The organism is Thalassoglobus sp. JC818, assembly GCF_040717535.1.
Classification (GTDB): domain Bacteria; phylum Planctomycetota; class Planctomycetia; order Planctomycetales; family Planctomycetaceae; genus Thalassoglobus.
The window spans coordinates 865,071-922,741 of the sequence record NZ_JBFEFI010000001.1 but is presented as its reverse complement, the minus strand read 5'-3'; the positions used below and the strand labels follow the sequence as shown (position 1 = coordinate 922,741).

The 57,671-nt window shown below is 52.1% G+C and carries 52 protein-coding genes (1 of these 52 only partly in view); 25 read left to right on the top strand and 27 right to left on the bottom strand.

The window, feature by feature from the left end; genetic code table 11:
* Positions 1 to 148 precede the first annotated feature (148 nt).
* The 3 genes from AB1L42_RS03320 to AB1L42_RS03310 are packed head-to-tail and all read right to left on the bottom strand — an operon-like array spanning position 149 to position 3,262.
* Positions 149 to 796, bottom strand: coding sequence for a cyclase family protein (locus AB1L42_RS03320; protein WP_367051164.1), 648 nt, complete (start codon positions 794 to 796; stop codon positions 149 to 151).
* Positions 783 to 1,847: a Gfo/Idh/MocA family oxidoreductase gene (locus tag AB1L42_RS03315; protein ID WP_367051162.1), complete on the bottom strand. Its 1,065-nt coding sequence runs from the start codon at positions 1,845 to 1,847 to the stop codon at positions 783 to 785. The genes AB1L42_RS03320 and AB1L42_RS03315 overlap by 14 nt, the downstream gene beginning before the upstream one ends.
* Positions 1,848 to 1,852: 5 nt before the next feature.
* Positions 1,853 to 3,262 (bottom strand): MFS transporter, encoded by a 1,410-nt coding sequence (locus AB1L42_RS03310; protein WP_367051160.1) that lies wholly within the window; start codon positions 3,260 to 3,262, stop codon positions 1,853 to 1,855.
* An 81-nt stretch (positions 3,263 to 3,343) separates the two neighbouring features.
* On the opposite strand from AB1L42_RS03310, the gene AB1L42_RS03305 reads away from it, so the two are divergent.
* From AB1L42_RS03305 to AB1L42_RS03295, 3 genes are all read left to right on the top strand, one after another.
* Positions 3,344 to 4,273, top strand: a complete 930-nt coding sequence (locus AB1L42_RS03305; RefSeq protein ID WP_367051158.1) for a LysR family transcriptional regulator — start codon at positions 3,344 to 3,346, stop codon at positions 4,271 to 4,273.
* 69 nt (positions 4,274 to 4,342) lie between these two features.
* Complete coding sequence (locus tag AB1L42_RS03300) at positions 4,343 to 4,759, top strand: GNAT family N-acetyltransferase (protein WP_367051156.1); 417 nt, start codon at positions 4,343 to 4,345, stop codon at positions 4,757 to 4,759.
* Positions 4,760 to 5,055: 296 nt separating this feature from the next.
* Complete coding sequence (locus tag AB1L42_RS03295; RefSeq protein ID WP_367051154.1) at positions 5,056 to 5,784, top strand: hypothetical protein; 729 nt, start codon at positions 5,056 to 5,058, stop codon at positions 5,782 to 5,784.
* Between the two features lie 100 nt (positions 5,785 to 5,884).
* Here AB1L42_RS03295 and uvrB read toward each other — a convergent pair whose 3' ends face one another.
* Positions 5,885 to 7,987 carry an excinuclease ABC subunit UvrB gene (gene uvrB, locus AB1L42_RS03290; RefSeq protein WP_367051152.1) on the bottom strand — a complete coding sequence of 701 codons (2,103 nt, stop codon included), beginning with the start codon at positions 7,985 to 7,987 and terminating at the stop codon, positions 5,885 to 5,887.
* Between the two features lie 76 nt (positions 7,988 to 8,063).
* Between uvrB and AB1L42_RS03285 the strand changes: the two genes are divergently transcribed.
* Both AB1L42_RS03285 and AB1L42_RS03280 read left to right on the top strand, forming a co-directional pair.
* Positions 8,064 to 9,458 (top strand): hypothetical protein, encoded by a 1,395-nt coding sequence (locus tag AB1L42_RS03285; protein ID WP_367051150.1) that lies wholly within the window; start codon positions 8,064 to 8,066, stop codon positions 9,456 to 9,458.
* Positions 9,459 to 9,509: 51 nt separating this feature from the next.
* Positions 9,510 to 10,100: a TIGR00730 family Rossman fold protein gene (locus tag AB1L42_RS03280; protein WP_367051148.1), complete on the top strand. Its 591-nt coding sequence runs from the start codon at positions 9,510 to 9,512 to the stop codon at positions 10,098 to 10,100.
* 29 nt (positions 10,101 to 10,129) lie between these two features.
* Here the strand turns inward: AB1L42_RS03280 and AB1L42_RS03275 are convergent, their stop codons facing one another.
* From AB1L42_RS03275 to deoC, 5 genes are all read right to left on the bottom strand, one after another.
* A complete protein-coding gene (locus AB1L42_RS03275; protein ID WP_367051146.1) occupies positions 10,130 to 10,600 on the bottom strand; it encodes a VOC family protein in 471 nt (156 codons plus the stop codon).
* A gap of 217 nt (positions 10,601 to 10,817) precedes the next feature.
* The gene (locus tag AB1L42_RS03270; RefSeq protein ID WP_367051698.1) at positions 10,818 to 12,452 is read right to left on the bottom strand and encodes an ammonia-forming cytochrome c nitrite reductase subunit c552; all 1,635 of its coding nucleotides are present in this window, start codon (positions 12,450 to 12,452) and stop codon (positions 10,818 to 10,820) included.
* Between the two features lie 201 nt (positions 12,453 to 12,653).
* Positions 12,654 to 13,196 (bottom strand): cytochrome c nitrite reductase small subunit, encoded by a 543-nt coding sequence (gene nrfH / locus AB1L42_RS03265; protein ID WP_367051144.1) that lies wholly within the window; start codon positions 13,194 to 13,196, stop codon positions 12,654 to 12,656.
* Between the two features lie 248 nt (positions 13,197 to 13,444).
* Complete coding sequence (locus AB1L42_RS03260; protein ID WP_367051141.1) at positions 13,445 to 14,929, bottom strand: radical SAM protein; 1,485 nt, start codon at positions 14,927 to 14,929, stop codon at positions 13,445 to 13,447.
* A gap of 352 nt (positions 14,930 to 15,281) precedes the next feature.
* Positions 15,282 to 16,016: a deoxyribose-phosphate aldolase gene (deoC, locus tag AB1L42_RS03255; protein WP_367051139.1), complete on the bottom strand. Its 735-nt coding sequence runs from the start codon at positions 16,014 to 16,016 to the stop codon at positions 15,282 to 15,284.
* A 475-nt stretch (positions 16,017 to 16,491) separates the two neighbouring features.
* Here deoC and AB1L42_RS03250 point away from each other — a divergent pair, with 475 nt between their 5' ends.
* On the top strand, positions 16,492 to 17,130 hold the full coding sequence (locus AB1L42_RS03250) for a hypothetical protein (protein WP_367051137.1): 639 nt from the start codon (positions 16,492 to 16,494) through the stop codon (positions 17,128 to 17,130).
* A 67-nt stretch (positions 17,131 to 17,197) separates the two neighbouring features.
* On the opposite strand, the gene AB1L42_RS03245 is transcribed toward AB1L42_RS03250, so the two are convergent.
* Entirely contained in the window at positions 17,198 to 17,572 is a 375-nt protein-coding gene (locus tag AB1L42_RS03245) for a hypothetical protein (RefSeq protein ID WP_367051135.1), read from the bottom strand.
* Positions 17,573 to 17,676: 104 nt separating this feature from the next.
* Between AB1L42_RS03245 and gmd the strand changes: the two genes are divergently transcribed.
* The gene (gene gmd / locus AB1L42_RS03240; protein ID WP_367051133.1) at positions 17,677 to 18,720 is read left to right on the top strand and encodes a GDP-mannose 4,6-dehydratase; all 1,044 of its coding nucleotides are present in this window, start codon (positions 17,677 to 17,679) and stop codon (positions 18,718 to 18,720) included.
* 59 nt (positions 18,721 to 18,779) lie between these two features.
* Here the strand turns inward: gmd and AB1L42_RS03235 are convergent, their stop codons facing one another.
* From AB1L42_RS03235 to trmB, 3 genes are all read right to left on the bottom strand, one after another.
* Positions 18,780 to 19,637 carry a GIY-YIG nuclease family protein gene (locus tag AB1L42_RS03235; protein ID WP_367051131.1) on the bottom strand — a complete coding sequence of 286 codons (858 nt, stop codon included), beginning with the start codon at positions 19,635 to 19,637 and terminating at the stop codon, positions 18,780 to 18,782.
* 43 nt (positions 19,638 to 19,680) lie between these two features.
* Entirely contained in the window at positions 19,681 to 20,982 is a 1,302-nt protein-coding gene (locus AB1L42_RS03230) for a nucleotide pyrophosphatase/phosphodiesterase family protein (protein WP_367051129.1), read from the bottom strand.
* 196 nt (positions 20,983 to 21,178) lie between these two features.
* The gene (gene trmB, locus AB1L42_RS03225) at positions 21,179 to 21,835 is read right to left on the bottom strand and encodes a tRNA (guanosine(46)-N7)-methyltransferase TrmB (RefSeq protein ID WP_367051128.1); all 657 of its coding nucleotides are present in this window, start codon (positions 21,833 to 21,835) and stop codon (positions 21,179 to 21,181) included.
* A 50-nt stretch (positions 21,836 to 21,885) separates the two neighbouring features.
* Between trmB and AB1L42_RS03220 the strand changes: the two genes are divergently transcribed.
* Complete coding sequence (locus AB1L42_RS03220; RefSeq protein WP_367051127.1) at positions 21,886 to 22,035, top strand: hypothetical protein; 150 nt, start codon at positions 21,886 to 21,888, stop codon at positions 22,033 to 22,035.
* A 48-nt stretch (positions 22,036 to 22,083) separates the two neighbouring features.
* Here the strand turns inward: AB1L42_RS03220 and AB1L42_RS03215 are convergent, their stop codons facing one another.
* Positions 22,084 to 23,604 (bottom strand): SGNH/GDSL hydrolase family protein, encoded by a 1,521-nt coding sequence (locus AB1L42_RS03215; protein ID WP_367051126.1) that lies wholly within the window; start codon positions 23,602 to 23,604, stop codon positions 22,084 to 22,086.
* 111 nt (positions 23,605 to 23,715) lie between these two features.
* Here AB1L42_RS03215 and AB1L42_RS03210 point away from each other — a divergent pair, with 111 nt between their 5' ends.
* Entirely contained in the window at positions 23,716 to 25,002 is a 1,287-nt protein-coding gene (locus tag AB1L42_RS03210; protein ID WP_367051124.1) for a Gfo/Idh/MocA family oxidoreductase, read from the top strand.
* A gap of 144 nt (positions 25,003 to 25,146) precedes the next feature.
* On the opposite strand, the gene AB1L42_RS03205 is transcribed toward AB1L42_RS03210, so the two are convergent.
* Complete coding sequence (locus tag AB1L42_RS03205; protein ID WP_367051122.1) at positions 25,147 to 25,485, bottom strand: hypothetical protein; 339 nt, start codon at positions 25,483 to 25,485, stop codon at positions 25,147 to 25,149.
* 337 nt (positions 25,486 to 25,822) lie between these two features.
* On the opposite strand from AB1L42_RS03205, the gene AB1L42_RS03200 reads away from it, so the two are divergent.
* On the top strand, positions 25,823 to 26,149 hold the full coding sequence (locus tag AB1L42_RS03200) for a hypothetical protein (RefSeq protein WP_367051120.1): 327 nt from the start codon (positions 25,823 to 25,825) through the stop codon (positions 26,147 to 26,149).
* A gap of 84 nt (positions 26,150 to 26,233) precedes the next feature.
* Here the strand turns inward: AB1L42_RS03200 and AB1L42_RS03195 are convergent, their stop codons facing one another.
* The 3 genes from AB1L42_RS03195 to AB1L42_RS03185 all read right to left on the bottom strand — a co-directional run bounded on the left by AB1L42_RS03195 (position 26,234) and on the right by AB1L42_RS03185 (position 28,794).
* Positions 26,234 to 27,283, bottom strand: a complete 1,050-nt coding sequence (locus tag AB1L42_RS03195) for a prenyltransferase/squalene oxidase repeat-containing protein (protein WP_367051118.1) — start codon at positions 27,281 to 27,283, stop codon at positions 26,234 to 26,236.
* 80 nt (positions 27,284 to 27,363) lie between these two features.
* The gene (locus AB1L42_RS03190; RefSeq protein WP_367051116.1) at positions 27,364 to 28,140 is read right to left on the bottom strand and encodes a DUF1028 domain-containing protein; all 777 of its coding nucleotides are present in this window, start codon (positions 28,138 to 28,140) and stop codon (positions 27,364 to 27,366) included.
* Positions 28,141 to 28,353: 213 nt separating this feature from the next.
* Positions 28,354 to 28,794, bottom strand: a complete 441-nt coding sequence (locus AB1L42_RS03185; protein WP_367051114.1) for a hypothetical protein — start codon at positions 28,792 to 28,794, stop codon at positions 28,354 to 28,356.
* Positions 28,795 to 29,041: 247 nt separating this feature from the next.
* Between AB1L42_RS03185 and AB1L42_RS03180 the strand changes: the two genes are divergently transcribed.
* Positions 29,042 to 29,470 (top strand): SRPBCC family protein, encoded by a 429-nt coding sequence (locus AB1L42_RS03180; protein WP_367051696.1) that lies wholly within the window; start codon positions 29,042 to 29,044, stop codon positions 29,468 to 29,470.
* Positions 29,471 to 29,956: 486 nt separating this feature from the next.
* Here the strand turns inward: AB1L42_RS03180 and AB1L42_RS03175 are convergent, their stop codons facing one another.
* Both AB1L42_RS03175 and AB1L42_RS03170 read right to left on the bottom strand, forming a co-directional pair.
* On the bottom strand, positions 29,957 to 30,499 hold the full coding sequence (locus AB1L42_RS03175) for a hypothetical protein (RefSeq protein WP_367051112.1): 543 nt from the start codon (positions 30,497 to 30,499) through the stop codon (positions 29,957 to 29,959).
* Positions 30,499 to 30,969, bottom strand: coding sequence for a hypothetical protein (locus AB1L42_RS03170; RefSeq protein ID WP_367051110.1), 471 nt, complete (start codon positions 30,967 to 30,969; stop codon positions 30,499 to 30,501). Before AB1L42_RS03170 ends, AB1L42_RS03175 begins: the two co-directional genes overlap by 1 nt.
* A gap of 287 nt (positions 30,970 to 31,256) precedes the next feature.
* Between AB1L42_RS03170 and AB1L42_RS03165 the strand changes: the two genes are divergently transcribed.
* The 3 genes from AB1L42_RS03165 to AB1L42_RS03155 all read left to right on the top strand — a co-directional run bounded on the left by AB1L42_RS03165 (position 31,257) and on the right by AB1L42_RS03155 (position 36,255).
* Entirely contained in the window at positions 31,257 to 31,802 is a 546-nt protein-coding gene (locus AB1L42_RS03165; protein WP_367051108.1) for a MerC domain-containing protein, read from the top strand.
* Between the two features lie 464 nt (positions 31,803 to 32,266).
* On the top strand, positions 32,267 to 34,858 hold the full coding sequence (locus tag AB1L42_RS03160) for a serine/threonine-protein kinase (RefSeq protein ID WP_367051105.1): 2,592 nt from the start codon (positions 32,267 to 32,269) through the stop codon (positions 34,856 to 34,858).
* A gap of 818 nt (positions 34,859 to 35,676) precedes the next feature.
* The gene (locus tag AB1L42_RS03155; protein WP_367051103.1) at positions 35,677 to 36,255 is read left to right on the top strand and encodes a peroxiredoxin family protein; all 579 of its coding nucleotides are present in this window, start codon (positions 35,677 to 35,679) and stop codon (positions 36,253 to 36,255) included.
* Positions 36,256 to 36,329: 74 nt separating this feature from the next.
* On the opposite strand, the gene AB1L42_RS03150 is transcribed toward AB1L42_RS03155, so the two are convergent.
* From AB1L42_RS03150 to recO, 3 genes are all read right to left on the bottom strand, one after another.
* On the bottom strand, positions 36,330 to 36,869 hold the full coding sequence (locus AB1L42_RS03150) for an LptE family protein (protein WP_367051101.1): 540 nt from the start codon (positions 36,867 to 36,869) through the stop codon (positions 36,330 to 36,332).
* 16 nt (positions 36,870 to 36,885) lie between these two features.
* Entirely contained in the window at positions 36,886 to 38,391 is a 1,506-nt protein-coding gene (locus tag AB1L42_RS03145; RefSeq protein ID WP_367051099.1) for a tetratricopeptide repeat protein, read from the bottom strand.
* 115 nt (positions 38,392 to 38,506) lie between these two features.
* Positions 38,507 to 39,253 (bottom strand): DNA repair protein RecO, encoded by a 747-nt coding sequence (gene recO / locus AB1L42_RS03140; RefSeq protein ID WP_367051097.1) that lies wholly within the window; start codon positions 39,251 to 39,253, stop codon positions 38,507 to 38,509.
* Positions 39,254 to 39,465: 212 nt separating this feature from the next.
* Here recO and AB1L42_RS03135 point away from each other — a divergent pair, with 212 nt between their 5' ends.
* The 5 genes from AB1L42_RS03135 (at position 39,466) to AB1L42_RS03115 (ending at position 43,555) form a co-directional block, all read left to right on the top strand.
* Positions 39,466 to 40,062 (top strand): type IV toxin-antitoxin system AbiEi family antitoxin domain-containing protein, encoded by a 597-nt coding sequence (locus AB1L42_RS03135; RefSeq protein ID WP_367051095.1) that lies wholly within the window; start codon positions 39,466 to 39,468, stop codon positions 40,060 to 40,062.
* Positions 40,059 to 40,988, top strand: coding sequence for a nucleotidyl transferase AbiEii/AbiGii toxin family protein (locus AB1L42_RS03130; RefSeq protein WP_367051093.1), 930 nt, complete (start codon positions 40,059 to 40,061; stop codon positions 40,986 to 40,988). The genes AB1L42_RS03135 and AB1L42_RS03130 overlap by 4 nt, the downstream gene beginning before the upstream one ends.
* A 381-nt stretch (positions 40,989 to 41,369) precedes the next feature.
* Positions 41,370 to 42,020 (top strand): NF038120 family PEP-CTERM protein, encoded by a 651-nt coding sequence (locus AB1L42_RS03125; RefSeq protein WP_367051091.1) that lies wholly within the window; start codon positions 41,370 to 41,372, stop codon positions 42,018 to 42,020.
* A 486-nt stretch (positions 42,021 to 42,506) separates the two neighbouring features.
* Positions 42,507 to 42,749: a GlsB/YeaQ/YmgE family stress response membrane protein gene (locus AB1L42_RS03120; RefSeq protein WP_367051088.1), complete on the top strand. Its 243-nt coding sequence runs from the start codon at positions 42,507 to 42,509 to the stop codon at positions 42,747 to 42,749.
* Positions 42,750 to 42,931: 182 nt separating this feature from the next.
* Positions 42,932 to 43,555 carry a PIN domain-containing protein gene (locus tag AB1L42_RS03115; protein WP_367051086.1) on the top strand — a complete coding sequence of 208 codons (624 nt, stop codon included), beginning with the start codon at positions 42,932 to 42,934 and terminating at the stop codon, positions 43,553 to 43,555.
* 102 nt (positions 43,556 to 43,657) lie between these two features.
* On the opposite strand, the gene AB1L42_RS03110 is transcribed toward AB1L42_RS03115, so the two are convergent.
* Positions 43,658 to 44,371, bottom strand: a complete 714-nt coding sequence (locus AB1L42_RS03110) for a hypothetical protein (protein ID WP_367051084.1) — start codon at positions 44,369 to 44,371, stop codon at positions 43,658 to 43,660.
* 112 nt (positions 44,372 to 44,483) lie between these two features.
* Between AB1L42_RS03110 and AB1L42_RS03105 the strand changes: the two genes are divergently transcribed.
* Entirely contained in the window at positions 44,484 to 45,317 is an 834-nt protein-coding gene (locus AB1L42_RS03105; protein WP_367051081.1) for an ion transporter, read from the top strand.
* Between the two features lie 66 nt (positions 45,318 to 45,383).
* On the opposite strand, the gene AB1L42_RS03100 is transcribed toward AB1L42_RS03105, so the two are convergent.
* A complete protein-coding gene (locus AB1L42_RS03100; RefSeq protein WP_367051079.1) occupies positions 45,384 to 47,480 on the bottom strand; it encodes a prolyl oligopeptidase family serine peptidase in 2,097 nt (698 codons plus the stop codon).
* A 295-nt stretch (positions 47,481 to 47,775) separates the two neighbouring features.
* Between AB1L42_RS03100 and AB1L42_RS03095 the strand changes: the two genes are divergently transcribed.
* Together AB1L42_RS03095 and AB1L42_RS03090 are read left to right on the top strand one after the other, a co-directional pair.
* Positions 47,776 to 49,014, top strand: a complete 1,239-nt coding sequence (locus AB1L42_RS03095) for a methyltransferase domain-containing protein (RefSeq protein ID WP_367051077.1) — start codon at positions 47,776 to 47,778, stop codon at positions 49,012 to 49,014.
* A gap of 338 nt (positions 49,015 to 49,352) precedes the next feature.
* Positions 49,353 to 49,859, top strand: a complete 507-nt coding sequence (locus tag AB1L42_RS03090; protein ID WP_367051075.1) for a hypothetical protein — start codon at positions 49,353 to 49,355, stop codon at positions 49,857 to 49,859.
* Positions 49,860 to 49,981: 122 nt separating this feature from the next.
* On the opposite strand, the gene AB1L42_RS03085 is transcribed toward AB1L42_RS03090, so the two are convergent.
* Positions 49,982 to 53,731 carry a S8 family serine peptidase gene (locus tag AB1L42_RS03085; protein ID WP_367051073.1) on the bottom strand — a complete coding sequence of 1,250 codons (3,750 nt, stop codon included), beginning with the start codon at positions 53,729 to 53,731 and terminating at the stop codon, positions 49,982 to 49,984.
* Between the two features lie 355 nt (positions 53,732 to 54,086).
* On the opposite strand from AB1L42_RS03085, the gene AB1L42_RS03080 reads away from it, so the two are divergent.
* From AB1L42_RS03080 to AB1L42_RS03070, 3 genes are all read left to right on the top strand, one after another.
* Positions 54,087 to 55,445 (top strand): phospholipase D-like domain-containing protein, encoded by a 1,359-nt coding sequence (locus AB1L42_RS03080; protein WP_367051071.1) that lies wholly within the window; start codon positions 54,087 to 54,089, stop codon positions 55,443 to 55,445.
* Positions 55,446 to 55,706: 261 nt separating this feature from the next.
* Positions 55,707 to 57,011 carry a Gfo/Idh/MocA family oxidoreductase gene (locus AB1L42_RS03075; RefSeq protein WP_367051069.1) on the top strand — a complete coding sequence of 435 codons (1,305 nt, stop codon included), beginning with the start codon at positions 55,707 to 55,709 and terminating at the stop codon, positions 57,009 to 57,011.
* A 60-nt stretch (positions 57,012 to 57,071) separates the two neighbouring features.
* A complete protein-coding gene (locus AB1L42_RS03070; protein ID WP_367051067.1) occupies positions 57,072 to 57,446 on the top strand; it encodes a calmodulin-binding protein in 375 nt (124 codons plus the stop codon).
* Positions 57,447 to 57,616: 170 nt separating this feature from the next.
* Here the strand turns inward: AB1L42_RS03070 and AB1L42_RS03065 are convergent, their stop codons facing one another.
* Positions 57,617 to 57,671, bottom strand: the final stretch of a protein-coding gene (locus AB1L42_RS03065; RefSeq protein WP_367051065.1) for a hypothetical protein. 407 nt of this gene lie beyond the right edge of the window; the window shows 55 of its 462 coding nt (coding positions 408–462); its start codon lies off the right edge, out of view; it ends in the stop codon at positions 57,617 to 57,619.

Below are 57,671 nucleotides of genomic sequence, written 5' to 3'. Positions count from 1 at the left end.
GGATCATATTCATTGCTGGACACTCTCGTCATGGAATTCTTCGCTGGATTGATCAGTTCTCAAAGGTCGTGACTGAGTGGAGGGAGCTTCTCTTGATGGCAGGACTTTCAGTGTTTTCGGGGGCTTACGTACTCAGGTTTCTGTACTTCTAAACTGGTTGAAACGACTCTCTTTCAATGGCAATCGCTCGGACCGGGCATCCGTCGCCGTGTTCGATCTTCAGTGGAAGTGCAATGAACTCCACGGTCTGCTGTGTCAATTGATCTAAGTTGGTTAGCCCTTCGACGATCACAACGTTTCCACGAAACAAAGTCTGGTGGACTTTGGTGAGTTCTTCGATGTTGTTGACGTCTGCAACGGACGGCGGTTCGACCCCGATGAGGCCGACTTTCTGTTTGACAAGCCATTCGGCCAACTCGAGGGAAATTCTCGGGAGCTCGTTGCGGTACTCAGCAGTTCCGTAGCGGCGAGACCAGTCGGTGCGAAAGAGAATTCGGCAGCCGGGGCGAATGTGATCTTTGATCTGTTGCACATCTTCGACTGTCGCCAGCTGTCGAGGGTTGGCAGGTGACAGATCGAGAACAATAGCTGGGCCAACGAGCACTTCAAGCCGATGTTGATCGATCGTCGATCCGCCATCGAGGAAGTGGCACGGCGCATCCATATGCGTGCCAGAGTGCGAGTACAGGGATAGCGTGGTGGCATTCCACCCGTCCGACGCAATCGTCTTCGCAGTTGTAATCGAGACTCCCGGCATCTCGGAATTAACAGTCAGGCTTAAATCAACAACTCGCATTGTGCCCTCCTGATGACAATTGACGGACTGGTTGACCGGTACGTGCGGATTCGTAAATCGCTTCCTGCACGCGCAGTGTCTTCAAATACTCTCGGCCGTCCGTTTCGAAGGGGCGCTGTTCAAGTAGCCCGTGAATGAAGTGCTGTTGAGTGTAGAAGACGCAATCTCCAGCGAAATTGCGATCGGAGTGCTGATAGTTGTGAACGAATTCCGGCTCCCCATGTGGTTGAATTCGAATGGTGCCGTCCCCGCTGAGTCGGATTGAACCGGCACTTCCATCGAACAGAAAGTCCCCAAAGGTATAGCGAGGATTTGAACAATTCGATTCGTGGAATCGGCTCGCGTCCCAGATGCCTTCCGCCTGGTTGGCGAACTCGAACAAAACGACTCCAGCATCTTCTCCCCGAATGTTCTGATTCAACTTGCGAAGAGAAGCGAACACTCCTTCAATTTCACCAGCGTGATATCGAAACGTATCGACAAAATGGACGCCGGTTTCGTAGATCAGGAATCGCGGCATCTCAACGAAATACGGCTGTCGTGCCAGGTAAGCGTCGCTCTGCCATCCATCTCCGGTTCGAGTTCGGCACGACAACGTGAGGAGTTGATCTCCAATCGTCCCTTCGTTGATTAGTCGATGAATCTCTCGATGCCAAGGTTGGAACCGGAAGTTTTCGTGCACCATCAGTCGAATGCCTGACGCATCCGCGCTCTCAACAAGCTGAACCGCTTCTTCGATCGTCGGGGCCAGTGGTTTCTGACAGATGACATCGATTCCGCGACTCGCTGCCAACTCGACAATCGCTGCATGCGAGTCGGGCCGAGTAATCACATCGATGAAGTCGGGTTCTGTTTCGTCGAGCAACTTTTCCAGATTTGAACTGGTGTTTTGTACTCCATATTGATTCGCGAGCGTTTCCGCCTTCGTGAGCTCTTGATCACAGATCCCAACGATCTCGACTTGAGGAATTCGTGACCAGGCTTCGTAATGGAACTGGCTGAAATACCCTGCCCCAACTCCGACGCCACGCAACTGTTTGTCTGTGTTCATGCTCATCACCCCATAATCAACTTGGTGTAAACGAGCGAAAACACCACCATGAGAATGAGAGCTAGAAAACCGATCATGCGGAACTGCATTTCGCGATCAGTCAGTCTGCGAAGAATCCGTTGCGGATTCATCATCGTCCATGCGATCACTGCAAGCACGTTCATCAACGCAGCGAACACAAAGAATGAGTTTGCAGTTCCCGTTTCCGTTGCGAAGTAGGGAAGCGTGACGTGATTGACGAAGTAGGGAAACACCACCGCGCTCAGCGCAGCTCCCAGATTGCCGACCATGTTCATCGCTCCGGAAACTGCCCCGGAACGGTCTCCGCCAATGTCCATGCAGAACGCCCAGCTGGGGCTTAACGTCATTTCAACACCAAACATGGCGATCGAAAAGCAGAGAATCAGTGGCCAGACGCTTTCGAATGATGTGGTTTGAGTGCAAAGAATCAAGCCAATCGCGCCCAACGCATAGCCCAGCATCGCTGGAATTCTGCGAGACATGACCGGCATGCCCATTTGATAAAGCTTCGTCACCAGAAACCCGGAAAACCACAGCGCGACTGCTCCGACGAGAAGCGGAAGTGCGGACAAGTTCGCGGCATCTGTTCCCCATCGCTCTTCGATGTAGGGTCTCAACCAGGTGATGCTGATAAAGAATGTTATATTGCTTGCGGCATATTGGAACATGGCCAGCAAGACATTGGCTGACGTGACGATTTGGATGTAAGGAAGTTCGACATTGGGGACTTCCTGTTCATGGATTCCGCGAGCGATCAGATCGGCTTCCTGATCATTGGTCCACGGGTGCTCTTCGGGTTTATCTCGATACCAGAACCACCAGATCGCTCCCCAGACGATGCCGACCAGGCCATTCGCGACGAATGTCCATCTCCAGCCAATCATCGAGATCACCGCTGGCATCACCACTAGTGACAGAGCCGCACCGATTCGGGCTCCGGAATGGAAAATCCCCTGCCCGATGCCTCGTTCTCTGGCTGGAAGCCAACGATAGAGCGCTCGAGTTGCCCCCGGATACGCTCCTGCCTCACCGACTCCGAACAGAAATCGGACAATCAACAAGCTGATGGCTGTGTAAACGGCTCCAGTCAGAGCTGTGAAGATGCTCCAGATGATGACAACGATCGTCAATGCCATGCGTGGACCTGCTCGGTCGCTGTACCAACCAGCAGGAATTTGGAACAATGCGTACCCAACTGCAAAAATTCCAAACACATATCCCATCATCTGGTCTGTCAGTCCGGCGATGTCATTCTGCATCGACGATTTCGCAGCAGAGATACACACACGATCCATGTACGTGTTCACCGTGTGAAAGAACAACAGCAGCACTAACAGGTATCTCTGTCGAGTCGCTACTGAAACAGTCGGAGAAATTGCGTGCGATGGGTTCATATCACCGAGACTTTATCTAATATTGTCGTTCGTTGAAATGAAACACAGTCGGAAATTCGTTTAGAATAGAGAAATAGTCAAATGGGCGTTCCACCGAGTTCTTCAAACGTTCAGCCTCGCGCCAGCGAGCTGAGCGTGCAGCAGATGCAAACATTCCAATGTGTCTTTGAGGAAAACGGTTACGCGCCGGCTGCCCGACGCCTCCAGTTGTCAGTACCAACCGTGTGGCAGCAGATTCAAGCCGTCGAGCGACTCTACGAAGCCACATTCTTCGAGAAAGAAGGCCGTCGAATTGTTTCGACGCTGAAAGCTCAACAGCTGTACGATCAGTTCTCTGAGATACTCGCGGGGATCGATTCCACCTTCGAAACCGTCAGCGACGAACGATCCGAATACGAATCGATCACACTCGTGACCGGCGTTCGAATGTTGATGGAAGATCTCGTCGTCCCTCTCAAAGACTTTCGAGATGAGTTCGAAAACACGCTCGTCATTCGACACGGAAACAATCGACTCGCTGAAGAGATGGTCCTGAGCGGCGAAGCGGATCTCGCGCTGACTCTTGAAGCGGAGTCTCCACGCTCCTCTGCCCGAGTCCATTTTGAGCCAGCCTATTTCATTGACTTTCTGGCCATCGCGGAGAAGAGTCATCCGTACTGTCAGGCGAAGCAGAACAGCCTCCGCGAACTTGTGAAGCATGATCTCGTGGTGACTGTTCCCGGAACTCACGGACGAGATGCATTCGAGCATGCGATTCATCGCGAGCACCTGAATGCACGAGTAACCGTCGAAACAGACAACAGTGGTTTCACGATCGCCTGTGTTCGAGCCGGTCTAGGTGTGGGAGTTGTCGCGGGCCGTCTGGACGGGCATCTCTGTGACGGGCTGTTCGTTCGATCGCTGCGAAAACAACTTGGCCGACGGCAAATTGTGTTTTTGTGGAAACGAGGACGAAAGCTGACCGGGCCGATGAAGAGGCTCGTTGAGATCGTTCAGAAGTCTCACGAGTAACACATCACGGATATCTCTGTCGTCGGTTCGGGCACAGAATGAAAGTTTCAACGATTGCGGAGAGGTCGTGTGTCAGAATTGATTTCATTTCAGCGGGAAGGACAACTCGGCTTCGACGAGTTCAGAGATCTCCTCGTGCGGTCGACCCTCGGAGCCCGGCGACCGCTTTCCGAGCGAGACCGATTACAAGGCATGCTCGACAATGCGGACATCATCATCTCCGCCCGAACTGAAGATGGGAAACTCGTCGGCATCGCCCGGTCGATCACAGACTTTTCGTATTGCACGTACCTGTCAGACCTCGCGGTCGATGCTGCGTACCAGAAGCAAGGCATCGGCAAGGAGCTGATTCGGCAAACGCGAATTGCCAGTGGTCTTGATGTGCGACTGATTCTCCTGTCCGCTCCTCAAGCAGTGGACTATTACCCGCACATTGGTTTCGAAAAGCACGACTCGTGCTGGACGATCAGTCCGGAAGCGAAGTAAACCGCTTCGCCGAGCAATCAGGCCCGTCGATCTCTCTTCGCGGCAGTTCTGCGAATGTTTCTTTTGGTTGACTGCTCGACCAAGGTCCCGGGAAAGCTTCACAAGGAAGTTTCCAGCTGCAGAGTTTCGATGAGGATTCGGATCGGGTACAACGAATCATTACAAGTTTTTTGCTAGAGCAAGTTGCTCTTTCCTGTGCACTCGCTTGTTCTGTTTCATAAGATAAAAAGCTGTGTTTGCTCGTGCGAGATCGTGCACACCAAATCAAAAAATGCTCGAATAGAAACAGGTGCCGTATGAAGACTCTCGCCTCAGTGATTTTACTAGTGAGTCTGGCTTCCAGCACAGCTTTGGGCCAGGTGACGACTTACTCCACATACACGTTGTACCCCGTGCAGGGAACGGTCAAGAGCGTGTCCCGAAATGGGATCGTCATGGAGAAGGATGGCAAAACGGGGCCAGTTCCAATGACGCCTAAGACCACCGTCCGTGTTGAAGGAGTCGGTGATCCCGGATTTGTCCGTCCCGGCGCAGTTATCACAGTCAACGGCGTCATCGCAGGCAAAGGGGCTCTTCGCAATGCGAGTGTGACGGTCCATCTCAGCCCTCAACAAACCGCTCGGCAGCAAACTCGCACGCTCCAGCAGGATGCGTCTGAGATGACGATCACGGGAGTCGTCGTAAGTATGAATCCGTTGACGATCAATGCGACGGACTTAGTGCGAATGTCAGTCGGAGGCGGAAACGTCGGCGTTTCGGTGCCCCCTGTTTCGCCGGGGAAGATTCTTGTGGATCCGAATCAAGCCACAAAACAGCGAGTGTCCGTCGTGCTCGGAAGTGCCGGCACCTTCATTCAGCCCGGCGATACCGTCACGTATTACTACACCGACAAGAATCCCAAGCTGGCGCATTCAGTTGTCGTTCGAAAAGCAGAACCCCTTGAGTCCGCAAAGATCTACAACACCGGCGGGCAAGCGAGCGACAAAGACAAAAAGAAACCGGACGACAGCGAGAAATCTGAATAGTCACTTTCGATAACTTCATTCATTGTCCGCAATGGCGCGCGTTCTTCGATCACCGAAAATCGCGCCGGGAACACTCGAAGAAGATTTCATTGAAGGTGGTCTAATCACCACGACGTGGGCGAGGGACGCGTTTTCTTGAGCCTCTCTTTTTGCCGCGTTTGCCCTGTGACTTGCTTTGTCGTTTCTCCTTCGGTCCGCTGTCTTTCGGAACAGCGATGGCTCCATCCGCTTTGTCGAGTTGCTTCTGGAGATCAGAGATTCGATCGCGGAGATGGGCTGCACGCTCGAACTCGAGATTCTCGGCAGCCTGAAGCATCTCTGCTTCGAGTTCCTTCAGGTATTCCTGATTGATGTATTCCACTTCGCTGGCTCGACCGCTCGCACTTTGTTCAATCTTGCGTGCGGAGATTTCTTCTTCGATTCCGCGTTTGATCGCTTTGCGAATGGTTTCTGGAGTGATTCCATGGTCAGCGTTGTACTTGAGTTGAATCTCTCGGCGGCGGGTTGTCTCATCCATTGCTCGCTGCATGCTTTGCGTGACTGAGTCTGCATAAAGAAAGACTTCCGCATTCACGTTTCGGGCAGCCCGGCCGATTGTCTGAATCAAACTCGTTTCGCTGCGCAGGAAACCTTCCTTGTCCGCATCGAGGATGCAAACGAGAGACACTTCCGGAAGATCGAGTCCTTCTCTCAAGAGGTTGACGCCGACGACAGCGTCGAATTTGCCTTCTCGCAATTCGCGGAGAACTTCGACTCTCTCAATTGCGTCGAGTTCGCTGTGCAGCCATTCACAACGAATGCCCTCCTCTTGCAAGTAGTTGACAAGATCTTCAGACAGTCGTTTCGTGAGTGTGGTGACGAGAGTTCGCTCACCGCGTTCGGCCCGAATGCGGATCTGCTCCATCAGGTGAGGAACTTGACCGCGTGCTGACTGAACTCGCACTACTGGATCGACAAGCCCCGTCGGACGAATGATCTGCTGGACAATTTCTCCTTTCGTCTGATCGAGTTCCCACTCAGCGGGGGTCGCGGAGACGAAGATCGTCTGGTTGCGCCGCTGGTCCCATTCCTCGAATTTGAGGGGGCGATTGTCGAGTGCCATTGGCAGGCGGAAACCGTGATTGACGAGCGTTTCCTTTCGAGAGCGGTCCCCATGATACATCGCACGGACTTGTGGAATGGTCTGGTGCGACTCATCAACCACAAAGAGGAAATCCTTCGGGAAGAAGTCGTACAGCGTCGCTGGCGGATCACCCGGCTTACGCTTGGTTAACGCTCGGGAGTAGTTCTCGATGCCCGGACAGAACCCCATTTCTTTGAGGAGTTCCATGTCGTGACGCGTGCGCGCAGAGAGTCGCTGCGCTTCGAGGAGTTTGCCCTCTTTCTGAAACTTCGCCAGCTGCTGATTGAGCTCTTCGTTGATCTCTTCCATGGCATCATCGATGCGGTTTTGAGGCATGACGAAGTGCTTGGCGGGATAAATGTAGATGTCCTTCAGGGACTTGCTGCCGACCCCACTGATGGGATCGATAATCGAAAGCTTGTCGACTTCGTCGCCCCAGAGTTCAATTCGATAAGCAAATTCTTCGTATGCGGGCCAGACTTCGATGACGTCGCCCCGGACGCGGAATTTTCCTCGCTGGAAGTCGATGTCATTTCGATCGTATTGGATGTCGACAAGCTTCAGAAGGAAGCTGTCTCGGTCAATGGTGTCCCCAACATTTAGCGGCACCATCATGTCGAGGTAATCCTGTGGCGAACCGAGACCGTAGATGCAGGAGACACTGGCGACGACAATCACATCCCGTCGCGATACGAGCGCGCTCGTGGCCAAAAGACGGAGTCGGTCAATTTCGTCGTTGATGCTAGCGTCTTTTTCGATGTAGATATCCCGCTGCGGGATGTACGCCTCTGGCTGGTAGTAGTCGTAGTAACTGACGAAGTAGGTCACCGCGTTGTTCGGAAAGAACTCGCGGAACTCTCCGTAGAGCTGGGCAGCCAGCGTTTTGTTGTGAGCAAGGACCAGAGTTGGGCGTTGAACCTGCTGGATGACGTTCGCGACTGTGAACGTCTTTCCTGTTCCGGTGGCTCCCAGCAGCACCTGAGACTTCTTTCCCTCTTCAATCCCTGCAACCAGCGAAGCGATCGCTGCAGGTTGATCTCCGGCGGGCTGAAATTCAGAAGCGAGTTCAAAACGTGGCATGGCAGCCGATTGCCTTCATTCAGAGCATTGACGATGATGTGCAAATTCTAGCAGCTACGAAACAAATGAACAGGTTTTGAATGACGTGACCGGAATTGGAAACGCGATCATCGTGATGTGCGGTCTCTATCTCGTGGGAGGGGGATTTGGCTGTCTCGTCGCAATGAGTGGCAGGCAGAGACGAATTCTGAATGGTTCGGTACTGCTCGTAGCGGTGACAGCATCTATCGCAAGTCTGTTTGCCGCTGCCGCTAAGGACGTGCCTTTCACTTTGCCGGTAGATCGTCCGCTGATCGTGCTTTTGTCGTTGTTGCTGTCGCTGACTGGGACAGCACTCTGGGCAGCTCCGATTTTCAAGTTGGTTGATGGAATTAACGATTCATCCGTCGGACTTTCTCGATACCTGTTCTTGTGCGGATCGCTGTTGACGCTTTGTGTTGTCTCTCTTCCCATCCTCTTGATGGCTGCCCTCACCTGCTGTCTATTTGCGGGGACCTTCTGTGAATTTGCCTCGGGGCGGTTGCAGCGGTCGGTCGACAAGCGGCAGGCCATCATCGTGCTGAGCGGATTGTGGGGAGGTTATCTGCTCGGCGAGTTGAGTTCGTACGAGCCGATTCGCAAGACTTCCGTGCTGCTGATTGTCGTGGGCCTGTTCGCGTCGCTTGAATGGATGTCAATCAAACGTGATGCCGCGAGCAATGAAGATTCCTCGATCGCTAATCTCCTCAGTCGCACGATCTTGCCGGTTCTGGCTGCTTCTGTGTTTCTGTTTCGATTCAGCTTGCTGAGTCAGTGGACGACTTCAGAAGCGTCTCTCCTCGCGGCAATCTCCATCTGTTGTCTTGGCCTGTGGGGATTGCGACTTCAATCGCAAATCGACTCGACTTCAAGAGGAAGAATTCTGACGAATGTGATTTTCGGCCAGGCAAATCTTGCAACCGTTCTGTCCGTCTGGTCGGCTCGAAATCCTCGCTTGTCTTGGGAGGAATCATCGAATCTGACTTCGCCCGACAGCTTGTTTTGTTTGATTCTCGTCATCGAATCGCTCGCTGCATTCGTCTACGTCTGGTCTTCGTTTGATCGATCGCATTGCGAGGAGGATGAAAACGAAAGGCCATCGCAATCGAAAATCTGGGAGATGGCCGCGACTCTCAGTCTCTGCGGTGTTCCTCCGCTTCCGGGAGCCTGGTGGCGACTGATGTTGTTCAATGCCCTGCTCTTGCCGCATCAACGTTCGGTTTTGACGCATCTCACCGAACCTCATCGAGGTTTCATCGCTCTGGCGATCGTCACCCTTCTCGTCAATCTGCTCCTTGCAACAGGTGGAATTCGACAGGCTCAGTTAATGAGCGCAGAATCACACGAGTCTGCTCGATCGATGCTCGGGAAATACTTGTGGTTGGCGGTAGGATGTGGCTTGGGATTGTATGTCACGCTGGCGATCGGTCAGTTTGCGTTGATGCCAGCCTGACGCAACCCATTGAAAGTCTTCACGAAAGAAGAAACGACGGAAAGAGATTTGATGGCAGAAATTAAAAGCGTGTGCGTCTTCTGTGGCTCTAGAACCGGACGCAATCCGCTGTACTCATCGACAGCTGCTGAGTTGGGGAAACGGTTGGCAAAGTCCGGGCGAACGCTCGTCTTCGGCGGTGGACACATCGGGCTGATGGGAGTCGTCGCGAATGCTACCTTGGAGCACGGAGGATCGGTCATCGGAGTCATCCCGGAATCGCTGCAGCAGAAAGAATTAGCGCATCCGGGAGTCCAAGACATGAGAATTGTCGACTCAATGCACACACGAAAAGCCATGATGGCTGAGGAAGCGGATGCCTTTATCGCATTGCCCGGCGGTCTGGGAACCTTCGAAGAACTCTGCGAAATCCTGACGTGGGCGCAGCTTGGATTTCATCGAAAGCCTGTCGCGCTGCTCAACGTGAACGGCTACTATGATCACCTGATTCAAATGATCGATCACGGAATCAGTGAAGGATTTATGTCCGACAACCATCGCAAGTTGGTGGCCGTCGTGGAATCGATCGATGAGTTCTTCACGCTGCTCGAGAATGCGACCAGTGTTCCCAGCGATGATGAATCGCTTTGGGAGAAAACGTGATCGTCTCCCTGAACTATCAGTGACTGCGATTAGCCGTTTCCGCCACTCATCATTTGATCAAATCGTTTTTGGACTTCCTCGGGAGTCACATCTTCAATGTGAGTGGCCAGCGACCAACTGTGTCCAAACGGATCGACAATCATTCCGCTGCGATCACCATAGAATTGGTCCTGAACTGGTCGCTTCGCAGTCGCTCCGGCGTCGACTGCACGTTGATAGACGGTGTCCACGTCCTCGAAGTAAATTGCCATGCTGATTGGGGACCCGTTGAAGTGCTCCGGACCATACACATCCATATCCGGGAATTCACTCGCCAACATTATGATCGAGTCACCGATTTCAAGTTCGGCATGTCCAACTGATCCTCCAGGGCCGGTGAGACGCATCCGCTCCACAGCTCCGAACACCTTTTTGTACCACTCGATTGCTTCATCAGCATTTTGAACAATGAGATATGCCTGAACTGCGTGGTAACCGTCGGGAACGTGATTGACGCTCATAGCATTGCCTGTTTGTGAACGGGAGTTTGACGGACCAGTGAATTGCGAGAAATGAGTCTTGAAGGTTAATGCGTCTCAAGTGAGATATCTACGTCGAACATGGTACTCGCTCGACTGCCTGCAGCGTTCCACGACTTCATAAAGTGAACAACGGCGCGAAGGCTGATCCTCAATCGTTATTGTGGTCTGAAGGTATCACGAGACACTCGAGAAGATCTTACTCTGCCCCGACTGGTGCCTCTTTGGCTGGTGTTACTCCTTCGATGGGTGTCACTTCTCTGGTTGATTCGGGAGCTTCTGAGGCACGCAGTTTCAGAGCCATCACTTCAGCCTGACGGCAGTAATCGATTGACTCACCGAGCAGTCTTGCTGCTTCCTGATCGGCGTGAAATCCTTTGGAGTTCTCACTGCTGATGAAATCCAGACGCCACATTCCCTTTCTCTGCAGATCAAGAATTGGTTTAAGCTGCTCCTCAGTCGCGCCAGCTGCCTCGGCATCGCGAATCGCGTCGAGCATGGCTGTCATTGCATCCGCTGCGCGAAGCATCAACGATTTGGTTCGGTCCTGAATGGTTTCGACACGTGCTTTCAGTTCTTCTTCAGGAACATTGTGGCAGACCTGACAGGAGTTGTTGATGTTGAGCATCGGGCTCTGCACCAAGTGGCTGCTGACTTTCATGGCCCCTTTTCGCTCGTAAGGCATGTGGCAGTCTGAGCAGCTGACACCGCTTCGAGCATGAATTCCCTGACTCCAGAGTTCGAATTCTGGATGCTGGGCTTTGTAGATCTTCGCTCCAGTTTCTCCATGCTTGTAATCGAAAAACTCGGTTCCGTCCGGGAAGAGATGTTCGTCGAAAGTTTGTTCGATCTGCTCTGCTTTGAGTCCATTTTCCCAAGGGAAGAACAGAGTTTCTTTTGTGGCACAGTAATATTCGACATGACACTGCCCACAAACGAATGATCGCATTTCCTGCCGGCTTGCGAGTTCGTTCGGATCGTATTTCTCCGCTCGCGATCCTTCTCGCCAGCGAGTGATGCTGGGGAGATGATGAACAGGCTCGTCGCTCTCAGCCAAAGCTTGAATTCCCATCACAAATCCAGGACGTGTGACGCGAATTTGCATTGACTGTGGATCGTGGCAGTCGATGCAACTCACAGGATGGGCTTGCCCGAGATGAGGATCTTCTGCCTCTTCTGAATCCGTTGACGGTTGATCATTGCTCGTTTTGACTTCAGATGTTCCTCCCGGGAATGGAGATTTCTGCTCACCGGTTGAACCATCGGGAGTCATAAGGACTTCTTTGTGAGCGGAGGGATAATCCATTTTACTGACAAGAACGAAGCCTTCGACGACAGCATCCCAGTTGAAGTCCTCAGCCAGCGTCTCTTCGTTTACTTCTTCCCCGAGAGCTTCCATTCCGAGACGGCGGTATGTGGGAATAATCGAAGCATGACAGTGCAAACACGCCCCACCCTGCGGCCGTTCAGTCACTCGCTTGGTGACTTCCTGATCATACAGCATGTAAGCGTGCCCACGGGCTTCTCTGTAATCGAGGCTGAATGCGTATCCAGCGTATAGCCGTTTCAACCAGGGGTAGGTTTCCAGCTTGCTGGTCGTCATCGCACTCGAGCCGCCGTATTCGGACTCTTCGGTATCAACCGATTGCAGATAGGTGTCGTATTGATTCGGCCAGTTGACTCCCCATGGCGCGGGATCAGTTGTGAGTTCGTCAACTTCGACAAGACGAACAAACGGCGTGCGCGCTTCCTGCTGGCGTTCGAAGATTGTCACCAGCACACCGGTCACAGCGAAGGTCGTCAAAGCCACTAAAAGAATGAGACCGACAAGCATGCCGACTTTGCTGAGTCCTGCTCGTGGGTGCATGGTGGAACTCCAAGTGACGCGTGCATTGACCGATTCGCGAGTTGGATGAATGACCATGTGGATCTCAGCTTTGGAGTGTCGAAAGGAATTACGTTGATAAAAATCTAGAATCGCGAAGTGTTAAAGTGTGTAAACCGAAATGTGTTCTATTGAGATTGAGTCTTAATACTACTTGTGTGCATGTCCCACATCGCTATGGCAATGAACACAGGAAAGTCCCTCCCGCTGAGCGTCATTGACCAGGAATTGATGCACGAAATCCTGATGGCAGTGCATACACGCATGCTGTGTAACGCGTCGATTTCGCGGCTTGATCTGAATTGGCTCGTGAAAGTTGTCCAACGTGAAAGCGATCGAGTGGAAGAAACCGTTGTCAGCTTTGGTCACATACTTTCCCACAAAATTGTGCGGGAGATGGCAGTCATTGCAGACAGCGAGATGGCGATGACTCGACTTTTGCCAGCTGTCGAAATGTGACTGCATAATGTGGCAGTTGGCACATGAAGCTGGGTCGTTGCTCAGGTAGCTGGCACCTTTTCCGTATCCGAAGGTGAATGTTCCCAGCCCGAAGAGAAGTCCGATCATTGCGGCGAGAATGACGGAGAAGACCCGGCCCCATTGTGATCGAGATGATTCCGAAGGCTTGGTTTTATTCTCACTCGACAAACTGCTTTGATCGACGATCGGACCAGTGTTGCCTTCGGAGTCCATTTTCTAGGCCTTCTTTTGAGCAGCGTGCCGAATACAAAGAATGAAACGAAATTGTCGCTGCAGAAGAGAAGTTTATATCTCTGAGGCAACATTGCAAGGATTGCGAACGACAATCCTGCGATCAGCAATGATGCGATTTTCGAAATGGTGTCTGGAGCTTCAGAGACTTCGTTGGATCATCGCGTCGTGGCTCTCTTGTGACGAGAGCAAGAAGAGAAGTCGGGATGCCAACTGCACACTTTGATCGACTACATCACTCCGTTGAAGATCTCTGCTTCTGTCGGAAGCGGTCGAGAGTTGACTTCATGAACCGCCTTCAACAATTGTGATTTTGCCTTGCGGTATTCGCGAGTCATCGAAGGTTCATAGCGATAGCGAACTTGAGCGTTTCGATGATCCCATGTGAGTAAAGTGAGACCGGTATGCATCTCCGGCTTGCGTTCGAGCTGCTGTGCCAGTTCCGTGCCCGGGAAAAGCGCAAAACGGCTGAGATTGATTCGATCGACGTCTGATCCATATGTGTCGAGAAAATCCAACGTTGAGTGAATATCCTCAGCCTGCTCTCCAGGAAATCCAAGCATCATCGTTGCTCGCGTCGATATCCCAGCTTTGCGAGCATCTTGAAAGAACTCGCCCAGGTGTTGAACTGTTGTCCCTTTCGCCATTCGGTCGTTCAGGCGTTGACTTCCAGACTCTAGGCCACAACTGATACGGACCATGCCGGCTTCTCGCGCTGCGCTCAAGTCTGATAGCGAAAGTCCATTGTCAGTGCGTCGATCGACGTGCACGACTCCGACCCACTCCCCTCCTGGTAAGCAGTTTTGGTACTCATTAATCAGCCCTCTCCACATGTCGAGGTCTGAGTTGAGTTTAATGTCGACAAAGAATGTTGAGTTTGCTTCATGCCGTTCACCGAGCGTTCGTAGTTCGTGGAGAACGCCTTCCAAACCACGAGAGCGAAACCGACCGATTCCGTTGACCGATTTTACATCCGAACAGAAGACGCACTTCCCCCATTGGCAACCTCTTCCGGTCATGACTGGAAGAATTCGATGTTCATATTTTTCCCATGGGAAGTCCTGATAGTCTGGGACAGGCAACTTCGAAAGGTCGGGAATGGGAAAAGCGGGCGGTCCAGAAGTTCCATTCGGCGAATGAACACCGGGATGTTGATCAAGCCCTGTTCCCTCGATTGCACTTCGAGCGATGTCAGCAATCGAGAACTCAATTTCCTGTCCAACGATTGCTGTCAGTCCGGGCAGGTCGCGCCAAGCTTTGATCGTCTCGAGAGAGTTGAAAGCCGGTCCACCGAGAAGCAGTGGAACATTGGCAGCCCGAGTTTCTTCGGCCATGAGTCGAACCGTCGGATAGTGATCCAGATACGCTGAGATCATGACCAAATCAGGCGATTGGTCACGAAGTGTCTCACGAAAACTTTGAAGCACTTGAGGCAGCGGTCGGCCTCGATTGTAGTACTTCCACATCGAATGCAGCGTGTCATGAACGCGCAACATGGCCGGGTGCGAAGAGAAATGAATCCGGCGTTTGAGGTGACTGAGTGGCGTATCGATTGTTTCTCGTGAGAATCCGCGTGCTCCGACGGAAAGTGGCGAGAAGACGGAGACATCAAATCCATTTTCTCGAAGGCCAGCCACGAGATAGCCGACAGCAATGTTTGGAATGCGAGAGGACTGGCAAAGGTCCACAACCAGTATTCGCTGCGGAGTATGCATGAGGCTGTTCACCGACCCTGAGTGTGACAGTTGCGAGGAGGGATCCGAGTTCTCTTCAAGCTGATCGCCCTCGGTCTGTGGAATGCTTGACTACAAAGTCATTCCGCCAGTCCGGCCGCTCTTCAATTGTTGACTACACTTACTCAGAATCCGACGCGTTTAATGTATAAGTGGACCCGTATGGACTGTCAAACAGTATCTTCGTTCGGTAGTGCTATTGGCAGGGAATTCTGTTGCACCTGAAAGCAAATCGGAAAAACCGCGGTAATTGTGTCGTGGACAAACTTCGAATGGAAATTCCATAAGCGATGAGAATTCATCGCTGGACGCACCTGATTCAATTCAGAGAGGTTTAGTAGCCGGTCGAACTATTGAGTTTTTCGAAGTCGATGTTTGGAAGATTGAGTTGGCGGCGGCATTCGTCGAGGATTTGCTGAGTCGCGCTGGCTCCACATCTTGTGACGCCGATTGTCCGCATTTCCAGGAGTGACTCGTATGTTCGAATCCCTCCCGCGGCTTTGATCTGCACATGCCGAGCACAGTGCGTTCGCATTAGTTTGAGATCTTCAACGGTCGCTCCTCTCGTTCCGAACCCGGTGGAAGTTTTGGCCCAGTCGGCGTTGAGGTCACTGCAGATTTCACACAGCCTGATTTTTTGTTCATCGTTGAGATAGCAGTTCTCAAAGATGACCTTCACCTGACGATCAGCTTTGTGCGCAACGTCGATGACCGCACGAATGTCCTCGCGAACTTCATCCCACTGCCCGCTTCGGACGCGACTGATGTTGACGACCATGTCGAGTTCCTGGCAACCATCTGCGATGGCTCGTTCTGCTTCGAAACGTTTTGCGTCGGTCGATTGTGCTCCGTGAGGAAAACCGATCGTGGTCGATGTCCGGACTGTGCTTCCTTTCAGCATCTTCGTGCACAGGGGCATCGCGTAGGGAAGAATGCAGACGCTGGCAACGTCGTAAGCGAGGGCGAGCCGAATTCCGTTGACGATATCTGTTTCGGTCAGGGTTGGGGTGAGGATGGCGTGATCAATCATCTTGGAAAGATCGGAGTAGCTTAATTCTGTGGTCGACATGTTTTCTTTCAGTTGTTCCGCCCGTCTCAGACAGTGAGGTGATTCACTATTGAATTGGTGTTGCTGGCTGCGAACGCATCTTGTCTCCCAAGAGGTGTGATCGCAAGTTGCTCGACGCTGTGAGGCATTGGGCGGCTCAAAACTCCGAACTCACATTGGTGACGATGGCAGAAAATACAATTCGAGATTTTGCGTACACGCGGACACTTTTGCTTCAGATTTTGAGTGTTTGAGACGGAGACTGCGTTTTTGTCATCAGACATGCGCAATCAGAAGCTTGGATTGAGATCAGCTGGAATACGCCTGTCTTCAGAATGATTTATTCCGATGTCCGGTTGGGAAGTTTAGGGGAAGCCGGAGGGCGTTTTCGAGGCGAAATTCATCTCCCGAAAGTTGGCACGGCGAATGCGATTAATCCTCAAGTGAAGCGAGTGAATTCTTCCTCGCACTGTCCTTCAAAACTCAGGAGTGATCCATGAAATTTTTTCTCCCAGCAATGTTGTTCTCTTCAGCGTGCCTTTTCTCTGCAGCTGCGCAAGCGGTCGATACTCACGTCCAGACGTCCGATAACGGAAGCGTCCTCCCCTTCTACGGCAACTCAGGCACCCAACAAACAATCTCCGGATATCCCAATTACTCTTCACCCAACTACTCAACACAGCAGTACGTTCAACCGACGCAATACGTCGTGCCTTCGAATATGAGTCCGACTTCGCCTCAGTATTTCGATCAGCGACCTAAGCAATACCAGACTCAGTATCAGCCACCGCGACAGCACGTTGCTCCGGCTCCGTACTCGCAACCCAACCAGTATTCGCCTCCGCCGAGATTCAGACAGGATGGAGTCTCTCCTGTTTACACAACTCCGACGAATTCCGGATACCCAACATCGACGTACCCAACCTCACCTTGTCAGTCCGGCCAGTGTGCTCCATGCCAGAATATGCCCAACCCGGCGATTCAACCTGGATACACGCAGCAGCGTCCGTCGCTGTTCCAATCGTTGATGATGCCGTTTCAGTACATGGGATCAGCTCTGACCGGCTATACGCCAACCAATCAGGCGTATCCCAGCTACTACAACGGAAACTACTCCGGATACCGACAGTACTAGAGCATTTTCTGATTTTGTGTGCACGATCTCGCACGAGCAAGCACAGCCATTTAACTTATGAAACAGTTCAAGCGAGTGCACAGGAAAGAGCAACTTGCTCTAAGCGATCGAACTGGTTAATCGAAATCGAAACCGCTGACTGATGCGGAATCAGCAATACGCTGTTCCGGTACAAATTGAGGAGCCGTTTGACAGGCACCTCGCTGACACGAGAAAACTGGCCATGACAGCCCTTTCTCGTTTTTCTTCGGGCTTGCTCATCAGGATTCCCGCTTTGGAATTCCATCTGTTCGGCCTTGCGAACGGCCCACGCAGCATTCTTCGCCATCAGTTGGTTGAGTGACTGGTCTTGAGTCAAGTCGCAGCGACAAGCACAAATCAGTGCATTTCTTCTTCCGGCGACTGCAAACCGTTCTTGTGGTGAACTAGACTTGGCTTTCATCCTCGACGTGCGACAGAACTGTCGTAAGCGAATTTCGCTTTCTTCGCTTGGACGAGGTTGTGAACACCACATTGTGACTTGCTCAAGAACGACCTGAAACGACGATGACCGACCTTCCAGAATTGACCGGCCAAAGAGCTCTGATCACTGGCATTACAGGACAAGATGGCTCCTACCTTGCCGAACATCTCATCGGTCGCGGATACGAAGTCTGGGGGATCGTTCGTCGATGTTCGACAGACAACAAATCTCGCTTGAGTGAAGTCCTCGGAAACCCAGCCAAAGCAAGTCGCCTGCATCTCGTGGATGGTGACATGTGCGATTCCTCATCGTTGAGGAATGCCGTCGCTGCGTCTCGGCCAAGTGAAGTCTACAATCTGGCTGCGCAATCGCATGTGAAGGTTTCGTTTGAAGTCCCAGAGTACACCGCCGACGTGTGTGGTCTTGGGGTCGTCCGATTGCTCGAAGCGATCCGAGAGTGCCAACCGGATGCTCGGTTCTATCAGGCATCGTCGTCAGAGTTGTACGGCAAGGTTGTTGAGACTCCTCAGACGGAGGAAACTCCTTTTCATCCGCGCAGCCCTTATGCCGCCGCGAAAGCCTTCGCTTACAACATCACTCGCAATTATCGAGAAGCTTACGGAATGTTTTCCGTGAACGGGATTCTGTTCAATCACGAGTCTCCACGCCGTGGAGAAAATTTTGTGACGAGAAAGATTACGCTGGCGGTGGGAAATATCCTCGCTGGGAAACAAAAGGAACTTCGGCTGGGAAATCTCGATGCTCAGCGGGACTGGGGATTCGCAGGGGACTACGTCGAGGCGATGTGGTTGATGCTTCAGCAGGACCAACCCGAAGATTACGTGATCGCCACCGGGAAGACTTTTTCCGTCCGACAATTCTGCGAACGCGCATTCGCCTACGCCGGGATGCCGATTACCTGGTCCGGAGAAGGAACTGACGAAGTCGGAATCGGACCATCAGGCGACGTCCTCATCCGAATTGATCCGAAATTCTTCCGACCTGCCGAAGTCGATCTGTTGATCGGCGACGCAACCAAAGCGAAGGAGCAACTCGGCTGGACTCCACGCGTCAGCTTCGAAGCTTTGGCAGAAATGATGGTCGAAGCTGATCGTTGTGCAGAATGAAGCTGCGCAACATTGGATCATCACTCACATCGTCGTGTTCATCGGGCACTTTCCGAGGTTCAATCTGAATCTTCTCGATAGACATCATTGAGTGTAGCGCCGTGAGTATTTTTCCATTCGACCCAACCGTTTGCTGATCTCCCCAGCACTATTCCTGCAGCCGTACTTGGTGAGGAGAACAGATAGTCTTCCTTAAAGACAAATTGGCCTTCAACCTCTTCAAGCACGCCCGCAGCAATCAGCCGTTCACGATGAGGAGTCACGCTGGAGGTTGCCGATGGCGTCACTTGGATGCGAGCCTTGCTCCCCGAATGAACAACGAACCCCTCTTCTACCAATTCACCTTTTCCATCACTCCCCCCACCTTGGCAGTAGAAGATTTCAGATGAGCGATTTGGCTTCGAGATCGGTTCGAAGACGGGGTATCCGAGTGATGAAACAAGAGTACTGATTGTTTCGAAGACGTCGAGTAACTCAGCTTCCATCGGTTCTGGTACGTAGTTAGAAGAAACGGGTACCTGACCATTTTCGAGATTGTAACGACCAACTTCTTTAGCTCGTTGCATGCAATACCACTCCAGATATCTGATGTGGGCTTGAGTGAAGTTTTGAGTCTTCGAAACACAGAAGATCGCGGTCTTCCAAAACGACTTGGTCTTGTTGTGGCTGTCGAATCGGTTTCGTCCATCTTCGGATTGCCCGATGTAGACGACAGGTTTGGCTTCGTCTTCAACATCGCCAAACAAAAAGTAGACCCCTGGGAGGTCGAGTTCTTTGCGACGCTTACCTTGAGCGAGGTCGCTCCGAGGAATCAGAACTGCTTGAACGATTCGAGTCGTGATTTCGGCAATCCGAATACCTCTCGGTTCACCGGTTGGTAGATAAATCTGGATCGTCTTCGCGGTTGCTGTTGTCATTAAGTTTAGCCCACTAGTACGTCGGAGAAACATGTTGGAGAAATCAACTCACCCCAAACTCGCTCAGGATCAGTTTGGCGACATCGATGTCACGGTAGTCTTCCGCTTCGAGTGGTGTCGATGAGATGAGGACTCCGGGGACTCCCGGGTAGCCGTGTGAGCCTTTGACGAGTGTTGCGTCGAGGGGAGTTTGTTTGCTTGGCATGTCGATGAACATTTCAACGGGGTCGTAGCCCGGTTTTCGATGAATGTCGACTGTTCGCGCAAATGATGGAGCTTTGGCGTCGTCGTTCCACCAGTAATAGGCGAACCAGGCATCCGGTTTGGAAATGAGAACGATTTCGCCCGATCGTGGATGATTTAGATGATATTTATCTCGCTCGCTTCCGACGAGAACTTCATCGACCAGCGGATGATCTCTGAAGAGCTTGGCGACTGATTCAATCGTCTGTTCTTCTTTTACGAAGACATGAGCTAGCTGGTGATCAACCATCGCCCAAGCTGGGGATTCGCCGGGGACGAGGTATTCCAGACCGTCACGCTCGTCGAGGTGGAGGTAACCTGCATCTCGCAAAACGCGGTTCGGATAAGCAACATCGTTCACTTCGGTGATGACATATTCACTTGCGATCAGCCACCGAATTTCTCCCATTCCGGAAGACTCATAGCCTTCGATGAGTCGACCGAGTGACTCGTCGAGATCGATGACTGCCTGCTGGGCTTCGGGGCTGTTGGGGCCAAGCTTCTGGGCTGCATAGTCGAGATGCGTGATGTAAATGTAAGAGAACTGCGGTTTGAATTGATGAGCTGCCTTGATTGCTGAATCGATAATCCAATTGCTCGACTTGATATTGGCGATCGGCCCCCAGAAGTTCATTAACGGGAAGTGCCCCAATTCATCGCGAAGTTCTCCGTAGAGTTCTTGAGGTTTGGTATAACACCAAAGCGACTCCGATCCGTCGGGGTTGTGGATCGGTGCAGGCGTGCAGATGTAGTCAGCCCCTGCTCCTTTGGAGTGCATTGGAAACCACACCGCCGAGGTGATCGATGGATCGTGAGTGTGCAATTGATCCCAGATTTGTGGAGCTTCGAAGCACTCGTTCCAGGCAGTCCAGAGTTCCACTTCTCCTTTGTCGCGATAGAAAAATCCGTTGGCGATCACACCATGTTCGTCCGGCAAAACCCCGGTGGTCAGGTTCGCCTGCACGGGACAAGTAACACACGGGAATGACGCCTGTAGTGGGCGAGCAGCTCCTCGCTGAGCGATCTTCTGCAGGTTGGGCATCTGCGCCAGATCTTCGGCTCGCAGACCGGGGATCGAAACAAGAACGGTTGTCATCGGCATGATTTTCTCGCCTCTCAGCAATGATCTCAGTGGTTGGTGATTCTGCTGTGACTCAAGAGCATGTAGATCGGCTTGAGTTCAGCAGATTTTATGACTGGTGGGATGATTCGTTCGCTCTGGCGAATTCGCGGAGACCGGATGGATGTACCGTCTCAACATGGCATAATGACAGCTTGAAACTCATTCGAACGAACGATTAGTCATCAGCTTCGAGTGGTTTGCGTTGCCACTTTCCGCGATGAATAGGAAGACCAAGCTTGCGTTTCTTGCGTTCGTAGCTTGTCTGATAGTCCATGTCATCTTCTGGCGGACGTTCGGTGGGAGCGGGCAGTGTATCGAACTTTGGGTGATGATCGAGGAGCGAGGAAATGACACCGAAGTATTCTTCGACATCTGTCCATGAGTGGAAGAGTCCGCCGGGGACAAGCAGATTCGCACATTGATCGACGAACTTGTCGTTGACGATTCTTCGTGACCGATGCTTTCGCTTCCACCACGGATCGGGAAAGTAGACGTGAATCGCATCGACAGAATGAGGAGTGATCATCTTGTTGAGCGGAACATTCGCATCCCCTCCAATCACGCGTGCGTTCGTCAGGTTTCTGCGTTTCAATCGCGCAGCCCCTCGTCGTCCCTCTCGGAAATCAATTTCGAGTCCCAGAAAGTTACGGTCCGGACACGCTTCTGACGCGTGAACCAGGAACAGTCCCCGACCACAGCCGATGTCGATTTCGACAGGATTGTCGTTGCCGAAAAATTCGGCCCAATCAAGTCGGCCGTCGTACCGTTCCTCAATGTCATCATGAGCAAAGAAGAATGGCTTCAGGTCAACTGAGGGAGGTGATTTTTGCATGGTCTACTTCAAGTTCATTCCGCAGAAACCCGGATTATAGAGCATTTCGAATGCATTTCCTGCTCGCGACGAATGAATTCGCGAGCAAATCTCCCAATGTCCGCAAGTCCCTGCATCGCGGTGCTTTGGAGGATATCAGTACAGACGCACTCGATGCTTTTCTCGCTCCGGAGATTATGCCTCGCCCGGGAGAATCCTGACTGAGAATTGGTTCGACTTACCGAGTCTTGCGAAAGCCTCTTCGACTCTCAGTTGTGCGACTCTTTTTTCGAGAAGAGGTGCGGGAATCGTTCTCGCACCGGCGGACCGTCGCGGTCTCCTTGCGTCCAGTTGCGTAACGATTCGAGCGCTCGCTGGCCTCGATGAAAGTACGGTCGATCGAGAGATTCAAAGTGAATGGTGAATTCATCGCGACTCGTTTCCCTCCAGTTCTCGGGAAGTTCAACGAATCCTCTGTCTTGCATCCACTCTACGAGAATGAGTGCGATCTCGTAGTGCCCTTCAAAACTTGGATGTACATGATCGACAAGCCACTGGTCGCCCAGAATGTGCGTCGTAGTTTGTTCCTCCAGTTGTTCATGCAGATTCAGCAATGGAACTTCGCGCTCGTCCGAGACTTTCTTCATGCTCTCTTCGAGAGGGGTCGTCATGCGAAGCGGACAGACATCAAGATCGCGAGCATTTACATAGGCAGCCCGGGCTTCGGTGTGCTGACCTGCGATCTCCAGGCACTGACCATATTCGTACCAGTTGTCTGCAGAGTGAGGATCGATCAAGGCGATTTCCGACCAAACGCGAATCGCTTCTCGTAAGTCGGTCCGGTAGTAATCGCGAGCCGATTCTCGAAGGCTCTTGACCTCTTCCAATTGTTCCGCGGTGATGGTTTCCATCGGTTCCGATTTGAAGGGAGGTTGTCCGCTCAGATTCGAAGGTGGAAGCATGAACAGCAGCGGGACATTCGCCTGCTGAGTGAGAGAAACCATTCGGTTCAGATTTGATTCGTAGTGCTTGGCCACTGCCCGACTGTGAGCAAAGTCTCGACGGAAGGCTTCGATTCCATTGCGGTAGTCGAGGATGGCATCGGCATCTGCAGCAAGAGTTGTCGATGGAGAATTTCCACCTGCGAACACGTTTGCTGCAAGCTGCACAGTGCGGCGTTTCAAGAACCAGTCCGACGGAGTTTGAATCCACGTCGGCAGCGATTTGATCGCAGCATAGCTTCGATCTTCAAGAAACTCATTGTGCCCGGAACAGACAACGATCAAGTCAGGCTCGTATTGAAGACACTCCTTAAGGATCGGGACAAGTCGATAGCTGGCATACGACACTCCTCCGCAGTTGATGACTTCCCACTGGCGATTGGGGACCGATGTCTCGAGCGCTATTCGTGCGAATGTGGGGAACGACGTCTCGATCGAATAGGGCCTCCCCTGCACTGTTGAACCGCCGAGAACGAAAACTCGAAAGGTCTGATCGGCCTTCTTCGCAGGGAATGCATCGGGAGCGAAGAACTTCAGTCGACGATTTGAAATCACGTATTCGTCGCGGTCTTCGTCGAGTTCGAAGAGCGGAGAAACTTCTGAGAAGCCGACAAACGGATCGTCGCCGAGATCGTCTTCACCGACCCCTGCAACGACGAGGGCAATCTCGAGAAGAATGAATGGAATGAGCGCAAGCAACAAAGCAGCGCAACGGAACAGCGTTCGTCGATTGCGGGAACGACTCACCGAGTTTTTTGGCGGTTTTTCGTGGGGAAGTTGAGTGGTCATTGATGAGAGAAATTTGAGACCAATTTTGAGTTGTCCCGTGTGAGAGTGACGTCCTCTCACGCAACAGATTATAATCCAACCCTCGCCACTTCTCCCACCAAGGAATACCGAATGACTTCAATGACTCGCCGCGACCTTCTTAAAACGACTTCGGCTGCCGCGTTGGCCTATGCCTCATCAGGTCCATTAATCGCAAATCAGGGAGAGCTCCCCTCGCAGAAACTCAATGTCGGTGTGATGGGACTCAGCCGTGGCCGATCGTTGGCCGTTTCTTATGCACGTCAACCGGGTGTCAATGTGAAGTATGTCTGCGACGTGGATTCGTCTCGGGCGGGAAGTGCTGTCGCTCAGCTGGAGAAAGACACGAATCAGGTACCAGAGCCGATTACCGATTATCGACGCATGCTCGATGATCCCGAGCTCGATATCTTTGTCTGTGCTGCTCCCAATCACTGGCATGCTCCTGCCACAATTCTTGCTTGCGCCGCAGGCAAGCATGTCTACTGCGAAAAGCCTTGCAGCCACAATCCGTGGGAAGGCGAAATGATGATCAAAGCAGCTCGTCATCATGATCGAGCTGTCCAACTGGGAACTCAACGTCGAAGCAATCCCGGCTACATTGATGCGATTACGAAAATGCACGAAGGCATCATTGGAAACGTCTACTGTGCCCGATCTTGGTACAACAACCTGCGAGATACGATCGGCGTTGGTCGCTTTGCAGAGGTCCCGGGCAATCTCGATTACGAACTGTGGCAAGGACCAGCTCCACGCGTTCCGTATTACGACAACCGCATCCACTACAACTGGCACTGGCTGTGGCATTGGGGAAATGGAGAGCTCGGCAACAACGGAATTCATGCTCTTGACATCTGTCGATGGGGATTGGGCGTTGACTTCCCGACGTCAGTTGTGTCCAGCGGTGGACGGTATGCGTTCGAAGACGATCAGCAGACGCCGGACACGAATATCGTGACCTTCGAATTCCCGGAAGGAAAACAAATCTCCTGGCAGGGATTGAGTTGCAACCGACACAAAGACTCATCCGGCTTCGTCGCTTTTTATGGCGACAAAGGGGCTTGCGAGATCGATGGAGGGGGGAACTACAAGTTCTTCGATCGGAATGACAAGGTCATTGATGAGGGAACGTCATCGCTTGAGAATGAGCCGCACGTCGACAATCTCATTCAGGCGATTCGGGCAGGCGAGCATCAAAACCTGAATGCCGAGATCGAAATCGGTCATCGAAGCACGCTGCTTTGCCATCTCGGAAATATTTCCTATCAGACGCAATCTGCTCTGCAATGTGATCCGACCAACGGACACATTCTCGGCAATCCACAAGCTCAGAATCTCTGGAAGCGAGAGTACGAGCCAGGTTGGACACCACAGATTTAGCAGTTCCCGAAAGAGACTTTGTGACTCTCATTGAGCCCAATTGAACACGATCCACTGAGGCGTTGGTTGTCCAACATTCAGTGGATCGTCTTTTGTCAATGACAGCTTTTCGAGCGAGAGTGTCTGCCGGCTCAGCGATGGCTGCTATTCCGAAGCAACGGATGATGTTTGTTCTCGATTCATCATTTCCACAGCCTGAAATCTCGAGCGAAAACGCAGCCGGTCAATCCAGGTCGCTCTCCGCAAATTGGGGACGTCAGAGTCAACAATGTGACGTTTGCCTGTGCGTGTGATCAGAACGATTGACCCGTCGCTTTGAACTTCATCAACGACCCAGAATTTGTCGATGCAGTAGACGTATTGATCCCCACCCGGAGACGGTTTGATGTCTCGTGCTCGGGGACCCGGGTGTGAACTCCACTTGGTCTTATGGTAGATGACCCAGTCGCCCGTCTGAAATTCTTGTCCTCTTCCCTTCACCATCGCTGTGTCTCGATCCAATCCAGAGTCATTGACGATTTGGCCAATATTGCAGTAAAAGTGATGATCAATCAACAGTTGTCTATGCTCTGATTGAATTTTCCATTGATTGAAATTGAATGGTTCGATCTTCTCACCACAACTTGCACGATCGAATGAATGTACAGGCGTTCTTTCAGGAATCGCTTCTCCTCAGACGGCAAAACTGCGAATGTGCGATCGCAGCATCCGTTGGGAAGATCTCGTTTCAACAAGTGGAGAGAGACTGAAGAGTATGTCTCAATTCAGTTGCTGGTTGGTTAACCCGTCGACCGCTTAAACGTGAAGAAGGAGAGCGCTCGTGGAACCCCTCAACATCCTGGGAGTGATGGTGTTGATTGGATTTGTGCTCTGGAGCATTCACCGGAGTCGAAACGCTGTCCTGACGCTCGTTATCGACAACAACAAGTTGACGGAGTCGGCCGGAATTTCGGATCGATGTGCGAGCGAGATTGATCAGTTTGTGAGACAGGATCTCGAGGTGTCGACGAGAGTCACCGTCCGCGGATATCGCGCCCCGCAAGGCGGGATTCGCTACGAAATACGCGGAGCGAACCTGGATGCCGGGACGGAACAGCAAATTCGCAACTTTCTCAAACAGGTTGTCTGCATTCCGACCAGGTGTTGAGAAGTCATTCACTCATAATCTTTGGAAGCAGTCCGACGCATCGTTGACTGAGAGTTTGCCAACTTCATCCAACTCTGGATTGATCTATCGCTGATAGATCGGGAGATACCGGTACTCGACCGCGAGTGCGAGCACGGCCAGCGAGGTGGCGTAGATGCGTCCCGCCTGACGTTCGCTTCCCGAGCGGGGCGTCCATCCTCCGTCATCGTCCTGTTGAGGAAGGAGCAAGGTGACCAAGTGCTCGTGGTTTAAGTCAGCAACATCACCGCCGATCTTGAACAGGCCGATGCCCGTATAGTACGCTCCGTAAAAGAAGTAGCTTGATCGGTCACGAAGCGGATTCTCAGCAAGCCATTCAGCTCCTCCCAGTGCTTCCTTGGAGTGGTGGGCTCCGCAAACTTCGAGACACGTGATGCCAGTGCCGGTCAATGTGGGAGTCGGGCCATTGCCGGGCTGATAACCAAACCCCTGATCGTTTCGTCCAGCACAGTTGCGGACATAGTCGACGGCAGCGTCGATCGCTTCAGCAGGCACATCACAGCCAATGTCTTTCGCAGCACGCAGTGCCAAAACTTGCCAGCCCGTGACACTCAGGTCGCTGTCACGGCTGTTGGTCTGATACCGCCAGCCGCCACGATGTCGATCGTTCTTCGCGACCGATTGTGACTCAAGAATCAGAAGAATTGCTTTCTCGAGAGCACGTCGAACAATCGGCTCGTCTGCTTCGTCCATCATTCCGACAACTTCGGCGAGCATGAGAGTGCAGATTCCGTGACTGTACATCGGACCGTGGCTACGCTGCTGATGCACCAGCATTCCGTTGGGCTGTTGATGTTCGACGACCCAGCGCACACCCTGATTGATCTGTTCCCCGTAAGGTCCTTCCCCTGGAACATGACCTGCCGCGAGAAACGACATGACTGCCAGCGAAGTGATCGCCGTTGATTCGCCCCATGATTCTGTCCGCCAGGCCCCGACATCTGTTTGCTGTGAGGAAAGAAACTGCACAGCCCGGACGATGGATTCATCGACATCTGCTGGAGAGTAATCCTGACCGAACGCCTCGGACGGAAAACCCCACAGGCTCATCATCCCGACAAGCAAGAATGCAATTTTAAATTGTTGCCGCGACATGAGGGCTCTTCCCCCGGAAAAGTGCAATAGAACCAGAACGCACTGGGCAATTGTAATGAATTCGTTTTTCAAGTCGCGAATCAATTCGAACTCTGGTCCGCACTTTCTTCGGAGTCTTTCTCCTCCTGCGATTCATCGGATGGTGAAAGTTTCAATTGGAGGATTCGAGCAAGCTCCTTGATGGGAGCTTCATGATCGTCGACTCGCAGGTCAATCATGCGGTCATTGAAACCGCCGTACCCTGCCCCGTCTTTGACGACGAGAATCGCCGCTGATTGACGACCACGGATATCCCCCCCGGATTGATCAGCGGCCTGCAAGGCTTCCATGACTCTCCAGGCGAGAGGTTTCTCGGACTTTTCATATGCGGCAGCCATGTTCTCGATCACTTCCGGTCCCGCCAGAATATTTCCCTGACAGGCATAATGATTTCCGGTTTTCCCGCCGCACCAAGGAAGGCATTCTTCACCCGTAAATGTGGCTGCGTTTCCTGAACGATCGACAATCCCGACTTGCCGTTTTTGCTTTTGCTCGTCCGCTTCTATGAGTGTTTCGAGAACTTCTTCGGCAGATTTTCCGTCACGCAGCAATGCCAGACCGTTTGGGCCATAGGACGTGTTTGCCAGGCTCTGTGTCGCGATCGCACCCGCATCCGATTCTGCCCAGGGGACCACATGGCCGACCGCCAGGAATTTGGAAGCGACTCCAATCGCCCAGGCTTCCTCTTCCGGGTCGTATGCGACGATTGAAAACGTGGCGACGATCTGAGGTCGGTCGCTGTCGGGAGTCGGTTCGTCGGCGCATAAATGATGAGACAACAGCACACAGAGGGCGCTGATCAATCCAACAACTTTCATCAGGGGTTCCAGATTCTCTGGTCAGGTTTCATTGGGGGCAGTGACACACTCGTGTCGACCCAGGAAGATTATCCAAACTTCGTCGTCAGTTTTCCATCAAGCTTCGATCCGAGCGGAGCGCGGGATCGATTCCACGTGCTCTGACGAACTCATTCGCGGATTCGTTGCAGAAATCGAGCCAAAACGAAAGACTGCGCGAAAGAGAGTCAGTTTTCACTCGTCTTTTGGTCGGTGGACCGATTCTCTGGACGAGTTTGTTGTTCTTCTGCGACCTTGTGATGTTCGATCGCTGGAGCGGAAAATTGTTCCCAGGCTGAGGACAATGAGCGAAATGTAAGCTCCCCAGAGTGAGAGATTTCCGGGCAATTGGGGAGGCCCGACAGGGAAAAACGCCGTGATCGCTCCGGCTGCAAGACAGACGATCACACCTTCAACCCAAAGCTGATACCAACACAAGGAGACCGCCGCCAAGAAAAGAACGTGTGAGAGCGTATGAATACAGAGAAAAGGCCACATGGCAGGCCAACCAATCAAGGTGTATATCGCAAATCCTGGAGCTGGAATTTCTCTCGGTAAGGCTGGGAGAAAGAAGAACGTGACCCAGAGAGCTATGGGAATGAGGAGCCAGAGTTGGTGAGTCGTCTGCTGTTTCACTGTCTTCAAATTTCAGATGAATTCATCCATCGCATCGGCTCGCCGAGGAGAAGATCCATCGCGTGATCACTGAGGAAGTGGAAATTACAAACGGAGTGCAAAATTGACGCAACATTCACAGCGAGATAACTTCAAATAAGACGTTTGGTGACCGTTAGCGATACTTAATCTTAACACTCGGACAAGAAGATCACGAATTGTGAACAGCAAAACATCTAACGAAAACGCGACTGTCGTTGTCGCTCAGATGCTGATTCGAAAACCAGTGGAAGATGTTTTCGAGGCGATCAGTAATCCGGAAATCACGACCAGATTCTGGTTTTCGCGGAGTAGCGGCAAGCTCGCGCCCGAAAAGAAGGTCCGCTGGGATTGGGAGATGTTTGGGGTCGGGGACACTCTGACCGTGAAAGAGTACGAAGAGAATTCTCGCTTACTGATCGAGTGGGAATCAGATCCGACGATTGTTGAATGGCGATTCGAACCGCGCGATGATGCAAGCACACTGGTGACAATTTCGAACTGGGGATTCACCGGAACGTGTGAGGAGGTTCTTCCGCAGGCTGTTGATTCGAAAGGCGGATACACAATGGTTCTGGCTGGGATGAAAGCCTGGCTGGAGTTTGGGATCGAACTCAATCTCGTTCGAGATCAGTTTCCCGATGGCTGTTCTGCCTGAATGTGACTCTGGATTCTCAGGCGGGACTCGAGATCACAAGTTTGCGTTTCGGATGATCTGAGAAGCTTTGATTGGAGGCAGACTCATGCGCCCCTGCCCTGTTTGTGGAAAGGCATTGGAAAATCAGATTCGAGTCTGTCCGGAGTGCGAGACTGATTTGTCGCTGAAAGCAAGGCAGTCAACTCGGACGAGATCCTCAGAGGCTAGGCCTTCTGCCGCTGATCGTGATCACGATGCGGATCATGAGTTGTGGAGAGAATACCTTCCCTTGCCACTCTTAACTGGCCTGTTGTTTGGGGGTGCGGCCTGTGCAGCGATTGGGCCCTGGGGACTTGCTGTGGGTGTCGGCGTTTTCATTCTGGCGTTTCTCTTCCGGCTCGTCCTTGACCTCATGTGAAAAAGACCTCATTCGCCGACTGACGAATGAGGTCTCGATAAAAAATGAGCTGACCGTTTGAACAAGCGGCCAACCAATCGCATTAGCTTCTAATTCGTGCGCTTGAAGATTTCCGTGGCTGCGATGGAAAGGTATTCGGTCTCGTCGACTTCAGCGAGACCACGGACGACGACGATGTCACCTTCGTTCAGTCCGAGAAGACGATCCGCCGAGATTGGGGCAATCTCGCCTTCTGCGTTTGTCACGGTGACAGTTGCGAGAGAATCTTCCTGCTTCCATTTCCATTTGCAAAACGGGCACGTGCTCGGATCGTGATCGGCGTCGACGTTGTAGTCGGAACCGGGGAAAGCTTCCGAGACGTAGAAAATCGCCTGATTCTCAGCGGACCATTTCGGAAAGTTGCGATTGCCCACCCGGACAATTAACGTCACTTCCGTCGGTTCAGTCGCCAGTTGACGGGCTTCTTCAATGGTGATCGGCTCGGCTGGTTCTTCGCTGACCATAAGACGCGAGCGGATTTCTTCCATCTCACGCGGGAGTTGTTGTGTACAGCCAGCTGTGAGAACCGTCAGAACCAGAAAAACACGTATCGACAGACTCGAGAAATCGACCGGAAGACCATGGAGTCTCACTATTCTTCCTCCTTCGTTTCATCACTTTCGGTCTGCGGAGTTGCTTCGCTGGAAATGTTCTGAAGCGCTGAAATCGCCTGATCAATATCGCTGGAAACGTCCTTCCAGGATTTTCCGTCTGATTTCCCGTGAATTGTTTTGTCGAGGCTCGCGAATGATTCGAACAGCGTCGTAATCGCCGCTTTCACGTCTTTTTCTTCGGTCTCATTCAGACCAGCTTCGCCAGCCAGATCACCAATTTGTTCCAGAAGATGTCCGACCTGATGAACTGGTCCGTCGGCCTTTTTGAGATCATCCGCATCCATGGCGGTCGCGATGGCGTCTCGCAGTTCTGTCAGTTGGGCGACACCTGCTGCCAGAGTTTTCGGGCTCTCAGACCCATGTCCATCGTGTTCATGGTGATCGTGCCCATCATGTCCTTCGTGGGAGTGATCTCCGGAATTCCCTTCCGTGAGCTCCTGGGTTTTCACTGAACTTCCTTCATTGCATCCCGCAATCAAGACAACGGCAAGAGTCAGACCGAAAGCAAATCGAAGAGGCTGCATTGAGGGCTCCACAAGTTATGAAACGAATTGAAGAAAAATCAAAATGAGAATGCATGCGATCGCAGTAGAACACATCGTCACTGCAACATCAGTGTATAATACGCGTTTTCCAGCGACTCAATAGTTGCAAAGTCCAATTGTTTGCAATTGGGTTGCAAATAGCGTGGTCTAAAGTATTCTTCTTTCCCCCAACATTTGGAAATGGAGAACAAATGACACGCTCACTTTCAAACTTAACCGGTCTGATTCTATCAGTGGCGTGCGTCATTCACTGCATGCTGGTTCCGGTTTTTATCTCCAGTTTATCGACTTGGGGGCTGGATTGGCTTGCGAGTCTCTATTTTCACCAGGTTCTGGCGATTGTTGGGGTTGCGATTGGAATCTGGACACTTGTTCCGGGATGGCGATTGCATCAGCGACATTCAGTTCTGATGTGGGCAGCTTTGGGATTGCTGGTGATGAACTATTCCGCCTTCGCGGGTGGAGACTGCTGTGCTGCGGAGGCAAAGACTTCCGGTCAAGAAACCGTGAGTGCGTGTCAGGATTCGTGCTGTCATACCCCGGTCGAAGTCAGCCTCAAGGATCAGTCAGCGCTGGGATCTTTCTCGACGGCGTTCAGCTGGCTGTGGCAACATCCGACAGCTTTCGGGGCCGCCTGCCTCGCTTGGGCGCATTGCCTGAACGGTGGATGTACACGCAAATGCTGTCAGCGTGAACAAAAGGGCAACGCCCCGCAGGAAGAATGCCTCGAAGTCTGATCACGACACTCTGGGCGAATTCAGGAAGCTGTTCGAGGCTCTTCTCACACTCCTCGAACGGCGATCAAACTCTTATTGCTTCGGGAATTTCTCTCCTTTGTCATCGTTTCGGGCAGCATGGGATTGAGAGAATTCTAAGTTCCACACGCTGAGATCATAGGCATCAGCAGTTTGGCTGTTGCAGGCAGCGGCCACAGAAAAGTGGTTCGGTTGGCATCTGGTCTGACAAGATGTTAGAACGACTGGGAATGATTGGTGTTTCGGGCAGAAGCATCGAATGCACCGGGCTGTCGGGTCAATTGAGCGTCAGTCGAAAACTTTGTTGAATCGCGCAGTGAAATCCCCCAGTGAATGGGTCGTCGCGAAATCACACGAGCAACTTCGACCAGTGATTTCTCAATCCGTTCACGTCAACGCATCCGACCGAGCAACGTGCTCGAGGCCTGCTGAGGAACAACGGTACGATGACGAAGAATCGCTCTGGTCTAGTCCATCAACTCTATCGAGATGCCTGTGAGCAGCCTTCGGGAACTCGGGGGCAATGGCTTGTCGAGAAGTGTGAAGGCGACTCCGGTCTGGTCCGTGAAGTTCAGTCGCTGATTGATCAGAACGGATCTTCCGTTGATTCTCCGATGGGGAACGTGGGAACCAGCCCAGCGACGACGATTATGTCGGCTTCGGAAGTGCACTCCGGCGTCGATGAGGAGCCATCGACCGCGGAAGACCGACAACATTTCCTCTCGAAGCTCTCGGAAGTCGGGATTCTCTCCGAAGACGAATTGCAGGAAATCAGTGCGCCTGATGCGGACGGCGATGCTCCGCTGGGGCCGCGCGAACTCGCTGCTCAACTTGTTTCCAATGGAAAGTTGACGAAGTATCAGGCGAACGCCCTTCTCAAGGGACAGCCAGAACTACTGATCGACAAGTACCTGATTATCGATCTACTCGATGTCGGCGGCATGGGGATGGTGTTCAAGGCCCTGCACCGACCTATGAATCGGATCGTGGCAGTGAAAATGATCTCGCCCAAACTTCTCTCATCTCCGGAGCAGGTGAAACGTTTTCAGCGAGAAGTGCAACTGGCTGCCACTCTCGAACACCCGAACATTGTCCGATCGTACGACGCTGACCAGTCGAATGGGGCGCACTTTCTGGTGATGGAATTTGTGCGCGGGCAAAACCTTTCGAAGTTAGTCAACAAAAAAGGACCACTGACAGCTGCGCGAGCGCTGAACTGTATCCAACAAGCTGCTCGCGGGCTGAGATACGCCAACAAGCATGGAGTGATACATCGAGACATCAAGCCAGGGAATCTGATGCTGTCTCGTGACGGGCTCGTGAAAGTGCTCGACATGGGATTGGCGAGTATCGACAAGTCGCTGCAACTGAATCCGCTGCCGGACGAGAATGATCCCGATGCTTCCCCCGATATGAATCAGTCGTACCTGACAGAACCGGGAACGATTCTGGGAACCGTCACTTACATGGCTCCTGAGCAGACTCTTGATGCTTCAAAGGCTGATACACGCTCGGACATTTACAGCCTCGGTTGCACGCTCTACTACCTGTTGACTGGGGATCCCCCCTATCAGGGTGACACCGTCATTGACGTTTTTCTCAAGCACAAAGATGCTGACGTTCCTTCGCTACACGAGAAGAGACCGGACATCGCCCCAGCTGTTGATCCCATCTTGCAGCGAATGATGGCCAAAGATCCACAGGATCGATTTCAAACGATGGGCGAGGTCATGGAGGCGATTGAAGGCTGCTCGATCGATATGACGGACGTTCAGGTTGCGAGCAAAAATTCTCCTCGCAAGCAAACCGAGCAATTGCCGCAAATTCGAACGAAGCCTCGTCAGAGCTCAAAAAACACCTCCAGGCGATCGAAAACTAAGTCTTCGACTTCAAAACAGTTTCCATGGTGGATTGCTGTGCCTCTCGGAGTGATGGCACTTGTCGTGATTGCTGTCGGGGCTGATTTTCTTTTCTCGTCGAACGAAGAAGTTCCTGTGTCAGCTTCAACGTCGGATGATGACGACGTTGGGCAGCAGAATCTGGCGGACATACAGACCACGAATAGCAGTGTTCTTGGGTCGGGCGACGAGAGTTCCGCGATCGAAGGAGAATCGAATGCGGAGCAACAGGTTGAACCGCAGGAACCACTCGCAGACTTACTGGCGACAGGAGATTATGAGTGGCGGATCATTCCTGACGTCTTTCAAAATGTGAATTCCACGCAGCCGGAATACGGTGCGGACATGACGGCCGACGGGCTCACGCTCGTTTTTTCCTCCCATCGATCAGGTGGGTACGGCAAGTCTGACCTCTGGATTTCGACCCGTGAATCGACCGATGTCCCGTTTTCGACTCCCGTCAACTTAGGAAGTGCTATCAATTCTCCCGGGTATGAAAACAATCCGACACTGACAGCTGATGGTGGAGTTCTATTTTTCCGGCAAGAGATTTATGGAGACAATGGACATCAGACAATCATGCAGTCTGTTTTGATCGGAGATCAAGAGTATTCTGGTCCTGTCGAATCTCCGATCGCTCGCCATGAATGGATGCCACCTTCAGCTTTCTCAAAACCAAACCTGAATTCTGATGGCCTGAACCTGCTTTTGATGAGTTATGCTGGGGCTGGTGATGCCAATCTGTATCTCACAACGAGAAGGTCCTTGAAGGAGAGTTGGCCGCGTCCAGTTGTCTTGCAGGCACAAGTCAGAACGAAGGCTCAGGAATCATCTGGAACACTCAGCGACGATGGTCGTGTCGTGGTCGTTGAACGAAATGAAATTGGACAAAAGCATCCCGACTTGTTCGCGCATATTCGGTCCGATGCAAACGCTGAATGGGGACCTGCGATTCCGCTTGATTCTTTGAATAGCGAATTTGGGGAACTGATTCCGCAGCTACTCCCGGATGGTCGAACGTTGTTGTTCGCATCTGACCGTCTGGACTCGACGGGCAGAATGGATTTGTACCTCGCTGAATTGGTTAAGAAAGAGACCTCTTCGGTGGCGGCGGTCGATGCTGAAGAGAGTGGCGAGTAACCGAATGTTCCGTGACGCAACTTCGCGTTTTTGATTCTCGAAGTTGTGAGCGAGTGACGCGCCCGCGTTTTTCAGGCGAGAAATTCTCTTGAGCTTCGGCAACGTCAAAATTTTGGATTGAAACAAAAAAACGCGAACCTCATCCAAATTGGTCTTGTCCAATTGTGTGAAAGCGTAACAATGCTTTCAGTTCGTTTCGGGCATTACGCAGCCCGAAGGGTATTCGCCTGCTGAGAAACCGGATCTGGCGAGCCGGGTGAAGCAGGATGTTTAAAATGGAAAGGAGGTGGTCCTGTGGAATCAGACTGTAGTAGCCAACAACGAGGTGGTACTGCTTAAGCAGTCGGCGGGCTGTCGTCGGCAGCCACCAGAAAGTTGATCGTCGGGACTGGCTCCGACATATGGTCGACTTTCACTGAAGCGAGATTTTCGAATCCGTTTCAGGACCTCGGGATCACCGATCCTCGAGAATAGCGAGGCACAGTAGAACTTCGGTTTTACTGTGCCTCAATTCTTTTGTGGCGCCTTATTTCTTTACTGTGCTTCATTCTTTTTGACCCGGGGTCTCTTCGCTCCCCTGTCCTGTTATCGCTCTGTGCCTAGCAAACGCCGCGCACGTGAATCAGTCGAAAGCAGACATGTGTTCTCGTTCTGTGAAGAGTCCATAAGCGAACCGGGCACAGTTGTGAATTCTTTCACAGGCGGCTCAGATTCACCTTCTCGACAAATGACGTTGCGATGATTTCGTGTTAGGGTCGTCACGAAACAGGCGGGCGACGTTGCCTGCTTTGTTCCACTTTTTCTTAGGAGAATTCTCCATGCGATTGAATTCCACTTGTCTTGCGTTGTTCGGTTTCGTTCTCACCTTCGGTGCTGTTGCCCAGGTCTCAGCTGTGGATGTATTGCCACCGCCAGCTGTTGGTGACAAAGCTTCCGATTTTTCACTGGAAGCGATCAATGGAGCGGGAAAAGTTTCGCTTCACGAAACTCTGGAAGACGGTCCAGTCGTGCTGGTGATGCTTCGCGGTTACCCCGGATATCAGTGTCCAGCTTGCAGCCGTCAGGTTGGTGGTCTCATCAAGAGTGCTGAAGAGTTTTCCAAAGAGAAGGCGACAGTCGTGCTCGTCTATCCCGGTCCAGGCGAGAACCTCAAAGCCAAGGCCCAGGAGTTTCTCACAGGAACGAAACTCCCAGAGAACTTCGTCTTCCTGCTTGATCCCGATTACAAGCTGACTAATGCCTACAACCTTCGCTGGGATGCTGAGCGAGAGACGGCTTACCCGTCGACGTTTGTGATCAATAAGGATGGCGAGATCACATACGTCACCATCAGCCAGACTCACGGCGGACGACCTCAGACCGAGACCGTCGTCAAAGCTGTTCAATTGCTGAAGTAGAGCACCCTACGAAAGAGTCATCTCAAACTCGCGCAAGCCATCGATTTGTTCGGTGCGACGTTTGACTTCGAAGACTACCAGGGAGCTTCCATGAGCGTCACGATTTCCGTGGCCAGTTGATCGACCGCATCTTGAGTTGCATTGGCGAGGGACTGTCCGGTTTCGGGTGCGAAACTCGCCAATGACAACGCATGCGTGGCTTGAGGCCCGAGGCGGGTTCGTCGCTGTGCGATGACTCGTCCGGTTCTCAGATCGACCCAGGAAACTTCAATTCCCATCGCCAGTTCGAGTTCTCGTGGTTCATCATATTTGTTCTGGTTCGCAGAACGCTTATCGATGCTGATGATCCGGCCGGACAGTCGAGTGTCTGCTCCTGGGCCAGCGACGAGTTGATACGGCGTGTGCAGCTCGATCTCTTTATGAATCGCTTCGGTCAGCTGAAGTTCGAAGCCGCGACGAAAAGTTTCGTTCTTGAAGGTCGGGACATGGACCGTTCGAACCTCTGGCCCGTACGGACTGCCGACCACATACCCGCAGCCCGCAATTGACCCGGTGACTGTCGTCATCAGGCTGGCGAGAAACAATCTGCGGGAATGTTTGGGGTCGTAATTCAATGTGCTGAAGTTCGAATTAGAGTGTGGCCGAACCTGTCGTCGGACTTTGTGGTGGAGATTGGAGTTGAGGAGCTTCGTCCGCCTTGCGAAGGAAGTTGAACAAGCTTCTCTTCTCTGGCTCTGGATTGCTTTCGACAGGAGCAGACTCAACCGGTTGCGGTCTCGTTGATGTTCGCGGATCGGTCGGGTTCGAGCGGGCTGGCGTTTCTGCGGTCTGGGTTGGAGTTGATCCACCTGACCATGGCCAGAAGTTGCTGCCGCTGTTCGAAGACTCGATGTTTCGGAGAACTTCGCGGGCTCGTTCCGCATACTCCGAGTTCGGGTAACGATTGATCAGCACGTTGCAATAGAGCGCGACTGAAGGCGTCGTTCCTTTAACTTGATAGAAACGGACTTGCTCCCAGATGCGCTCAATCTCAGCTGTGTGCATCTGATTGATTTCGGATTCGAGCCGTTGACGCTCTTCCGAGGAAAGCTCTGGATAGAGTTGCAGGAGCGACTGTTTCAGATCGCGTGCTTCGTGGAGAGCTTCTCCGTCGTATTCAGGGCCTTCGTAGGCAGCCATCGTCACGTGGGCTCCCAGCAGATAAGCATCCTTGAGGTGTGGGCTGTCCGGATACTGTTCACGCAGAAGTGTGTAGAGCCGTTTGGCTTCGATGTGATTTCGAATCCGCAGGTTGTGATTCGCTGACAACATCAGGGCATCGTCGGCGAGCGGTCCGGTCGCATCGTGCAGCCAGATCGACCGCAAAGCCTGAAGTCCTCGCCCATCCGCATCGTAAACCGGGCGGGTTTTGTCTGTCAGGTTTGGAAAGATGGACCCTTCTTTGCCGGGTTCACCTGAGCTGACAGCCACGTCTCCGGGGGTGCGAACATCCGCGGAAGCCAGTTTAATTTCGGATGAGGTCGTCTTGTCGGTGTCAGTCGGGAAGTTGAGCCAGTAGCGAGCCATTCGGAACATTTGCCGAGTGACGCGGTCCATGTGCCGTGTGGATGGATACCGGTTCAGGAGGTCGTCGTAAGAATCCTGCGCCTTCGTAAAGCGTTGGCGGGCGAACTGTGATTCTGCCAGCATGAAGAGTGCATCTTCTTCGACAGGATCGCCGAACTGATCGTAGGCCAGCGAGTCTTTACCCAAGCCCCAGAAACTTTCGAAGCGACTCTGGAATGTTTCGTAAGACTTGCGACGCTCGTCGACGATCGATTTGAACGCGCGTTCGGCACCTGCATAATCTTTATTGTCGAAGAGCTGCTTGGCTCGGTCGTACTTCCCGCGTGCCAATTCGAGATCCTTATCGGAGCCACCTCGAACTTTCTCGCCACGCTCGAAGGCGACTTGCCGCAGTCCTCGTTCCGTCGGTCCCATCACGTTATCGATCGACGGTCCCGGCTCGTCGGCGGAGACTTGTCGCGAAAACAGGGACGGACCGGCGCACCCGCAGGCTGCCAGCGTGCCTGCAAACAGGGACGCTGCCACGGAGGCTCGGACGGTTCTCGAATTGAGTAGGTTCACGTATTTCATCACTCACCCTGGTGACGATGTCAACATCGCTCACTTGGAAGGGGAGACGGACGGATTCAGGGGAGAGAAGGCCGTCAGCACGTCAGAGCAAAGAGACCGAAATCTTCAATCTGCTTTAGAACTTGAGCAGTGCCGCTGTTTTCGGGCGTCGCCCGAGAATTGAGGCAATGATCGCATTCAGGATTCGTCGAATTTCTTTGCTCTGTCGGTCTGAAATGACCAGACGATCCAATTTGGCAATGTCGCTTTCGATCAGTTTGAGGATCACGGCAATCGTGCCAGATTCGATCGCGCTCTGTTGATAATCGGAATGGCCACATCGTGAACAGATCAATCCGGACTCTGAGACCCAAAATCTGCTTTGATCGTCCAAAGAAATCGTCGAATGGCAAATCGTGCAGGTTCGAAAGTCCGGCAGCTGGCCGATTTCATAAAGGATCGTCAATTCAAATCGAAAGATTGCGGTGACAGGCGATTGTGGAGAGCTTAGGGATTCCAGTGCGTGTGCAGCGGATGTGTAGAGTTCAGTGTGCGGGTCGTGCTCTTCTGTCAGCGAGTTCAACAGTTCGGCAATATAATATCCGCCATAGAGATGCAGCAGGCTCTTGGAAGCAGGCTGAAAGCGTTGAACGAGCTGAGCTTCGGTCAGAAGATCGAGGCCGCCTGTCTGCTTGCGAATGAAGACGATTCGACACTCAGAGAGGAGATCGAGAGACCCTTCGAAAGCATTTCGAAGCCGTTTGGCTCCCTTCGCAAGACACGAGATTTTTCCGAATTCCCGAGTGAATAGCGTCACGACGCGGCTCGATTCGCTGAAATCAGCCTGGCGAATGACAATTGCTTCAGATTTCTCGGTGGACATGATCGCAAACACTACGAGCGTCAGGAGAAACCGTCAATCCTGCCTGATCGACGTCAGGCTGGGGGAATCACTTCATTCCCTACGATCCAGTGAACATGGGTGTGAAATTTTAGGATTTGACGTTCTCTGGGCAGATTGCCTGTGGTTGGTGATGTGGTGTTGCGATAATGTAGGTAGTTGTTGGAAAGTACCGACGTTTTCGAAATTTAGCAGTGAACAAACGTCAACAAATTCTGGAAATGCTCCGGCAATCGGGAGTCCTTCGGCCGCGCGACGTCGAGGAGGCAGGCATCTCTGCTTCCTACTTGAATCGCATGTACGCCGAAGGTCTGATCGATCGCCCCAGTCGCGGCTTGTATTGTTTGCTCGATTCAGAACCGGGTGAACATCGTTCTCTGGCAGAGGCTGCGAAGCTGATTCCTCAGGGAGTGATCTGTCTCTTGAGTGCCCTGCACTTTCATGAACTGACGACCGAATTTCCATTCGAAGTCTGGATCGCGCTCGACAATCACGCACGGCAACCGACTATTGACTCCCCGCCAATTCGAGTGGCGAGATTCTCAGGTCAGGCACTCACGTTTGGTGTCGAGGACCATCAAATCGATGGAGTGTCCGTCCACATCTACACTCCTGCGAAAACTGTGGCCGACTGCTTCAAGTTTCGCAACAAGATTGGGTTGGACGTTGCCATCGAAGCCCTGCGCGATTGCATTCGAGAGAAACGGGCGACACGCGACGAAATCTGGAAAGCTGCGCAGGTTTGCCGAATGACGAATGTCATGCGGCCATACATGGAAAGCCTGTCGTGAGCCGACCCCCTGCCCGAAACCTGGCCGCCTCCGTCCGACAGAAGTTGTTGAACCTCTCTCGCGAGCGGCGGGAAAACTTCAATCAGATTCTCACCCGATACGCGCTCGAACGATTTCTGTATCGGATGTCTCAGTCGGAGCATCGCGATCTCTTCGTCCTCAAAGGAGCCATGCTGTTTCAAATTTGGACGGCCGATGTTCATCGCCCTACCCGTGATCTTGACCTTCTGGGAGCGGGGACACCTGATCCTGAACACTTTCGAGAAATCTTCTCGACGATTTGCAGTGTGGACGTTTCGAATGATGGGATGGTCTACCTGCCTGAAAGTGTCATCGCCGACCAAATCAAGGAAGATGCTGACTACCAGGGAATCCGGGTCAGGCTGACTTCTCAACTTGTCACAGCGAGGATTCCGATTCAAATCGACATCGGCTTTGGTGATGCGATTACTCCGGAACCGATTTCGGTCACTTATCCGACAATCCTCGATCTCGAACCGCCGCAACTGATGGCTTATCCGAGAGAAACTGTGATTGCTGAGAAGTTGCATGCTCTCGTCGTGCTGGGAATTGCGAACAGTCGCATGAAAGACTTTTACGATCTCTGGACGCTCGCGAATCAAGATGCGTTCATTGGGCTGCAACTCAGCGATGCGATTCGAGCGACTTTCGTCAGACGGAAAACAGCACTTCCCAGCGAGACTCCATTCGCATTGACGGATGAGTTTGCTGCCGATCCCCAGAAGTCGACGCAGTGGACAGCTTTCCATCGAAAGAGCCGCCTAAGCATCGGCGAAGCGACCTTTTCAGAAGTTCTCGCACAGTTGCGTTCGTTTCTGATTCCGCCTCTCGAAGCCCTTCAACGAGAAATTCCTTTCGAAATGAAGTGGCCTCCACGTGGGCCTTGGACGACTTCGAAAAACTAAAGCACTCGTCGTTTCATGCTGACGAGACGGCGAATCATTGCGATCAAACTCTCTCATGTCGTCGCAAAATGTTGGATACGGGCTCAACGATCCGAGTGATGCCTGGAGGCCACGTTCGCGATCTTTCGGCAACGTTGATTCAACGCATGATGCATTGGAGAAACGAAAGAACCAATGCGATCCATTTAATAAACATGATTCTGCGTGACCGTTAATGAGAATATATAGCTCAATTTGAGAGTAAACCACACAAGCGTTGTAATTCGAACTGAAGGAGCCGTGAAACTTTAACAAAATGCACCCCCGCTAAGGTTTTTGAGAAGTACAAGTGAGCATCTGGAAAAAACAAAGATTTTGCGGAACTCAAAAAACAGGTGCACAATGTTCAAAGGAATTCTTAGTTCAGTCGGAATGATCGTCATTCTGACGCAGTCAGCGAATGCGGGGATGGAATTAATTGACTTTGAAAGTCAGTCAATTGCATGGACCACAGGCTTCACAGACAACGGGTTCAATTTCACATCTACAAGTCCAGCCGGGCTTTTCGGTGCTGCGACAGCATCGCCCCAGTTTATGAGTCCAATCGGACCTGACAATGGAAGCAGCCGTTACCTGTTGAGTCACAATGCCGGTACTGTGATTTCGATGACTCAGGCGAATGGCAATCCATTTTCCCTGCTGAGCTTTCTCGGTGGAGAAGCACACTTGGGCGTCACGTCGAACTGGGCTTCCGATATCGAAGTGACAGGTTTTCTGGCCGGAGGCGGAACGGTCGTTCAATCCTTTGCTCTCGACGGAATTCATGACGGTGCCGGCGGGCAACCTGATTTTCAACTCTTCAATCTCTCCGGAAGTTTCGCAAATCTCACTGAAGTTCAATTCGGAGGACTCGGTGGAAATGCTCAGCTGTTCTACTCGATCGACAATATCAGCGTTGGCACCACAGCTGCCGTGCCTGAACCATCATCGATGGCCCTGCTGGGAATTGGATCGATTGGTTTGTTCCTTCGACGTCGACGAAAAACAAACTAATTGGCTCTGTTGTTCATCGCCATGATGAAACGACTACTGTGAAAAATTCACCACTTGTGTTCGTTCTTTGAGTTTGATTGCCATTTGAACGAAACTCTCTTTCTCGAATGTGTTGCTGAACGACAAGGTGACCCGCACTCAACTGCGGTGTCACCTTGTTTCTTTTATTGGCTGAGCCTCGCGCTGCAGGCCAAGATTCTTGCCTATGATTCTCGTCAGAGGACGAACTTTCATCGGTTGGCTGTGAACTGATTTGCTGACGAATCGACAACTTCGGGAGAAGTGAAGGTTTTCTACAGGGCGTGTTCCGGGTAGTTTGGAATAAGCAGTGCGTCCGCAGAGAGATGACTCTCAGGGTCTTTATCAGCGAGAAACCTCGATTCGCTCGACGGTACGTTTGTTGGCTCGTCGGGATCGCTGCATAGCCGAGATAAAGATGTTCCACGGTTTCCTTCAATTGGTGACATGCCTGCTGGGGAGAATGCGATGAACTTTGTCTACTTTCTGTTGATCGGAATTGTGGCTGGCTGGGCAGCGGGTCAGATTATGAAAGGTGGAGGCTTCGGTCTGATCGGCGATCTTGTCGTGGGTGTTCTGGGGGCAGTTGTCGGCGGTTTCATTTTCGACATGCTTGAGATTAGCCCTGACGGTCTGATTGGAAGCCTAGTCACTGCGCTTGTCGGCGCGGTCGTCTTAATTGCAATTGTTCGAGCGATCAAAAAAGCGTGATCTTCTCACACTCTGTTTCCGTACACACATCGAAACCCTGATTTGACGCACTGCAGCGAGTTAGGAGCGAACGAGATACGCTCTTCAAACTGCTGTGCAGCGTGGGGTATCATGAAGTGTTGCATGTGATGCACACAGCAAGCATTTGATCTCAACGGGCTGATCAGTTGTAAGGAGTGGCTTTGTCTGAAGAGCAGATCGAAGCGAATTCAAAGAATGCGCTTCACTACGTGTTGATTGATTTCGAGAACACGCAGCCAAATTGTTTGGATGTTCTAAAAAAGGGCAACTTCCGAGTCATCGTCTTTGTCGGGGCGACGCAGAAGAAGATCTCGATCGAGTTTGTGCAGTCGATGCAGGAGTTCGGCGATGCTGCCCAGTACATCACGATCTCAGGAGCAGGCGCAAATGCTCTCGACTTTCATATTGCTTTTTATGTCGGGGAATTAGCGAGTCAGTATCCGAAGGCGCATTTTCACATCATTTCCCGCGACACGGGGTTCGACCCTTTGGTCACTCATCTGAAGGGTAGAAAGCTGCGAGTTGCGCGGCGGCGGGAACTTTCCGAGATTCCTGAGTTGCGACTTTCTGTCGGTCTGACGCACGGTGAAAAGATCGACGCGATCATTAAAAATCTGACTCGTCGTAAGCAAAGTCGGCCGCGGAGAGTGAGGACGCTTGCGAATACGATTAACTCGCTGTTCGCAGAAAATCTTTCGGGACCGCAACTTGCAGACTTGATTGCCGAACTGCGAAAACGAAAGCTCATCAAAGAGGTTGACGGAAAGATCTCATACAATCTTTAGATCATGGTCATCACGATTGTGTATTGGTTCTACCACTGACTTCCGGGCCAAACTGAAAGGACGTCCGCCATTCGAAATCGGAGATCTTGTTGAACTCGTCAATCACTGTTGTTCTTTTGATGACGAGGCGGCTGGCTCATTCAGGGAGCGTTCTTTGAGAAACTTTGGCCAGTCATTTTCGATGCGTTTGTTCTCAGCTTCGTTGCGGGATCGTCGACTCTGCAGAGTGACGAGATAGCCGACGATCAAGAGTCCGAAAAAGCTCACTCCGAACAACTGTTCTGCCTTCCAATAGGAGATTGCCTGGAGCGGCCACAGTTTGCTCTCTCCGACTACGAATCCTCCCGTCCAAGCGACAATTCCGTAGAGAACAAAGGCCCAGTAATAGAAGTCGTTCTGGCTTCGAATGTACTTCTCAGGTGGTGTCGGCTCGAGTAAATTGATTTTTCCCTGATGGGCAATTGTAAACGCGCGAAACTGCTTCTCCCAATTCGATAAGTCGTTGAGTTGTAAGTACCATCCGATCACATGAATCAGTCGGCGAAGAATCAACGTCCACTCGTAGAGAAACGCAAGTAAGCCGAGCCAGCAGAATGTGGCAGTAAACAGCCCGAAGAAACCGATTCTGGAATCCGTCAAACCCGCCAGTCCCGGACCAACCCAAGCCGACAATCCTGCCCCAGCCAGAGCGACTGTGGAAAGAAAGAACTGCTGGCTTCGCAGTTGAAGTGACTCAGCGTGCAGTTTCTGAGCGTCGATCTGGCCAATGGTCGACGGTGCGGAGGGAATCTGTTCTTCGTTTGTTTGTGTGCCCATCGCTGCGCCCCGATCTTTCTACAGGGGGGAGTGAATCAATCATCATGCGAGAAATGAATGCTGCTGGCGAGCGATGATAGTTCTTCCGACTGAGATCAGCTAGACTCGCGAAATGGAACCTGACACCAGAGCGCAGTGGCGCGAGAAGCTACATACAATCATCTTCGAAGCCGATACTCGAGCCGGGCAATGGTTCGATATTGGGTTGCTTGTGGCGATTCTGCTCAGCGTCGCTGCGGTTTGCCTGGAGACCGTTCCGTCGATTGAGAAGGCGTATGGCCCGACGTTGGTGTTGATTGAATGGGTCTGCACAATTCTCTTTACAATTGAATATGTGCTGCGACTCGTTTCTGTGCGTCGGCCGTGGAAATACGCTTTGAGTTTCTACGGAATCATCGATCTTATCTCGTTTCTTCCCTCTTACATTGCACCCTGGTTTGGAAGTGCGAAATCGTTCGCGGTCGTGCGGGCCTTTCGACTGCTTCGTGTCTTCAGAATCATGAAGCTGTTCCACATGACCAGAGAATCCGAAGTGCTTGCTACTGCTGTGTGGAGAGCGCGGTCGAAGATCGTGGTTTTCCTGACAGTCGTGCTCATTACCGTGACGATCGCCGGGACTGCGATGTACGAAGTCGAGCGAATTGGAAGTGCTGGAGTCACTTCGCAGTTCACGTCGATTCCGCAGTCGATTTACTGGGCTGTGGTGACGATGACGACTGTCGGTTACGGAGATGTGGTTCCTAAAACGGCGCTCGGGAAACTGGTCTCAGCGCTTGTGATTCTGATTGGTTACAGCTTGATCATTGTTCCGACAGGATTCGTTTCTGCGGAATTGGTCGACGCGAAACGTACACAGAGCGTGTCGAACCAGACTTGCCCCTATTGCATGGCAGAAGGGCACCTTAAAGATGCCGTCTACTGCCGACGCTGTGGAAAGCCTCTCTAAGAGTGAGCGAAAAATCTGCGAATCACAGTGATTCGCAGATGAGAATGCTTTGGCAATTTTGTCGTGTTACTTGGAGTCGTTCGACTTCAGTTCCGGCTGAAAGTTCAGTGTTTTGACTAGAAACGCCCAGTGGTCTGCGATCTCTTCGATCACTTTGGACGTCGGTTTTCCGGCTCCGTGCCCTGCTTTGGTTTCGATGCGAATCAAGATTGGATTGTCGCATGACTGTGCATGCTGCAAGGCAGCTGCGAACTTGAAGCTGTGACCGGGAACGACGCGATCATCAGTGTCAGCCGTCGAGACCATCGTCGCGGGATAGCAGGTTCCCTCTTTGACGTTGTGATAAGGGGAATAAGCGAAGAGGCCGTGGAATTCTTCTTCGTTGTCAGAGGAACCGTAGTCGTCGACCCAATAGCGTCCCGCAGTGAATTTGTGGAAGCGAAGCATGTCCATCACGCCGACAGCAGGCAAACATGCTCCGAAGAGTTCGGGACGTTGAGTCATGCAAGCTCCAACGAGTAGTCCGCCGTTGCTTCCTCCCTGAATGGCGAGTCGTTCGGTATTCGTGTACTTTTGGTCGATCAACCATTCCGCCGCAGAGATGAAATCGTCGAAGACATTTTGCTTCGAAAGCTTCGTACCAGCTTTGTGCCACTTCTCTCCGTATTCTCCCCCGCCCCGCAGATTGGCAACGGCATAGACTCCGCCCATTTCCATCCAGGCGAGTCGACTGATTGAGAACGAAGGAGTCAAGGGAATGTTGAATCCACCGTATCCGTAAAGCAGCGTGGGATTATTCCCGTCGAGCTTGAGTCCACGTTTATGCGAGATAAACATGGGGACTCGGGTGCCATCTTTGCTTTGATAAAAGACCTGTGTGACTTCAAAGTCATCCGCGTTGAAGTCGACCTCTGCCTGTCGAATCTGTTCGCTCTCCCCGGTGATCATGTCGTACTTAAAGATCGTCGGTGGGAAGGTGAAGCTCGAAAATGAGTAATACGTTTCGGTGTCCGAACTTTTCCCGCCGAAACCGAAAGCTGAACCGATGGCTGGGAACTCGACGCTACGAAGGCGATCTCCGGATTTCCGATAGATATCAACTTGAGTCTTTGCATCTTTCAAAGACTCGACAACAAACAGATTTGCCACAAGTGTGACATCACGAATTGCTTCGGCCTGTTGGGGAATGACTTCTCGAACTTTGACTTCGGGTTCCTCTCCGCCTCCTTCGATCTGACGCGAAGCATCGTTGATATCGATGGCAATCACTCGCCCGAGTGGAGCATCGAGATCTGTCTTGAAGTAAAAGGTCGTGCCGTCGTTTCCAATGAAGCTGTATTCGTTCTCGAAATTACGAATCAGCGGAACAGCCATCGCCAACGGGTTTGAGAGATCTTTGTAGAAGATCCGGTAGCGGTCATCAGTTCCAACATGAACTGTGATGATGAGGTAGCGACCATCTTCTGTGACCGAGGTGGAGTAGCCCCACTCCGGCTGGTCGGGACGATGAAAAATGAGCAAGTCGTCGTCCTGGGAATCGCCGACTCGATGGTAATAAATAGCTTGATTGACGTTCAGATTCTGGAACTCAGCCCCATCTTCCGGCGCAGGGAATTTCCCGTAGAAGAAACCTTCTCCGTCTGGAGTCCAGCTTGGAGTGTTGAACTTGATCCAGGACAACTCGTCTTCAAGGATGCGACCGGTTTCGATCTCCATGATCTTCCAGGTTCGCCAGTCCGAACCGGCATCCTGAATTCCATAAGCGAGGTACCGTCCGTCGTCGCTGTAGGACGTCCCACCGAGTGCGACCGTCCCATCTTGCGACCATTCATTGGGGTCAATCAGAACACGGGGTTCTGCGTCGTCAGGACCTTGCACGTACAGAACGTATTGATTTTGAAGTCCATCGTTCTTGTAGAAGTAGAGGCGACCGCCTGCCTTGAACGGCGGACCGAATTTTTCGTAGTCCCACAATTCGGTCAGACGGGCATTGATCTCGCTGCGTTCCGGAATCGTTTTCAGGAAGTCCTGTGTGTACTCGTTTTCAGCTTTCACCCATTCCGCGACATCTTCGCTTTCACGGACATCGTCTTCGAGCCAGCGATAAGGGTCATGGACTCGAACTCCAAAGTATTCGTCAAAGTGTTCAATGCGTTTGCTCATGGGGACCTGCGCGGGAACGACCGAATCAAAAGCCAGTGAGAGACTCACGGTGAGAAGAAGCATGAAGTGTCGAAGCATGATCATTGCTGCCGATCATTCAAGTGATGGAAAAGTGAGTGCATGAACTGTACGACGTTTGGTTGCGCTCGTCGACTGTTCGAAGTGAGTTCCGTTCGATTGCATCTGAAGTCACTCAACTGTATCTCACTTCACCGTTCACAATCTTGCGACGCTGATACAGTTCAGTTCAAATGACCTGTGTCTCAACCCGAAGTTCTGTCACTGGAGAATCGATATGGCTGCGAATGGAACCTCGACATCAGAAACGACAGAACCGGTCAGCGAACTCAATCAGGCTAACGGAGAAACGACTTCAGGCGCAACGATGAATGTTGATCTTGCCGTCCGCGATCGATATTCAGCTGCGGCTCAGGAGGCTGAAGCAGCTTTGTGTTGTCCGGTCGATTACGACCCGGAGTATTTGAAAATCATTCCGGAAGAGATCATCGAACGTGATTACGGATGTGGCGATCCATCACGTTGGGTGAACGAAGGCGAAACAGTTCTCGATCTCGGTTCGGGCGGAGGAAAGATTTGCTATATCGCTGCCCAAATTGTGAAAGATTCCGGGCGTGTGATCGGTGTCGATTGCAATGACACCATGCTGGAACTGGCACGCCGGCACCAGTCAGCGATCGGCGAGACACTGGGGTACGACGTCGTTGATTTCCGGAAAGGACGAATTCAGGACTTGCAGCTGAACCTTGATCGACTGGAAGAGTATCTGAAAACTAATCCAGTCGATTCCGTTGATGATTGGCAAAAGCTTCAGGAGTATCAGGATCATCTGAGAAAAACCGAGCCACTGGTTGAATCCGACTCAATCGACGTTGTTGTTTCGAACTGTGTGCTGAATCTCGTTCGTGAAGAAGATCGGAGACAATTGTTTTCGGAACTCTTCCGTGTTCTCAAGCGAGGTGGACGAGCAGTGATCAGCGATATTGTCAGCGATGAAACGATCCCGGACAGTCTCCGCAATGACCCCAATTTGTGGAGTGGCTGCATCAGCGGAGCATTTCGCGAAGACTTGTTTCTCGATGCCTTCACCGACGCAGGATTCTACGGTGTTGAGATCGTCGCTCGGCAGTCGGAGCCGTGGGCGATTATTGATGGCTACGAGTTTCGCAGCTTGACGGTGCAAGCATTCAAAGGCAAAGAAGGCCCATGCATGGATCACAAACAAGCTGTCATTTACAAAGGACCGTGGAAGTCTGTGACCGACGATGACGGGCACAAACTTGTCCGCGGTCAACGAATGGCAGTTTGCAAGAAAACCTTCGATCTTTATTCCAAGGCACCGTACGCGGATCAGATCATTCCCATTGAACCCAATGAGGCGGTTTCCCCTGAGAAGGCTCAACCGTTTAATTGTCATGGAGTTCCGATCCGATCGCCCAAGGAAACGAAGTCGGGCCTCCCGGTTCTGAACATGTTGCCTTCCGATTCATCGTGCGGGTCCGACGGATGCTGCTGAAAATCATCAACTCAATGATGTCAAATGTAATGCAATTCAGCTGCTTTCGCATAGCAGTTTTTGTTCCACGATTGTCGGCTTGTTGAACAATTTGAGAAGGAAATATTCAGAAATAAAAAGTTGTGAAAATTGGGACTGAGTGTCCAGATTTTTGGTGGATTCGGTTTGGTTTCGGTCGTAGATGTTGTGCGGGCCGTGACTGAAGAAAGCCAATCCGAATGAGTCAGATCGAACCTGTTCCGCCACGTAGATCGGTGCGCGGGGTTTTTTCTTTTGCTAACAAACGATTCCAGTCGACAGTTTCTGCCGGGGCACGGCGGAGCTCCGATCGCTCTGGAGTGACACTGCCCGAATTGGTGATCGTTGCAGGTTCGTTTTTGGTTGGGCTGGGAGCTTCAGCTTACGCGTGGTCTCACTGGGGAGTGGTCTGGGGAGTGATCGGTTTCCCGGCTGGATTTGTCGGGGGCCTGATCGTTCTGATGCTCTCAATGATGCTTTTCGGAGTCATCTTCAGCGTCGCCAATGGACTTGTTGTCTCGGGCATCCCGCCGATTCCCCCCTGCCAGAATGGATGCTGCACAAGTCGTCGACTGGGCGACTTTGGCGACTTCACCGCGATTCAAAATTCGGCGGTGATCATCGATCTGTCAAAGTATGAAGAGCCGACGCGCGTGATGTTTCGGTGTCGCTGTGGAGACCTTTATCAGCGCGACTGGAAAGACGGGACGATGTATTCCGTCGACGAATTTACCCGCGAGGAAACGCTCTATCGGAAGTGGAAACCGTTTCGTGGATGGTTTGCTCCAGAGGATGAGTCTCCTTCCCCGAGTGCGGAGCCCTCTTAAGAATCGACAGGGATTCCCACGCGTCGTCGAATCCACCTTCGTCATACATCGTCCGAGAGTTCGGTCATTAGATTACGCTACTCACTGCTCTTTGATCCTGCGAATCGTTCGATGAATCCGACCTAGAACGGAACTTTCGACTCCGGGAAGTATCTCCACATCCAATGCTGTTCGATGTCTCTCAGATCGTCCCAACCGAGCAGTTCGTACAGGTCTCGACGCTTCTTGTAGTGGAAATAGACCGGTTGGCCGCTGCCGAAGTTCTTGTTGAGAATCTTCAATGCCTCGCCAAAGTTTCCTCGACGGCGGTCATATCTGATCTGAAGCAGGAAGTAGTCTTTCGAAGTCGGATCAACCCAACTTGAGAGGAGTTGAAAGTTGGCATCAAATTCCTTCTCGTGTTGCTTCGGATCATCAATCGGATGGTCTTCGATAACGTCTGGAAGTTCCATGTACGCCAGTGCCCTGCCCTTACGATAAATTGCGTCGATCAGGTGTTTGCGGGCTGTCTCCCATTTCTTCTTTGTCTCTTTCTCTTCAGAAGTTGACTGAGTTCGACGTCGGTCAAAGTATTTGCGGATTTTATTCTGCGGGATGTGATCGATAACTTGATCAGCAAGCTCAACGACCGTGCCGAGATGCTTCTTTCGATCGTCGTCATCCGCCAAATGTAGCCTTTCAACATGGACATCGAGGTTGTCCTCGTCAATCGCCAGAATGCGCTCAGCCAGTCGTTCAATTTCTTCTTGATCCTTTTCCCAGGACAAAGTGCCGAGCTTGGCGAGCAGAAAATCAATCTCTTCCGTCGGAACAGTTTGTTTTGCCGACTTCGATGAAGCTGGCTGTGCTCCATCAGAAAAGAAATACTCAATCGGAACCGGATTTGGGTCGCCTGACCGGAGAGTCAGTTGTCCTCTCAAGCGATCCCCTGATTGCAGTCCCTGCGGCAGCTTGTCTTTCGGCGGAGGAGCGATCGAGTAATCCTCACGCATCAGTTCGAAGAGTTCAGTTGAACTGACGTCACTCTGCTTCCATGGAGCGGCTGCGACAGCTCGCGAAGAATAGATCGATGGCCGGACAGAACCGATCGAACGTGTGATCGTCAGCAGCGAGCCTTCCATCTCTTTCAGATGATCTCGATCAGTGTGCCTGAGTTCAATTTGAATGGAATAATCTCCCTCCGGAAGTGAAACGCTTTCCGGAAAGACATCGTCAGCATGCACGAGTTGATTGTGTTCGTCATACACAAACAACCTGTATGACGGGAATGGGGATTCGTAGAGAAGATCATCGAGACGGGAGAGCGCGAACGTCACTTGATCTTTCTTCTCAAGCTGAAAGGCATAGTCACAGACGAGTTGCCAGGTCGGTTCGTTATTCCAGGTGGTGTTCCGTTCGTCGGACAAAATTTTCAGCGACGATTTCTGAGGAGAAAGAAATCGATCCCAGCGATTGAGGACGGCACTCGGGTCGACACGTTCATGTCCCAGCTGTGAGGTGACTCGCACCGGAACCGACTCTCCGTTTGAAGCGAGCGTGACTGAATCAGACGTCGTTGCCAATCCTGAGTAGGTTACTTCCAACTCCAGTTCAGATTGCCCGAGGCTAGACCAGTATTGTGCTGTGCAAATCTCCAGAACTCGATCAGTCGGCAAGGAAATTTCTTTCTCGAATTCTTCTCCGACTCCCAGGGAGACAACCAGCTTGGACTCCGCAGCTTCGAAGGACTGTACCGGACTGGTTTGCACACAGTGCAGGTAAAAGAAACCTTCACCGATTCCGTCGAGCCTTTTCACCCGCAGCTTATAGCTGCGACTTCCTTCAGGAGGATTGAGAAAGATTCGCTGAATCGACCCGGAAGTCGTTTCTAATGTTGTCTGAAAAACTTGTTCCGATGACGGTTCCGGAACAATGACCACCACGGGAACCTCGAAGAGATTCTCGTTTCCAACTTGAGAAGCGGGTTGACCTTGGATTCGCGCAATATGCAAACCGGGCGTGAGTTCTCGCGAATCGACCGTCGCACTGAAGCGTGCTCCTCCATGAGTGAGCAGCAACTGGCTTCCGACTTTGACCCAGTCAGCATTACTCTCTAAACGGATCGGCACTTCGTAGCTGAGTTTTGTGGAGTTCGCAGTCTCAAGAGGAAAGTCGGGCTCGACCTGAATCGAAACATCCACCCTTCGACCGACTTCACCAGCTTCGCGAAGGTAAATTCCTCTCGCTCCATTTCGCGATGAGATCGAAACGGTGACCGGAGTGAGGGAAGTCTTCGATGACTTATTCGCGACGTGATGATCGAACGCTTGATCGATTTGAATCAGGCCCGGGCCTTGTGCCAGTGGATCGATCTCAGATTGGATTTGCGATGTCGCTTGCAAGCTGCGAAGTAGCGAAGTCGATGAGTAACTGAGTTCTTGGGCTTTCAATCCAGAGATCATCAGAGCGATGTTGCCGCAGGCGTTTGGCGCAGCCATCGATGTTCCGTTCATTCGCATACTCGGCTGAAGCGAATATTGTGAGACCGGGGCGATCGCTGCTCCCGGAGCGAATAGATCAACTCCCCAATCTCCGTCTGTGGTCGGTCCACGAGATGTCCAGGTAAACGGGAGTCCCGGCAAGTCTTCCTGCAATGCATATTCTTCGCGACCCATCGCTGGGGAGACATACGCACCGACTCCAATCGGAAAACTGGATGTTCCGCCAGGTGATCCAACTGTCGACAACGCTGGTCCACTGTTGCCTGCGCTCGCAACGAAGACGATGTTTCGATTCACGACAAATTGATTGATTGAATCAATCAATGCACCCTGATTCGGAGTCGACGACGGTTCGCCGTAGCTCATGTTGACGAGATCACAATTCAGTTCGGCAGTTCGGGCCAGACCCCGCATCAGAGCGACGCCTGTTTCCATTCCGTCGAGACGTGTGTCACCGATTTTCACGGAGATAAATTGAACCCCCGGCGCCAATCCGTTGCGTGAAGGATTGTCTGGATAGTTGGCTCCCACGATTCCGGCAACATGTGTCCCGTGATTGCCGCAGACAGCCACGATCGAGAGAAGTTTCCCGTCGTCGAAAATGTTCACACTGAAGTTGAGTTCTGCTCCTCCTCCGAACGTGGCGAACTGGTGCTCGACGCGATAGTCAGCGAGCGGTGTTTCGTCGGCCAGATCGCCATCTTCGTCGAGGTCAATGACGGCCCGCCAGTGATCGCCATCGTGAAAGGTAATGCAGTCCAGAACGGGCCCCGGTGCCTTGAATTGTTTGACCGCTTCTCTAAGCGCTTCCAGTCTTGCAGCTGCTTCTTTGCGAGCTTCGTCTCCATCCGCTGCTTGTTCATCTTCGATCAATTGAATTTCTCGCGGTCGCTGCGCTTTGATGAAGTCTTCTTTGGCTTCCGCTTGTAAGCGACTGACAAGATCGTGCGGATAGAGATCAAACGCTGCCTTCACTCCGACAAAATACTTGCCAGATGGATTGGACCAGTCCGGATCGATCGAAAGAGTTCTGTCAGTGAGGCTGGTGATCGTTCCATCACTTTCCAGCTTGGCAGGTTTCATCGGTACGTCACCGCTTCCGGTTCCATCGATCAGGTCAATGATCTTCGGCGCTCCGGTGGTTGTCACACTCAGGCCAGAAGCTCCGGGATCAATTCCCTGGTCGAAGATGGCTACAATGACTCCGCGACCGTCGTATTCTGGATTGGCTGTCAGAAAACGAGTCGCTCCGGTTTCCTCTTTGGGCAGCAGGGCCACATTCGAGAATCGTCCACTTTGCCCGGGAGCTGATGCTTCTTCGTTCGCACCAACGAAAGACACGTTGCACATAACGACGAGCGCTACGCAGTGGACAACGACCAGCCGTCTCATGATGATACTGACCTGGATTCGATGATGAACGTGTGGTTGAGAACGCGTGAGCGAGTCAATGAAGAACATAAGTGACATCTCCTGGAAAGCCTTTCTTCCGACACTTCGAATGAAGCTGCGAAAGGAACTTGCCAAGTCAGAATGTTTGAACTGAAAAACGAATCAAACAAGACCACTCGCGCGAGGTGAGATCTTGTTTCTCAACACGTTTCGTTAAAAGCACATCGCCGCCGTACTCTACTTCCTACCTTACCTTGAAGACATCCGTCGAATGCTCGATTTCTTTTCTCATTATTGGCCCATCATTTTCGGTCTTTTCGAACGATGCTTTGCAATCGGAACGAGCCTCCATGCATTGTTGCAGAAACGAGAGACACGTGCCGTGCTCGGTTGGGTCGGGCTGATCTGGTTATCCCCATTGATCGGATCGTTACTCTACTGCTGTTTCGGCGTGAATCGAATTGAACGCAAAGGGGAACGCATTCTCGATCAGATTGATGCCCAGGGAAAATACACACTGAAGCGAGCAGTCCGTGCCTGGGAGACACGTCATCAGCGAACCGATACCAACATGGAATTGGAGGAAATCGGAAAGTGGATCACGCGTCGCGATTTGACTCCTGCAAACGATGTCACCCCGCTGGTCGGTGGCAAAGCAGCCTACGATTCGATGCTCACAGCCATCGATAAGGCTCATCGATCGATCAGTTTGTGTTCCTATATCTTTGACAACGACTCCTCGGGCAGAATGTTTGCCGAAGCTCTCGCCAACGCGACGCAGCGCGGAGTTGATGTTCGCATTCTCATCGATGACGTTGGCACTCGATATTCAAAGCCGACAATCTTGACTGAGTTTCAGCGGCTTGGACTCAGCGCAGCGACGTTTCTGCCAACGAGCACCCCTGCTCTGGTGTTTTATGCGAACTTGAGAAACCACCGAAAAATTCTGGTTGTCGATGGAGAGATTGGATTCACCGGCGGGATGAATATCCGTGAAGGCAATCTCAACTTGCCACGTTGCAAACATCCCATCCAGGACGTTCACTTTCGGTTTGAAGGACCAGTCGTCGAGCACTTTCTCGAAGTCTTTCTAGCCGATTGGGCATTTGTGACTGGGGAACATCCCGACCCGGAAAAGCTGTTTGGAGATCCCCCTCTCAACGGAACAACATGGGCTCGCGGCATTCCTGATGGACCGGACGCAGACCTTGATAACATTCGCATGGTGATGCTGGGAGCGATCGCAGCCGCGGATGAACGTGTCGACATCGTCACTCCGTACTTTCTGCCAGATGAATCGATCATTAACTCGCTCAATGTGGCAGCCATGCGAGGCGTGCGTGTCAGAGTGCTGATTCCGGAAGAATGCAATATCCGACTCGTCCAGTGGGCTTCCACCGATCCAATTTCGAGAATCTTGCCCTATCACTGTGAAGTGATCCGTACGTCGGCTCCGTTTGATCACTCAAAAATCATGCTGGTCGACAATGACTGGACATTAATTGGCTCCAGCAACTGGGACCCTCGAAGCTTACGTTTGAACTTCGAATTCAATGTGGAATGTTACGGAACCCAACTCAACTCCGAGATGAGCAAACTCGTCGACAGCAAAGTTAAGGCAGGCCGCAGAATGTCTCTCGAAGAGTTGCAGGACCGCAACTTTGCACTTCGAATTCGAGACGGAATCGCCCGACTCGCGACACCTTATCTATAGACACTGCTGAAACCAAATTCTTGTTGAATGCTTCTTCAATCCTTGAACGTCCAATCATCGCATTTCGAACGCATCAACAACATTTGCTCTTTTGGTCCGCCTCGCATACTCTGAGAAAGACGAAATGAATCCAACAGCCTGATTGCTTGGCAAATCCGGTCAACCTGCACCGCTCAAGTGTTGCACGCTGCGATTGCCTTTCAGAACCACGACGAGTCTATCTACAACGAATCGACGAAACTTACTCAGAGGATTGTGACGATGACCGACTCCACGAACACGACACGTCGAGATTTTCTCTGCACTGCCGCAATGGGCGCGATCGCGACATCGGCGGCTTCGATCGTCCCCGCCTCAGCATTGGGACTCGAAGGGACGGTTGCTCCGAGTGAAAAGATCTCTCTTGGCGTGATCGGAATCGGACCGCGATGCACATACGATCTGACAGCGATGCTACAGCTTCCCGACATCCGATGCGTGGCCATTGCCGACGTTCAAAAGAGTCGACGTGACAAAGGCAAAGAACTGGTCGATGGTGCCTACGGCGACAGCAGTTGCAAACTCTATAGCGACTTCCGTGAACTGCTCGATCGAAAGGATATCGACGCTGTTCTGATTGCCACTGGCGACCGCTGGCATGCTCCGGCATCGATGCTCGCTGCTCAGGCTGGGAAAGACGTTTACAGTGAAAAACCGTGCGGAATTACGATCGAACTTTGTCAGCAACTGGCAGACACGATCGACGCTGAAGGTCGAGTGTTTCAAGCTGGGACGCAGCGAAGAAGCGTGACCAACTTCGCTAAAGCTGTCGAAATGGTACACACTGGCAAGCTCGGGGAACTTCATACCATGCATGCTTCGGTGTATATCCCGGTTCTTGAGAATAGCTGGCTGCCACCCGAAGCGACTCCCGATCCGAAAGTGTGCGACTGGAATATGTGGCTGGGACCAGCCGCTTGGCGACCATTCAATCAGAAATACGTCGACGGCCGCTGGCGTGGGCAATGGGATTTCGATTCCGGCGCCCGCCTCCTCGACTGGGGAGCACATACCGTTGACCTGTGTCAATGGGCGAATAACGCTGACGACACAATGCCTATTGAATATGTTCCGGAGCAAGACAAGATCGTTTGCCGCTACGAGAATGGAGTCAAGCTGATCATCGATTTCCTGGCAGAGCCATTCGGCAACCGCGATCCGCATTACATCACCCGGCTCGGTACTTGCCCCGTTCGATTTATTGGATCCGAAGGATGGGTCGAAACCGGAGACAATGGAGAAATCGTCACCGATCCCAAGAGCCTCATGCAGGACGAACAGTACGAACGCGTCCGAGGGCTGGATGTCGGAACTCATGCCCGAAACTTTTTCGATTGCATGCGAACTCGCGAACTGACGAATGCCAACCAACACGTGATGCGAAAGTCGCATATCGCCAGCCACGCAGCAGCAATCGCCTGGATTCTTGGCCGCAAGCTGACGATCGATCCCGCCACGGAAGAGTTCATCGATGATCCGGAAGCGAACCTGCTCCGATCACGCCCTGCGCGCGACTGGGCTGTCTGATCCGAAGACTCTGCGTCAGCGATAACTCAGTTCACACAGTTCAACTGAAGGGCCACGACAGTGTCGACAACTGAAACTGCTTACTTCCGGTTTACCGATACAGATGGTCAACCGCGGTTTGTTATTCAGCTGCATGATCCGGAAAAGATCAAACTCGCGCGGCGAATTTTGTCAGGAGACGAAAGAGAAAAGGTTCATGTTCAAGGCACGATTATGAAGTCCCCTGCCCCTTACAATCCGGGTTGGAGCTATCATCTCGATCCGGAGACGATCGACTTTTTCGGGTACGCGATTGAAGTTTGCGACGCGGCGATTCAATACGTCGAAGATCATCTCGATGAAGTTGGCGGAGCCACTCTTCCAAACTCGCATTGGTGCCCCTGGAGTTCCTCACTCGTGGACGAAGTGAATGCCGATGGAGATCCCGTCCAGTAATCTTTTCGATCACTCTTTCTGAGTTATCGGTTAAACAATTCATCACTTGCGACTGAATGATGCGAAGCGACGGAAAACAAAAAACCGGGAAGTCGAAAATGACTTCCCGGTTTTCGTTTTTGAATTTGTCTGTGAGTTCAGATCATCAATGAGAACGGAATTCCTGCAGACTAAGTAGGACGTCGGCGGGCTCCTCCCACTGCTCGTCCTTTCTTCTGAGCGTAC

Coding starts and splice junctions, on each gene's coding strand:
- AB1L42_RS03320 (WP_367051164.1), bottom strand. CDS start 796: ATGCGAGTTGTTGATTTAAGCCTGACTGTTAATTCCGAGATGCCGGGA.
- AB1L42_RS03315 (WP_367051162.1), bottom strand. CDS start 1,847: ATGAACACAGACAAACAGTTGCGTGGCGTCGGAGTTGGGGCAGGGTAT.
- AB1L42_RS03310 (WP_367051160.1), bottom strand. CDS start 3,262: ATGAACCCATCGCACGCAATTTCTCCGACTGTTTCAGTAGCGACTCGA.
- AB1L42_RS03305 (WP_367051158.1), top strand. CDS start 3,344: ATGGGCGTTCCACCGAGTTCTTCAAACGTTCAGCCTCGCGCCAGCGAG.
- AB1L42_RS03295 (WP_367051154.1), top strand. CDS start 5,056: ATGAAGACTCTCGCCTCAGTGATTTTACTAGTGAGTCTGGCTTCCAGC.
- uvrB (WP_367051152.1), bottom strand. CDS start 7,987: ATGCCACGTTTTGAACTCGCTTCTGAATTTCAGCCCGCCGGAGATCAA.
- AB1L42_RS03280 (WP_367051148.1), top strand. CDS start 9,510: ATGGCAGAAATTAAAAGCGTGTGCGTCTTCTGTGGCTCTAGAACCGGA.
- AB1L42_RS03275 (WP_367051146.1), bottom strand. CDS start 10,600: ATGAGCGTCAATCACGTTCCCGACGGTTACCACGCAGTTCAGGCATAT.
- AB1L42_RS03270 (WP_367051698.1), bottom strand. CDS start 12,452: ATGCTTGTCGGTCTCATTCTTTTAGTGGCTTTGACGACCTTCGCTGTG.
- nrfH (WP_367051144.1), bottom strand. CDS start 13,196: ATGGACTCCGAAGGCAACACTGGTCCGATCGTCGATCAAAGCAGTTTG.
- AB1L42_RS03260 (WP_367051141.1), bottom strand. CDS start 14,929: ATGCATACTCCGCAGCGAATACTGGTTGTGGACCTTTGCCAGTCCTCT.
- deoC (WP_367051139.1), bottom strand. CDS start 16,016: ATGTCGACCACAGAATTAAGCTACTCCGATCTTTCCAAGATGATTGAT.
- AB1L42_RS03250 (WP_367051137.1), top strand. CDS start 16,492: ATGAAATTTTTTCTCCCAGCAATGTTGTTCTCTTCAGCGTGCCTTTTC.
- AB1L42_RS03245 (WP_367051135.1), bottom strand. CDS start 17,572: ATGAAAGCCAAGTCTAGTTCACCACAAGAACGGTTTGCAGTCGCCGGA.
- gmd (WP_367051133.1), top strand. CDS start 17,677: ATGACCGACCTTCCAGAATTGACCGGCCAAAGAGCTCTGATCACTGGC.
- AB1L42_RS03235 (WP_367051131.1), bottom strand. CDS start 19,637: ATGACAACAGCAACCGCGAAGACGATCCAGATTTATCTACCAACCGGT.
- AB1L42_RS03230 (WP_367051129.1), bottom strand. CDS start 20,982: ATGCCGATGACAACCGTTCTTGTTTCGATCCCCGGTCTGCGAGCCGAA.
- trmB (WP_367051128.1), bottom strand. CDS start 21,835: ATGCAAAAATCACCTCCCTCAGTTGACCTGAAGCCATTCTTCTTTGCT.
- AB1L42_RS03220 (WP_367051127.1), top strand. CDS start 21,886: ATGCATTTCCTGCTCGCGACGAATGAATTCGCGAGCAAATCTCCCAAT.
- AB1L42_RS03215 (WP_367051126.1), bottom strand. CDS start 23,604: ATGACCACTCAACTTCCCCACGAAAAACCGCCAAAAAACTCGGTGAGT.
- AB1L42_RS03210 (WP_367051124.1), top strand. CDS start 23,716: ATGACTTCAATGACTCGCCGCGACCTTCTTAAAACGACTTCGGCTGCC.
- AB1L42_RS03205 (WP_367051122.1), bottom strand. CDS start 25,485: ATGGTGAAGGGAAGAGGACAAGAATTTCAGACGGGCGACTGGGTCATC.
- AB1L42_RS03195 (WP_367051118.1), bottom strand. CDS start 27,283: ATGTCGCGGCAACAATTTAAAATTGCATTCTTGCTTGTCGGGATGATG.
- AB1L42_RS03190 (WP_367051116.1), bottom strand. CDS start 28,140: ATGAAAGTTGTTGGATTGATCAGCGCCCTCTGTGTGCTGTTGTCTCAT.
- AB1L42_RS03180 (WP_367051696.1), top strand. CDS start 29,042: ATGCTGATTCGAAAACCAGTGGAAGATGTTTTCGAGGCGATCAGTAAT.
- AB1L42_RS03165 (WP_367051108.1), top strand. CDS start 31,257: ATGACACGCTCACTTTCAAACTTAACCGGTCTGATTCTATCAGTGGCG.
- AB1L42_RS03160 (WP_367051105.1), top strand. CDS start 32,267: ATGACGAAGAATCGCTCTGGTCTAGTCCATCAACTCTATCGAGATGCC.
- AB1L42_RS03155 (WP_367051103.1), top strand. CDS start 35,677: ATGCGATTGAATTCCACTTGTCTTGCGTTGTTCGGTTTCGTTCTCACC.
- AB1L42_RS03145 (WP_367051099.1), bottom strand. CDS start 38,391: ATGAAATACGTGAACCTACTCAATTCGAGAACCGTCCGAGCCTCCGTG.
- recO (WP_367051097.1), bottom strand. CDS start 39,253: ATGTCCACCGAGAAATCTGAAGCAATTGTCATTCGCCAGGCTGATTTC.
- AB1L42_RS03125 (WP_367051091.1), top strand. CDS start 41,370: ATGTTCAAAGGAATTCTTAGTTCAGTCGGAATGATCGTCATTCTGACG.
- AB1L42_RS03120 (WP_367051088.1), top strand. CDS start 42,507: ATGAACTTTGTCTACTTTCTGTTGATCGGAATTGTGGCTGGCTGGGCA.
- AB1L42_RS03110 (WP_367051084.1), bottom strand. CDS start 44,371: ATGGGCACACAAACAAACGAAGAACAGATTCCCTCCGCACCGTCGACC.
- AB1L42_RS03105 (WP_367051081.1), top strand. CDS start 44,484: ATGGAACCTGACACCAGAGCGCAGTGGCGCGAGAAGCTACATACAATC.
- AB1L42_RS03100 (WP_367051079.1), bottom strand. CDS start 47,480: ATGAGCAAACGCATTGAACACTTTGACGAATACTTTGGAGTTCGAGTC.
- AB1L42_RS03095 (WP_367051077.1), top strand. CDS start 47,776: ATGGCTGCGAATGGAACCTCGACATCAGAAACGACAGAACCGGTCAGC.
- AB1L42_RS03085 (WP_367051073.1), bottom strand. CDS start 53,731: ATGAGACGGCTGGTCGTTGTCCACTGCGTAGCGCTCGTCGTTATGTGC.
- AB1L42_RS03075 (WP_367051069.1), top strand. CDS start 55,707: ATGACCGACTCCACGAACACGACACGTCGAGATTTTCTCTGCACTGCC.